The sequence below is a fragment of the Microlunatus aurantiacus genome, from assembly GCF_039536605.1.
Classification (GTDB): Bacteria; Actinomycetota; Actinomycetes; order Propionibacteriales; family Propionibacteriaceae; genus Microlunatus; species Microlunatus aurantiacus.
Genome location: NZ_BAAAYX010000004.1, coordinates 341,294 through 387,418, shown reverse-complemented (window position 1 = coordinate 387,418; position 46,125 = coordinate 341,294). Strand labels below are relative to the sequence as shown.

44 protein-coding genes (1 of these 44 running past the window's edge) are annotated in these 46,125 nt (G+C 70.7%); 16 read left to right on the top strand and 28 right to left on the bottom strand.

All coding sequences use genetic code 11. The features are described 5' to 3' along the window. Positions 1 to 570 precede the first annotated feature (570 nt). On the top strand, positions 571 to 1,770 hold the full coding sequence (locus ABD714_RS09585) for an IS110 family RNA-guided transposase (RefSeq protein ID WP_344812092.1): 1,200 nt from the start codon (positions 571 to 573) through the stop codon (positions 1,768 to 1,770). Positions 1,771 to 2,032: 262 nt separating this feature from the next. Next, a complete protein-coding gene (locus tag ABD714_RS09580) occupies positions 2,033 to 3,409 on the top strand; it encodes a hypothetical protein (RefSeq protein WP_344812091.1) in 1,377 nt (458 codons plus the stop codon). A 102-nt stretch (positions 3,410 to 3,511) separates the two neighbouring features. On the opposite strand, the gene ABD714_RS09575 is transcribed toward ABD714_RS09580, so the two are convergent. Beyond that, on the bottom strand, positions 3,512 to 3,799 hold the full coding sequence (locus tag ABD714_RS09575; protein WP_344812090.1) for a GlsB/YeaQ/YmgE family stress response membrane protein: 288 nt from the start codon (positions 3,797 to 3,799) through the stop codon (positions 3,512 to 3,514). Between the two features lie 115 nt (positions 3,800 to 3,914). Here ABD714_RS09575 and ABD714_RS09570 point away from each other — a divergent pair, with 115 nt between their 5' ends. Beyond that, complete coding sequence (locus ABD714_RS09570) at positions 3,915 to 4,592, top strand: response regulator transcription factor (protein WP_344812089.1); 678 nt, start codon at positions 3,915 to 3,917, stop codon at positions 4,590 to 4,592. 17 nt (positions 4,593 to 4,609) lie between these two features. Further along, entirely contained in the window at positions 4,610 to 5,299 is a 690-nt protein-coding gene (locus tag ABD714_RS09565) for an alpha/beta fold hydrolase (protein WP_344812088.1), read from the top strand. Positions 5,300 to 5,400: 101 nt separating this feature from the next. Here ABD714_RS09565 and ABD714_RS09560 read toward each other — a convergent pair whose 3' ends face one another. Further along, a complete protein-coding gene (locus ABD714_RS09560; protein ID WP_344812087.1) occupies positions 5,401 to 6,882 on the bottom strand; it encodes an MFS transporter in 1,482 nt (493 codons plus the stop codon). 161 nt (positions 6,883 to 7,043) lie between these two features. Between ABD714_RS09560 and ABD714_RS09555 the strand changes: the two genes are divergently transcribed. Next, positions 7,044 to 8,555: a hypothetical protein gene (locus ABD714_RS09555; RefSeq protein ID WP_344812086.1), complete on the top strand. Its 1,512-nt coding sequence runs from the start codon at positions 7,044 to 7,046 to the stop codon at positions 8,553 to 8,555. Positions 8,556 to 8,583: 28 nt separating this feature from the next. Here ABD714_RS09555 and ABD714_RS09550 read toward each other — a convergent pair whose 3' ends face one another. From ABD714_RS09550 to ABD714_RS09535, 4 genes are all read right to left on the bottom strand, one after another. After that, entirely contained in the window at positions 8,584 to 9,969 is a 1,386-nt protein-coding gene (locus ABD714_RS09550; RefSeq protein WP_344812085.1) for an NAD(P)(+) transhydrogenase (Re/Si-specific) subunit beta, read from the bottom strand. Continuing rightward, complete coding sequence (locus tag ABD714_RS09545; protein ID WP_344812084.1) at positions 9,966 to 10,286, bottom strand: NAD(P) transhydrogenase subunit alpha part 2; 321 nt, start codon at positions 10,284 to 10,286, stop codon at positions 9,966 to 9,968. Before ABD714_RS09545 ends, ABD714_RS09550 begins: the two co-directional genes overlap by 4 nt. Then, complete coding sequence (locus ABD714_RS09540; protein WP_344812083.1) at positions 10,283 to 11,422, bottom strand: NAD(P) transhydrogenase subunit alpha; 1,140 nt, start codon at positions 11,420 to 11,422, stop codon at positions 10,283 to 10,285. Before ABD714_RS09540 ends, ABD714_RS09545 begins: the two co-directional genes overlap by 4 nt. A gap of 121 nt (positions 11,423 to 11,543) precedes the next feature. Next, positions 11,544 to 13,079 carry a molybdopterin-dependent oxidoreductase gene (locus ABD714_RS09535; RefSeq protein ID WP_344812082.1) on the bottom strand — a complete coding sequence of 512 codons (1,536 nt, stop codon included), beginning with the start codon at positions 13,077 to 13,079 and terminating at the stop codon, positions 11,544 to 11,546. Between the two features lie 66 nt (positions 13,080 to 13,145). Here ABD714_RS09535 and ilvA point away from each other — a divergent pair, with 66 nt between their 5' ends. Then, entirely contained in the window at positions 13,146 to 14,438 is a 1,293-nt protein-coding gene (ilvA, locus tag ABD714_RS09530; RefSeq protein ID WP_344812081.1) for a threonine ammonia-lyase IlvA, read from the top strand. 126 nt (positions 14,439 to 14,564) lie between these two features. Here the strand turns inward: ilvA and ABD714_RS09525 are convergent, their stop codons facing one another. From ABD714_RS09525 to ABD714_RS09505, 5 genes are all read right to left on the bottom strand, one after another. Beyond that, complete coding sequence (locus ABD714_RS09525) at positions 14,565 to 14,882, bottom strand: phosphatase RsbU N-terminal domain-containing protein (RefSeq protein ID WP_344812080.1); 318 nt, start codon at positions 14,880 to 14,882, stop codon at positions 14,565 to 14,567. Next, positions 14,879 to 15,277: an STAS domain-containing protein gene (locus tag ABD714_RS09520; RefSeq protein ID WP_344812079.1), complete on the bottom strand. Its 399-nt coding sequence runs from the start codon at positions 15,275 to 15,277 to the stop codon at positions 14,879 to 14,881. Before ABD714_RS09520 ends, ABD714_RS09525 begins: the two co-directional genes overlap by 4 nt. Continuing rightward, on the bottom strand, positions 15,277 to 16,152 hold the full coding sequence (locus ABD714_RS09515; RefSeq protein WP_344812078.1) for an STAS domain-containing protein: 876 nt from the start codon (positions 16,150 to 16,152) through the stop codon (positions 15,277 to 15,279). The genes ABD714_RS09520 and ABD714_RS09515 overlap by 1 nt, the downstream gene beginning before the upstream one ends. A gap of 4 nt (positions 16,153 to 16,156) precedes the next feature. Further along, entirely contained in the window at positions 16,157 to 17,221 is a 1,065-nt protein-coding gene (locus ABD714_RS09510) for a sigma-70 family RNA polymerase sigma factor (protein ID WP_344812077.1), read from the bottom strand. A 484-nt stretch (positions 17,222 to 17,705) separates the two neighbouring features. Continuing rightward, a complete protein-coding gene (locus ABD714_RS09505; protein ID WP_344812076.1) occupies positions 17,706 to 18,041 on the bottom strand; it encodes a hypothetical protein in 336 nt (111 codons plus the stop codon). Positions 18,042 to 18,770: 729 nt separating this feature from the next. Here ABD714_RS09505 and ABD714_RS09500 point away from each other — a divergent pair. From ABD714_RS09500 to ABD714_RS09480, 5 genes are all read left to right on the top strand, one after another. Then, positions 18,771 to 18,944, top strand: a complete 174-nt coding sequence (locus ABD714_RS09500; RefSeq protein WP_344812075.1) for a hypothetical protein — start codon at positions 18,771 to 18,773, stop codon at positions 18,942 to 18,944. Between the two features lie 306 nt (positions 18,945 to 19,250). Beyond that, entirely contained in the window at positions 19,251 to 19,595 is a 345-nt protein-coding gene (locus ABD714_RS09495; protein WP_344812074.1) for a hypothetical protein, read from the top strand. A gap of 340 nt (positions 19,596 to 19,935) precedes the next feature. Then, on the top strand, positions 19,936 to 20,745 hold the full coding sequence (locus tag ABD714_RS09490; protein ID WP_344812073.1) for a DUF2382 domain-containing protein: 810 nt from the start codon (positions 19,936 to 19,938) through the stop codon (positions 20,743 to 20,745). Between the two features lie 267 nt (positions 20,746 to 21,012). Continuing rightward, positions 21,013 to 21,843, top strand: a complete 831-nt coding sequence (locus tag ABD714_RS09485) for a PhzF family phenazine biosynthesis protein (RefSeq protein ID WP_344812072.1) — start codon at positions 21,013 to 21,015, stop codon at positions 21,841 to 21,843. A gap of 32 nt (positions 21,844 to 21,875) precedes the next feature. Continuing rightward, a complete protein-coding gene (locus tag ABD714_RS09480; RefSeq protein ID WP_344812071.1) occupies positions 21,876 to 22,328 on the top strand; it encodes a hypothetical protein in 453 nt (150 codons plus the stop codon). On the opposite strand, the gene ABD714_RS09475 is transcribed toward ABD714_RS09480, so the two are convergent. The 7 genes from ABD714_RS09475 to ABD714_RS09445 all read right to left on the bottom strand — a co-directional run bounded on the left by ABD714_RS09475 (position 22,325) and on the right by ABD714_RS09445 (position 30,995). Further along, a complete protein-coding gene (locus ABD714_RS09475; protein WP_344812070.1) occupies positions 22,325 to 24,451 on the bottom strand; it encodes an ABC transporter ATP-binding protein in 2,127 nt (708 codons plus the stop codon). The two genes, ABD714_RS09480 and ABD714_RS09475, sit on opposite strands and share 4 nt — an antisense overlap. After that, on the bottom strand, positions 24,448 to 26,184 hold the full coding sequence (locus tag ABD714_RS09470; RefSeq protein ID WP_344812069.1) for an ABC transporter ATP-binding protein: 1,737 nt from the start codon (positions 26,182 to 26,184) through the stop codon (positions 24,448 to 24,450). The genes ABD714_RS09475 and ABD714_RS09470 overlap by 4 nt, the downstream gene beginning before the upstream one ends. Next, complete coding sequence (locus ABD714_RS09465; protein WP_344812068.1) at positions 26,178 to 26,789, bottom strand: TetR/AcrR family transcriptional regulator; 612 nt, start codon at positions 26,787 to 26,789, stop codon at positions 26,178 to 26,180. The genes ABD714_RS09470 and ABD714_RS09465 overlap by 7 nt, the downstream gene beginning before the upstream one ends. A gap of 56 nt (positions 26,790 to 26,845) precedes the next feature. Beyond that, positions 26,846 to 28,282, bottom strand: coding sequence for a cardiolipin synthase (gene cls / locus ABD714_RS09460; protein WP_344812067.1), 1,437 nt, complete (start codon positions 28,280 to 28,282; stop codon positions 26,846 to 26,848). Positions 28,283 to 28,369: 87 nt separating this feature from the next. Beyond that, positions 28,370 to 29,014 (bottom strand): hypothetical protein, encoded by a 645-nt coding sequence (locus ABD714_RS09455; protein ID WP_344812066.1) that lies wholly within the window; start codon positions 29,012 to 29,014, stop codon positions 28,370 to 28,372. Continuing rightward, positions 29,011 to 29,898, bottom strand: a complete 888-nt coding sequence (locus tag ABD714_RS09450; protein ID WP_344812065.1) for an SPFH domain-containing protein — start codon at positions 29,896 to 29,898, stop codon at positions 29,011 to 29,013. The genes ABD714_RS09455 and ABD714_RS09450 overlap by 4 nt, the downstream gene beginning before the upstream one ends. Then, positions 29,895 to 30,995 (bottom strand): AI-2E family transporter, encoded by a 1,101-nt coding sequence (locus ABD714_RS09445; RefSeq protein ID WP_344812064.1) that lies wholly within the window; start codon positions 30,993 to 30,995, stop codon positions 29,895 to 29,897. The genes ABD714_RS09450 and ABD714_RS09445 overlap by 4 nt, the downstream gene beginning before the upstream one ends. Positions 30,996 to 31,225: 230 nt before the next feature. On the opposite strand from ABD714_RS09445, the gene ABD714_RS09440 reads away from it, so the two are divergent. Beyond that, entirely contained in the window at positions 31,226 to 31,555 is a 330-nt protein-coding gene (locus ABD714_RS09440) for a carboxymuconolactone decarboxylase family protein (RefSeq protein WP_344812063.1), read from the top strand. Between the two features lie 60 nt (positions 31,556 to 31,615). On the opposite strand, the gene ABD714_RS09435 is transcribed toward ABD714_RS09440, so the two are convergent. Genes ABD714_RS09435 through ABD714_RS09420 form a run of 4 tightly spaced genes read right to left on the bottom strand, consistent with a single transcriptional unit; the run spans position 31,616 to position 34,383 of the window. Next, the gene (locus ABD714_RS09435; RefSeq protein ID WP_344812062.1) at positions 31,616 to 33,115 is read right to left on the bottom strand and encodes a DUF2252 domain-containing protein; all 1,500 of its coding nucleotides are present in this window, start codon (positions 33,113 to 33,115) and stop codon (positions 31,616 to 31,618) included. A gap of 37 nt (positions 33,116 to 33,152) precedes the next feature. Continuing rightward, entirely contained in the window at positions 33,153 to 33,455 is a 303-nt protein-coding gene (locus ABD714_RS09430; RefSeq protein ID WP_344812061.1) for an SHOCT domain-containing protein, read from the bottom strand. Positions 33,456 to 33,499: 44 nt separating this feature from the next. Further along, positions 33,500 to 34,006: a DUF6325 family protein gene (locus tag ABD714_RS09425; RefSeq protein WP_344812060.1), complete on the bottom strand. Its 507-nt coding sequence runs from the start codon at positions 34,004 to 34,006 to the stop codon at positions 33,500 to 33,502. Continuing rightward, complete coding sequence (locus ABD714_RS09420; protein WP_344812059.1) at positions 34,006 to 34,383, bottom strand: SHOCT domain-containing protein; 378 nt, start codon at positions 34,381 to 34,383, stop codon at positions 34,006 to 34,008. Before ABD714_RS09420 ends, ABD714_RS09425 begins: the two co-directional genes overlap by 1 nt. A gap of 227 nt (positions 34,384 to 34,610) precedes the next feature. On the opposite strand from ABD714_RS09420, the gene ABD714_RS09415 reads away from it, so the two are divergent. The 3 genes from ABD714_RS09415 to ABD714_RS09405 are packed head-to-tail and all read left to right on the top strand — an operon-like array spanning position 34,611 to position 39,485. Then, positions 34,611 to 36,854: a helix-turn-helix transcriptional regulator gene (locus ABD714_RS09415; protein ID WP_344812058.1), complete on the top strand. Its 2,244-nt coding sequence runs from the start codon at positions 34,611 to 34,613 to the stop codon at positions 36,852 to 36,854. A 34-nt stretch (positions 36,855 to 36,888) separates the two neighbouring features. Then, on the top strand, positions 36,889 to 38,625 hold the full coding sequence (locus ABD714_RS09410) for an MFS transporter (protein WP_344812057.1): 1,737 nt from the start codon (positions 36,889 to 36,891) through the stop codon (positions 38,623 to 38,625). Then, complete coding sequence (locus ABD714_RS09405) at positions 38,622 to 39,485, top strand: alpha/beta fold hydrolase (RefSeq protein WP_344812056.1); 864 nt, start codon at positions 38,622 to 38,624, stop codon at positions 39,483 to 39,485. The genes ABD714_RS09410 and ABD714_RS09405 overlap by 4 nt, the downstream gene beginning before the upstream one ends. An 18-nt stretch (positions 39,486 to 39,503) precedes the next feature. On the opposite strand, the gene ABD714_RS09400 is transcribed toward ABD714_RS09405, so the two are convergent. Continuing rightward, complete coding sequence (locus tag ABD714_RS09400) at positions 39,504 to 40,880, bottom strand: ATP-binding protein (RefSeq protein WP_344812055.1); 1,377 nt, start codon at positions 40,878 to 40,880, stop codon at positions 39,504 to 39,506. Between the two features lie 46 nt (positions 40,881 to 40,926). Next, complete coding sequence (locus ABD714_RS09395; RefSeq protein WP_344812054.1) at positions 40,927 to 41,445, bottom strand: hypothetical protein; 519 nt, start codon at positions 41,443 to 41,445, stop codon at positions 40,927 to 40,929. A gap of 274 nt (positions 41,446 to 41,719) precedes the next feature. On the opposite strand from ABD714_RS09395, the gene ABD714_RS09390 reads away from it, so the two are divergent. Continuing rightward, positions 41,720 to 42,382 (top strand): HAD-IA family hydrolase, encoded by a 663-nt coding sequence (locus ABD714_RS09390; RefSeq protein ID WP_344812053.1) that lies wholly within the window; start codon positions 41,720 to 41,722, stop codon positions 42,380 to 42,382. Between the two features lie 97 nt (positions 42,383 to 42,479). On the opposite strand, the gene ABD714_RS09385 is transcribed toward ABD714_RS09390, so the two are convergent. From ABD714_RS09385 to ABD714_RS09370, 4 genes are all read right to left on the bottom strand, one after another. Further along, positions 42,480 to 43,295 (bottom strand): carbohydrate ABC transporter permease, encoded by an 816-nt coding sequence (locus ABD714_RS09385; RefSeq protein ID WP_344812052.1) that lies wholly within the window; start codon positions 43,293 to 43,295, stop codon positions 42,480 to 42,482. After that, entirely contained in the window at positions 43,295 to 44,248 is a 954-nt protein-coding gene (locus ABD714_RS09380) for a carbohydrate ABC transporter permease (RefSeq protein WP_344812051.1), read from the bottom strand. Before ABD714_RS09380 ends, ABD714_RS09385 begins: the two co-directional genes overlap by 1 nt. Positions 44,249 to 44,252: 4 nt before the next feature. Further along, the gene (locus tag ABD714_RS09375) at positions 44,253 to 45,617 is read right to left on the bottom strand and encodes an ABC transporter substrate-binding protein (protein WP_344812050.1); all 1,365 of its coding nucleotides are present in this window, start codon (positions 45,615 to 45,617) and stop codon (positions 44,253 to 44,255) included. Between the two features lie 93 nt (positions 45,618 to 45,710). Beyond that, a protein-coding gene (locus tag ABD714_RS09370; protein WP_344812049.1) for a Gfo/Idh/MocA family protein crosses the window boundary here: on the bottom strand, positions 45,711 to 46,125 show its final stretch. 710 nt of this gene lie beyond the right edge of the window; the window shows 415 of its 1,125 coding nt (coding positions 711-1,125); the start codon falls outside the window, past its right edge; its stop codon occupies positions 45,711 to 45,713.

Here is a 46,125-nt window from a genome sequence, read left to right as displayed (position 1 = left end):
ATCTCACACCGGAACCCGGCTGCGGTCAGGTCCCGGGCCAGCCCGAACCCGGTCGGACCGGCCTCATAGGTGACCGCCACCGGGCCCGGCAGCTCCGCCAGCCACGCCGTGATGGCCGCCGAGTCGGGCCGGAGTCGGTGTTCCCACACCTGACCGGTGACCGTGTCCAAGCCCGCCGCCGCGACCGATCGGGCGTGCACATCCAGACCAACACTCGTACGCTCTGAAAACACCGGGGCCTCCCACCACGCATGTCGGATAGGCCAGACCGAAACGTCTGGCAACCCACGCAATGTGCGCGCACGAGGCCCCGGCCTGCAACCACCTCAACCGGCGGTCACGTCATACCAACTTGTTCAATGCCGACAGGAGTTCTGGTCTGCAGCCATGATCTCCAGGTGTTGGTCGGGTTCGCTCGCTTCATACCTGTCGCCCTCTCCAGGGCTGACTCCTAGACGGCTTGCGACCCGGCCAACACCGTCGGCGAGAGTGGCTCAAGAGAGGTCTGCACTGCCCAAAGTTGGTCTGCCCTCCTCGCCTCACACCGAGAGCAACGGCTGAAGGAGGAGCGTGTTGAACAACATGGTGAACGACAGAACAGCCACGGGTCCGGTGGTGATCGGCATCGATCCCCACAAGGCATCGTGGACAGCAGCCGCAGTGAACTCCGCGTTGCAGCCGCTGGCCACCATCCGGGTTCCGGTCAGCCGGGCTGGCTACCGCCGGCTGCGCGAGTTCGCGGCGCAGTGGCCGGCAGCAACGTGGGCGATCGAGGGCGCCGGTGGCCTGGGAGCACCGTTGAGTACCTGGCTGACTGCCGATCGGATCGTCGCCGTCGATGTGCCGGCCAAGCTCGCCTCCCGGGTGCGGATGCTGTCGACCGGTCACGGCCGTAAGAGCGACGACGACGACGCCACCTCCGTGGGTATCGCCGCACTGACCGCGGCCAGACTCCAGACCGTCGCCGTCAACGAGACGGTCATCGTCTTGCGGGCGCTGGTGGAGCACCGCGACGACGTGGTCAAGACCCGCACCCAAACCCTGAACAGGCTGCACGTGCTGCTCACCCGGCTCGTGCCCGGCGGCGCCCCACGCGAGCTCGACGCAGCCAAAGCGGCCCAGCTGCTGCGCCCGATCCGGCCCCGCGACGCCGCCCGACAGACCCTGCGGCGGCTCGCCGTCGACCTCATCGCCGAGAGCCGACACCTGGATCGACGCATCGCCACCGCCAACACCCAGATCGCCCAGGAAGTGCGCGCCAGCGGGACCACCCTGACCGATCTTCGTGGCATCGCAACCCTGAACGCCGCGAAGATTCTGGCTCGCGTCGGCGACATCCGACGGTTCCGCTCAGCGGCGGCGTTCGCCTCCTACACAGGGACCGCGCCGATCGAGGTCTCTTCCGGTGACGTCGTCCGCCACCGGCTTTCCCGGGCCGGAGATCGGCAACTCAACTGCTGTCTGCACACCATGGCCATCACCCAGATCCGCCACCCAGGACAGGGTCGGGTCTACTACCAGCGCAAACGTGCCAGCGGGAAAGGTCACAAGGAAGCCCTGCGCTGTCTGAAGAGGCGGCTGTCCGACCTGGTCTATCGCCAGCTGATCCGCGACAGCATCCGACAAGTCTCAGCGGGTCCGGGAGGACACTCGGGGGCGTCTACGAAATCCAGCGCGGCCGGCTCAACCCCTACCGCCGACTCTTCGGATCAGTCACTTCCCGGACCCACCGCTGCCGACCCTATAACCACTCCCAGACCCACCAGTTGACACAGAGAGGTGCCGTCTAGGTGTCTCGGTCAGGAAGGTCCGGTCCAGGTGGGACCGAGCCGGGTCGACGAGACCCCCGGGCGCCGGTCTCCGTCCTCGGCGTCACCGCCGGTCTCCGAACCGTGCCCGGGGAGGCGGCGCTGACCACCCTCACCCACCGCCCCGCCGTCCCTACCGTTGACACCGCGCAGGCCCGCCCCTACGTTACGGCTGAGAGCGCTCCCACCCGCGGCGGGCGCCTAGGGGGAGGACGCAGCTCATCGTGACCAACGACGGCACGCAGGACAGCACCGACAGCTCCAACTTCGCGCTCCGGCCACTGAGCCGGCGGCTCCTGATCGGTGGCGGGGCCGCCCTCGGGGTCGGGATGACCACGCTCGGAGCCCCGTCCGCCGAGGCCGCGCCGGGCACGCTCGCGGCCAGCTGGAACGGCCGCTCCAGCCGGGCCGCGGTCCGGTTCCTGAAGGGTGTCACCAACGCCTACCGCAGCACGGGCCCGCGACTGGCCCAGAGCTACCAGGATCAGTCGGGACTGACCGACGTCGCCTTCACCTACGACAACGCGCTGGCCATCATCGCCCTGTTGCGCGCCGGTGAGGGGGCGTCGGCCAAGGCCCTGGGTGACGGGCTGCTCTACGCCCAGACCCACGACGAGACGTTCACCGACGGTCGGCTGCGGCAGGCCTACCACGCCGACGACTTCATCCTGACCGGCGGCAACGCGCACTTCGCGTACGAGTACGGGCTGGTCGGCACCGCCGTCGGCGACATGGCCTGGGCGGGCATCGCGCTGGCCCAGCTGGCCCGGGCCACCGGGATCGAGCGCTACCGCACAGGAGCCGTGCGCATCGCGCAGTGGATCCAGGACAACACCTACTCGACCACGGGGCTGGGCGGTTACACCTTCGGGGCGACGGCGGGGCTGGAGACGCGCAAGTCGACCGAGCACAACATCGACGTGGCCGGGTTCTTCCGCCTGATCCAGACCCTGACGGGTCAACGGGTGTGGCGGAACCGGTCCGACCACGCCTGGGCCATGGTCGAGTCGGTCTGGAACGAGGAGGACGGCTTCTTCTGGACCGGCAGCGAGGGCGACGGCGCCACCATCAACAAGCTCGGCAGCCAGCTCCCGCTGGACCCGCAGACATGGTCGTGGCTGGTGCGCCGCCAGCGGGCGTACGCGCCGGCTCTGGACTGGGCCGCCACCAACCTGGCCACCACCGACACCCCGCAGCGGCTGAACTCCGCGCTGACGGGCAACCAGAAGGTGACCGGGGTGGCGTTCGCCAGCGGTTCGCTGCAGGCCGACACGTCCGCGCAGATCGACCAGTACAACCCGAAGCCGGACTCGGGGGCGGTCTGGTTCGAGGGCTCCGCGCAACTGGCCCTGGCGCTGGCCCTCCGCAACGGCAAGGGCGACAAGGCGGCGGCGCAGGACCTGCTCAAGGCGGCCATCTGGGCCCAGGACGAGCTCGGCGACGGTCAGCTCTACAACGGGAAGCGGATCGAAGGAGGCGTGGTGGCCGCGTCGTCGCCGCTGCAGACCGGCTTCGGTTTCGGCTACTACCCGAACCTGCACGTCGGTGCGACGTCGTGGCTCGTGTTCGCCGCCACCGGGATCAACCCGTACGTGTTCTGATCCCCGCGCCGGAACCACAGACGCCCCCGGCCCGGACCCGACGCCCCCTCGTGAGGGACGGCGGCACCCGGGAGGGGGCGTCTGCGTGTGTGCAGGCGATGATCAGGCGCGCGCGCCGCGGCCGCTGCCGAAGCGGATCCACAGCAGCAGGACGATGATCGCGCCGATGATGGAGCCGATGATCCCGGCCGGCTGCAGGAAGCCGCCGCCGCCACCGCCGGAGCTGTTGCCGAACAGCAGGTAGCCGAGGAAGCCGCCGACGAACGAGCCGATGATGCCCAGCAGGATGGTCATCGGGACCGACAGGTTCTGCCGGCCCGGGACGACGAGGCGCGCCACGGCGCCCGCGATCAGTCCGACGACGATGATGCTGATGATGAGACCGAGCATGGTGTTGCCTTTCTCTAGGTTCCGGCCCAAGCCGGGTGGAGCGATCGCTCCCTTACAGAGTAAACTACCCTAGAGGGTGAGTTGTTACACCCTTATGGAGGGTTATGGTGGGGAAATGATCGCCGAGGATGACGAAACTCAGGGTCCGATCAGGGTTGCCCTGGTCAACGACTACGACGTCGTCGTGCTCGGGCTCGCGCGCATCCTGGAGCGCTACGACGAGCGCCTCGTGATCGCCGAGATCGACACCAACAAACCCGTCGAGGACGTGGTGGACCTGGTGCTCTACGACTCCTTCGCCCAACCGGAGTCGGACCGCGGGGAGATCGCCGATCTGGTGGCCAACCCCGTCGCCGGCGCCGTGGTCGTCTACACCTGGAACCTCCACCCGCAGCTGGTGGAGCGTGCCCGCGCCCAGGGGGCCCGGGGCTACCTGTCCAAGGCGCTGCCGGCCCGCGATCTGGTCACCGCGCTCGAGGCGGTGCACAACGGCGAGGTGGTGGTGAGCGAGCCCGATCGGCGGGTCCGGGCTGTCACCGGTTCGGAGTGGCCCGGCCGGGAGGAGGGGCTGACCGACCGCGAGGCCGAGGTACTCGCGCTGATCACCCAGGGGATGAGCAACGCGGACGTGGCCGACCTGACCTACCTCAGTCCCAACACCATCAAGACCTACATCCGCTCCATCTACCGCAAGATCGGGGTCGAGAGCCGCACGCAGGCGGTGCTCTGGGGCGTCGAGCACGGGTTCCAGCCCGACAAGCGGCGGATCGAGCACTGGCGCGGCGGTCCCTGACGGGGCAGGGTGCGGGCATGACCACGTTCCTGCTGCTGCCGGGCGCCGGCGGCGAGGCGCTCTACTGGTCCCCGGTCGCGGATCTGCTCCGGGCGGCCGGGCACGAGGTGGTCGCGATGGACCTGCCCGCGGACGACCCCACGGCCGGGTTGACCGCGTACACGGAGCTGGCGGTGGCCGCGGTGGCCGCGGTGGCCGGGCGCCGGGACGTCGTCCTGGCGGCCCACTCGATGGGCGGGTTCACGGCCCCGATGGTGGCCGCCCGGATCCCCGTCCGGGCGATCGTGCTGGTGAACGCGATGATCCCGCTGCCCGGCGAGTCGGCAAGCACCTGGGGCGACGCGGTCGGGTCGGAGCCGGCGCGGCTGGCGGCCGCCAGCGCCGGCGGCTACGCCGCTGACGTCGACCTGGTCGACACCTTCCTGCACGACGTGCCCGCCGAGGTGCTGGACCCCGCGGTGGTGGCGAACGGACGCGACGAGGCCGAGATCGCGTTCACCGAGCCGTGCGCCTTCGACCGCTGGCCGGACGGTGGGATCCGGGTCCTGGTCGGCCGTGACGACCGGCTCTTCCCGCGAGATCTGCAGATCCGGGTGGCGCGGGAACGGCTCGGTGTCGAGGCCCACGTCCTGCCCGGCGGGCACCTGCTGCCGGTGGCCAACCCGCAGGCGGTGACCGCTCACCTGCTCGCGGTCGCCGCCGGATGACCGATCGGCTGGACCAGCTCCCCCTGCCCGTCGACGCGCTGTCCACCGTCCTGCCGACTGCTGGACGTCGTCGGGCGGCTTCCACCGCCCGGGGCTGACCGTCAGCGGCGGGTGTCGCTCGAGGGATCGGGCAGCAGACCGCCGCGCGGCTGCTCGCTCGTCCCGGACGGCGGTGGGTCGGCGGGGTCGGCCGCCGGGTCGTCGGGGGGCGGGTCGGACTGGGCGTAGCGCTCGCTGAGCCGGTGGTAGAAGCGGCTGTTCAGGGCGTAGACCGTGAGCAGCACGCCCAGCACCCCGACCAGCACGAAGACCAGCGCGATGCCGCGGGCCGGCCCGGTGCCGAACCAGTCACCGATCGCGTCGGCCCCGGCCCCGTCGGTCATGAACGGGATGACCAGCAGCTGGGTGAGCGGGCCGATCACAAAGGCGGTCAGCGGCGAGGCGGCCTGTTCGATGCTCTGGGCGAAGCCGAACACCCTGCCCTGCCGCTCGTACGGCACGACGCGCTGCAGGATGGTCTGCTCGGCGGCCTCCGCGTACGGCACCAGGACCATGTAGACGGCCATGCCGGCGACCAGCATCACGATGGAGGCCTGCAACGGGAACAGGACGGTCACCGACCAGAGCACCAGGTTGACCAGCAGGAGCAGCCGCAGCGGCCTGGCGCCGAGGCCGGTGCGCGCCACCAGCAGACCGCCGACGATGAACAGGCCGCTGAGCGCCCCCCACATCAGACCCCACGCCTGCACCGACATCATCGACAGCCCGTACGCGTCCATCAGGGCCATGAAGGCGCCGCCGAGGAAGTTGTTCAGGCAGGAGAACCCGATCAGGGCGAACAGGCCGGGGGTCTGCCGGACCTGTCGGATCGTCCCCTTCAGGTCGATCGAGCTGACTTGTGGTCCGTCGTCGACGCCGCCTGCCTCCGGTGGTGCCGCGAGGTCGACCGCACGGCTCTCGTCGACCTCGAGCAGACCCAGGTGCAGGGCCCCGGCGGCCAGCAGCACCATGGTCAGGATCAGCACGCTGAACATGCCGTCCCGGGCCACCAGCAGCCCGCTGATGATCGAGGTGGCCAGCATCGTCACCCCGGTGGTGGTGCCGACCAGACCGTTGGCCCGGTCCCGCCGGTCCGGCTCGATCAGCAGGGTGACCAGGGTCATCATCGCGATCATCCGCACGTTGCCGGCTATCACCCCGAACATGGCCAGGGCGATGAACACCCACAGCCAGACGCTGGACGCCCTGGTGAACGTCTCGTCGGGGACGACGACGTAGACCCCGAAAGCCAGCACGTAGAAGGCCAGCGACGCGATCACCGACCCCTGCATCGACACCTTCTTGCGGTGGTGGTCGACCAGGCTGCCGAACCAGATGCCGCACGCGGCGGTGCAGACGAGGAAGATCCCGGCCACCATCCCGGTGGCCAGCACCGACCGGGTCTCGATGAACACCCAGAACGTGATGGCGAACCAGACGGTGAAGTTCATCACCGACACGATGAGCACGTTGAGGAGCAGGTGCAGGAAGGTGCGGTCGCCCCGGCGCGTCAGGTCAAGCACCGGTGTCTTCGGCCTGCTCATGTCCTCGTCCTCCCGCTGTCGTCCGACACGTTAGTCACCAGGACAGACAGTCGACAGGCCGCTTTCTCATCGCCACGGGCGTCAGCGGGACGACGTGCGCGCCGCGGCCGTACGTAGATGTACGGATGGCGTCGTCCCTTCCGACCTGCGAAGGTCGTCACATGCTGGGGGCGGCGCGAGGCATGCTCCGCGGTGCCGCGCCGCTCTACGCCGTCGTGTTCGGACTCGCCCTGGCGAACCGCCTGCTGCCGGTGCTCCGCGGGGGAGGTCTGGCGGCGGTGCTCGGCTACGACGATGCCGTCTACTACGCCGGGGCCGTCGGCCTGGTCCACGGCCGCCTGCCCTACCGGGACTTCTTGCTGCTCCACCCACCGGGTGTGCTGGTGGCGTTGACACCCGTGGCGGCATGGGGCCGGTGGGTGGGCGAGACGGCCGGGTGGGAGGCGTCTCGTCTGGTCTGGATGCTGCTCGGCTGCGCCACCAGCCTCGTCGTCGTCGCGGTGCTGCTGCCGATGGGTCGCACGGCCGCCGCGGTCGGCGGCGGCTTCTATGCCGTCTTCCCCGGCGCCGTCCTGGTCGAGCGCACGACCCTCATCGAGGGACTCACGAACCTCCTCCTGGCGGTGACCCTCGCCCTACTGATCCGAGAGCTCCGATCCGTTCCCGTACGGGCTGCTCCGGTCACCGTCGTCCGGCACGGTTCACGGGCGACCCTGGCTGCCGTTGGTGTGTTGCTCGGACTGTCGACGGCGGTCAAGATCTGGGGCATCGTGCCCCTGGTCGCTGTCGCTGTCTTCGTGGGCATCGTGCTCGGCTTCCGGCAGGCTCTGGTGATCATGCTCGGTGCCGTAGTGGCGAGCACGGTGGTCTGCCTGCCCTTCTTCCTGGCCGCACCGACCCAGATGTGGCGGATGGTCGTCCTGGACCAGCTGGGCCGCGACCAGGGAACCGATCTCCTGCGACGGGCGGCGGAGATCGCGACCATGAACCGGCTCACCGGGGACGGGGCGTTCGTCGCGATCGTCGTGGTGATGGCCGGATCGGTCGTCTGCTCCGTCGTCACCTGGCGCGTCAGGTCGTACCGGGTCGTCGTCCCCGTCCTGGTGGCGACGGTCTCGCTGCTCGTGGCGGCGCCGATCTTCTACCCCCACTACATGGGCATCGTGGCGGTGCCGGCAGCGCTGCTGGTCGGTGTCACCGCCGGTGTTCTCGCCGCGGGTTCGCGTCGCGCGGCCTGGCGGTCGGCTCTCGCTGTCGCCGCCCTGATGGCGGTGACGCTCGACGTCGTGGCCCTGTCGAGGATCCGCTCGGGTGCCCTCGTTCCCCCAGCGCTGACCGTCCCCGTGCAGACGGCCCCGGGATGTCTCACGTCGGACGACCCGAACAACCTGCTCGCCCTGGGGGTCGTCGGCCGCAACGTCGCACGTGGCTGTGATCTGGTGGTGGACCTCGGCGGCCACTCCCACGACCTCTCGCGCGGACAGGCGGTCCCGCGCAGTCGCAACGCCGCCTGGCAGCGACTCGTCGTGGACTACCTGGGCAGCGGCCGCTACACGCTCGCCACCCGGTTCGGTCCAGGGCGCAGCTACAGCAAGGCGACGGTGTCGACGATCGACAGCTGGCCGGTGCGTGTGCATGCCGGGAGCCACCGACTGCGCGAGCCCTCACGCTGAGGGTTCCCCTCGACCTCGTCGGCGGGCGCTACAGCGCCTTGACCTCCGCCAGCACCTTGGCCAGCGTGTCCTTGGCGTCGCCGAACAGCAGGGTGGTGTGCGGCTCGTGCAGCAGCTCGTTCTCGATGCCGGCGAAACCGGGGCGCATCGAGCGCTTGAGGAAGACGACCTGGCGGGCCTGGATGGCGTGCAGGATGGGCATCCCGTAGATGGGCGCGCCCGGGGTCGTCTCCGCGGCCGGGTTGACCACGTCGTTGGCCCCGACGACCAGGGCGACATCGGCGTTGCGGAACTCCGGGTCGACGTCGTCGGCCTCCCGCAGCTGCCCGTACGGCACCTGGGCCTCGGCCAGCAGCACGTTCATGTGTCCCGGCATCCGGCCCGCGACCGGGTGGATCGCGTAGTCCACCACGACGCCGCGCTCGGTCAGCAGGTCGACCAGCTGACGGAGCGTGTGCTGCGCCTGCGCCACCGCCAGCCCGTAGCCGGGGACGATGATCACCCGGCTCGCGTACGCCAGCAGGATGGCCACGTCGGCCGGACCGGTGGCCTTGACCGGTCGGTCGCTGGCCTCGCCCCCGCCCAACGTCGAGCCGCCCTTGAGGGCCCCGAACAGCGTGCTGCCCAACGAGCGGCCCATCGCCGTGGCCATCAGCTTGGTCAGCAGGGTGCCCGCCGCGCCGACCAGGGTGCCGGCCACCAGCAGCAGCGGGTTGTCCAGCACGTAGCCGCTGGCCGCCACGCTCAGCCCGGTGAACGCGTTGAGCAGGGAGATGACGATCGGCACGTCCGCCCCGCCGACCGGCAGGACCAGCAGCACGCCGACCCCGGCGCCGATGACCGCCAGGGCGATGCCGGCGACCATGGTCGGGAAGAGCGCCAGGAACACCCCGAAGCCGATGGCCGACAGCAGCGCGAGCCCGTACAGGATCGGGTAGCCGGCGAACGTCACCGGCCGCGTCGTCATCAGCTCCTGCAGCTTGAGGAAGGTGACGATCGAGCCGGTGAAGCTGACCGAGCCGATGACGATGGTGAACGCCGTCGCGATCAGCTGGAACGTCGAGGAGCCGCCGGTGGTGGCGATCTCGTTCAGCTCGACCAGGGCCACGATGGCCGCGGCGCCGCCGCCGACACCGTTGAACAGGGCCACCAGCTGGGGCATCTGGGTCATCTGCACCCGGTACGCCCCGAGGGCGCCGAGGGCGACGCCCACCACGAGGGCGATGCCGATCGGCAGCAGGTGGTCGAGGTCGCCGGAGACCAGCACCGTGACGGTGGCCAGGGCCGCGCCGGCGGCGCCGATCAGGTTGCCGCGGCGGGCCGTCCGGGGGGAGGAGAGTCCCTTGAGGGCGAGGACGAAGCAGACGGCGGCGACCAGGTAGACCAGCTGCGCCCAGATCGGTGGGGCACTCACTGCTCGACCTCCGGGCGGGTGCCGGTCCCGGGGACGGGGCGCTTGCGGACGAACATCTGCAGCATCCGGTCGGTGACCACGAAGCCGCCGGCCAGGTTGATCGCGGCCAGACCCACCGCGACCAGGCTGAGCGCCAGGATCGGGGTGCTGTCCGCGTGCCCGGCGACCAGGATCGCCCCGACCAGGATGATGCCGTGGATCGCGTTCGCGCCCGACATCAGCGGGGTGTGCAGGGTCGAGGACACCTTGGAGATCACCTCGATGCCGACGAAGGCCGCCAGCACGAAGATGGTCAGCCAGGTGATGGCCTCGCTCATGGGGTGACCTCCGGGTCGACGGCGGGTGCCTCGGTCGTCAGGCTCGGGTGGGTGACCAGCATGCCGGTCACGATCTCGTCGGCAGGGTCGGGATCGAATCGGCCGTCGCGGGTCATCAGCTGCACCACGTTCACCACGTTCTGCGCGTAGAGCCGGCTCGCCGGACCGGGCATCTGGCTGGGCACGTTCGACCCGCCCCACAGCTGGACGCTGCCCAGACCGTCGGCGGTGGGCACGTTGACCACGCCGCCGGCGGTGACGCCCTCCACGTTGCCGCCGGAGTCGGCGGCCAGGTCGACCACCACCGAGCCCGGGCGCATCCCGGCCACCATGGCGGCGGTGACCAGCACCGGGGCCTGCCGGCCTGGCACGGCGGCGGTGGTGATGACGGCGTGGGCGGCGGCGATGTGCGGGGCGAGGCGCTCCCGCTGCAACGCGGCGCGGTCCTCGCTCATCTCCCGTGCGTAGCCGCCGGCCCCGTCCAGAGTGGGCAGGTCGAGGTCGATCGGGGTGGCGCCGAGCGAGGCGATCTCCTCGGCTGCCGCGGCGCGGACGTCGTACCCCTTCACCACGGCACCGAGGCGGCGGCAGGTGGCGATGGCCTGCAGCCCGGCCACCCCGGCCCCGAGCACGAGGACCTGGGCGGGCCGGACCGTGCCGGCGGCGGTCATGCTGAGTGGGAAGAACTCGCGCAACCGGCCGGCGGCGACGATCGCGCAGCGGTAACCCGAGACCAGGGACTGCGAGCTCAGCGCGTCCATCGACTGCGCCCGCGAGATCCGCGGCACCTGCTCCATGGCGAAGGTGGTGATGCCGGCGGCCTGCCGCGCGGCGACGTCACCGGCCCGCTGACCGGCGAACAGGAAGGACACGGTGGCCGCCCGCGGAGCGCAGAAGCGCAGGGCCTCGAGTCCGACCGGTTGCACGCTCAGCACCAGACCGGCGCCGTGCAGGGCGTTCTCGTTGACGGTGGCACCGGCGGCGACGTACGCCTGGTCGTCGATCAGCGCACCGCGTCCGGCCCCCGGCTCGACCGCCACCTCGTAGCCGGCACCGGTCAACCGACCGACCAGCTCCGGCACCAGGGCGACCCTGGTCTCACCCGGCTCGGTCTCCCGAGCGACCGCAATCCGCACGCCCCGAACCTAGTGCACGGGCCCGCACCCACCCCTTCGCCGACACCCTGGCGGGGGCCTGTGCCCGATCCGCTCGCACGTTCTGTGGACCACTTGGACCGAGTGCCTGCCAGGCAGGCGCTCAGGCCGGGCGGACTTTCACCGGCACCGTGTGCAGCCCGCTGGCCGCACTGGGGAACGGAGGAACGTCCTTGTCGGTCTGCACCCGCCCGTCGGCGTCGGTGGCGCGGACGCGGATCTCGTAGTCGCCGGGCTCGGCCGTCCAGTCGTACGCCCACTGCCGCCAGGTGTCCGGGCCGACCGTGTCGGCCAGCTCGGTGTCCTGCCACGGTCCGTCGTCGACCTGCACCTCGACCTTCGAGATGCCGGTGGTCTGCGCCCAGGCGACCCCGGCCACGATCACGGTGCCCGGCTCCACCACCGAACGGGTCGGGATGTCGATCCGGGAGGCGATCTTGATCGGTCCGCGCTCCGACCAGCCCTTCTGCGCCCAGTAGCCGGAGTCGTCGTCGAAGGTCGTCACCTTCAGCTCGGTGACCCACTTGGTGGCGGACACGTCGCCGTACAGACCGGGGACGACCATCCGCACCGGGAACCCGTGCTCGGGGGACAGCGGCTCGCCGTTCATCCCGACGGCCAGCAGGGCGGAGACGTCCGGGTCGGTCAGGGTGCTCAGCGGGGTCGCGGCGGACCAGCCGTCCTGGCTCACCGACAGCACCATGTCCGCTCCGGCCTGGGGTCCCGCCTCGGCCAGCACCTGGTGCACCGGGAGCCCCAGCCAGACCGCGTTGCCGGCCAGGTCACCTCCGACCTGGTTGGACATGCAGGTCAACGTGGTCAGGTGCTCGGTCAACGGCCGGGCGAGCAGCTCGGCGTAGGTCAGGGTGACCGGCGTGGAGACCAGGCCCGTCACCTTCAGCGTCCAGGTCTCCGGGTCGATCACCGGCAGCTGCAGGGCGGTGTCGATGCGGTAGAAGGAGGCGTTCGGGGTGATGTACCGCGTCAGCCCCGCGACGTCCAGGTCGGTGCCCACCGGCACCGTCGGGGCCGGGTTCGCCGCCGGCGGCAGCACGATCTTGGTTCGCACCTCGGCGACCCTGTTGGACGCCTGGACCAGCATCCGGCCGACACCGGCCACCACGATGCCGCCCAGGGCGACCAGACCGGCCGTCTTGAGGAAGTTGCGTCGCTCAGCGGCGATGGGCTCCAGCGCCCCCGGCGGTCGCCGCAGCTCGGCGATCAGCAGCCGGAGGGTGAGGTAGCCGGCGGACAGGCCGAGCACCGCGGGCACGTAGCCGAGGGCACCCGGGCCCACCTGGGTGCTGACGGCGAGCAGCGTGACCACCCCGGCCGGGAGGTAGACAGCCAGGCTGAGCTGCTTGCGCTTGAGCTCCAGCTGACCGGAGACGACCGCGAGGACGAGGGTCACGACCACGACCGCCGCCAGCAGCGCGATCCGCGCGCCGGCGCCGAAAGCCCCGGTCGAGTCGCTGATCCAGGCCGCCGGCAGCACGGCGGTGACGACTTCGGCGAGATCGGAGACGGGGGAGCCGTCGCGTGCGATCAGCCCGGCGCCGAGCTCGGCCACGGCGAGGCCGACCAGCCCGGCGACCCCGCCGGCGATCCTCCCCAGCCGGATCGAGCTCACCTGTTGCACCCGACAATCTTGCTGGCTGTGGGCAAGGGACACAAAGCGGCTGAGCGGTGCGCGATGATCGGGGGCGTGGCGGTCGAGACGGGACCCGGGGCGCGGTCGGTGGAGCCGACTGTCGATGCGCGGATGATCGAGGCGGCGGCAGCCGCACTGAACCGGGTGGTCACGCGCACCGCGCTGGAGCCGAGTCCCCGGCTGTCGCAGCGGTTCGGGGTCGAGGTGCTGGTCAAGCGTGAGGACCTGCAGGTCGTCCGCTCCTACAAGGTGCGCGGCGCCTACACCGTGATCGACCGGCTCGACCCGCGGGCCCGTGCGCGGGGTGTGGTCTGTGCCAGCGCCGGCAACCACGGGCAGGGGCTCGCGTACGCGTGTGCGGCGCTCGGCGTCCGGGGGCGGGTGTTCCTGCCTCGCAACACCCCCCGGCAGAAGCGGCTCCGGATCGCCGCCATCGGGGGCGACAACGTCGAGGTCATCGTCGTCGGCGACACCTACGACGACGCCAACGCCGCGGCGCTGGCCGACGCGCAGCGCACCGGGGCCACCGTCGTGCCGGCCTTCGACGACCCGTACACGATCGCCGGTCAGGGCACGGTGGCCATCGAGATCGTCGAGCAGCTCGGGCGGGTCCCTGACGTGCTCGTCGTCCCCGTGGGTGGTGGCGGACTGGTCGCGGGCTGCGCCGCCTGGCTGCGGCAGCGACACCCCGGCGTACGGATCGTCGGGGTGGAGCCGTCCGGGGCCGCCGACGTGGCCGCCGGTCTGGCCGCCGGACGGCCGGTGGACCTGCCCGATCTGGACACCTTCGTGGACGGAGCCGCGGTCCGCCGGGCCGGAGCCGTGACGCTGCCGGTGATCGCCGCCGCCGACATCGAGATGATCACCGCCCCGGAGGGCCAGGTGTGCGTGGAGATGCTCGACTTCTACGCCAGCGACGGCATCGTGCTGGAACCGGCCGGTGCCCTGTCGACCGCGGGACTGGACGAGCTCGCCCGCCGTGGGCAGCTGGTGCCCGGGTCGACAGTGGTCTGCATCCTGTCCGGGGGGAACAACGACGTCAGCCGGTACGCCGAGGTGGTGGAGCGGGCGCTGGTCCACGAGGGCCGGAAGCACTACTTCCTGGTCGAGTTCCCGCAGGAGCCGGGTGCTCTTCGTCGCTTCCTGGACGAGGTGCTGGGCCCCGAGGACGACGTCACGCTGTTCGAGTACGTGAAGCGCAGCAACCGGGAGACGGGTCCGGCCATCGTGGGTATCGAGCTGGCCCGGGCCGCCGACCTGGCCGGTCTGCTGGAGCGGATGACCGCCGCCCCGGCCAAGTGCGAGCAGATCGCCGCCGACAGCCCGATGTTCCGGTTCCTGCTCTAGCGCACCCCGGCGTGGGGGCGACGGTGACGGGCGCTCGTGTCTCCTCCGCACGGGGATCTGCAGGATCTCGGGGTCATCGTCGTCGCCTCGTTGCCGCCGCGGGCGAAGGTGACCGCCCGCACCGGGTCACCGCTCCCGCTGGGGGTCACCCGGGGTGAGCGGCAGCACGCGTTGAGCCATGTCGAACGCGGCCAGCACCTCGACGAAGAAGTCGGAGGCCGACTGGGTGATCTTCTCGACCTCGTTCGTGGGTGAGGTCCGGAGCACCTCGGCCAGGAGCTGGTGGTGGGTTTGAGCGACGTCGAGCAGGCTGAGGCGTGCGACCACGGCCGCTCGACCGATGTCGTATCCGGTGAGCAGAGCGCGCTCGTCGGTGGCAGTGAGGCAGTGCAGGAACGCTGCGCGGTAGCTGCGGCGGAGCTGGTCCAGGTCGTTGACGGTCATCCGCCCGGCCCTCGGGCCCGGGGAGGATGTCGGCCGTGACGCTGCAGGTACACCAGGCCCTCCTCGAGGTCGAGAGCCGTCGTCAGCGCTTCCGAGTTCATGCCCAGCTCCACCATCGCGTAGGCGACTTCGGGCTGGATGCCCACGATCACGGTCTCGGCGCCACGCAGCCGCGCCATCTCCGCGATCGTCTGCAGGGTTCGCGACGCGAAGGAGTCGAGGACGTCCAGGGCGGCGACGTCGATGATCACCCCGGATGCGCGGTACTGACCGATCTCGCGGATCAGGTCGGACTGGAACCGGTCCATCTGGGAGTCGTCGAGGGCAGTGTGCACCGATGCGATCAGGTGCCCTCCCTGCCGCAGGATCGAAACCAGCGCCGGCCCGGTGTCCACTAGCTGGTCGCTCCCTCCTGGCGAGTGACGACGAAGCCGAGCAGCCGCTCGGCTTCTTCCAGCCCGCCTTGGAGGTCGCCGATCGTGTTCATCTTGCTCAGATCGACTCCGATGGTGACCAGCGTCTGGGCGATCTCCGGTGACAGTCCGGTGATGATCACGCTCGCTCCCATCAGTCGTGACGCATCCACCGTACGCACCAGGTGGTTGGCCACCGCGGCGTCGACCGCGGGAGCTCCGGTGATGTCGATGACCACGACCCGGGCCCGGTGGGTGCGGATACCCCGGAGCAGCTGTTCGGTCAGCTGGCGGGCGCGCTCGGTGTCGAGCACGCCGATGATGGGCAGGATGAGCAGCCGCTCGCGCACCGGCAGGACCGGTGTCGACAGCTCGCGGATGGAGTCCTGCTGCTGCCGGATGACCCGTTCCCGTTCCTCCACGAAGCTCACGGCCACGGTGTTGGCGATCCGGTTCGCCGCCGGCTCGTAGGCGTCGAGCACCCGGTAGAGGGTGGGCATGTCCTGCTGGTACTTCTCGAACAGCGACCGGGCCAGGACGTCACGGAGCAGCAGCACGATGCCGACCACTTCGTTGGTCTCGACCCCGCGCGGGATGATCCGCTCGGACAGGTCCCGGGCGTAGTGCTGCAGCGCCTCGACGCTGCCCGTCTCGAGGACCTCGACGTAGTTGTCGTAGACCGAGGTCGTCTCCGTGGCCATCTCCTGCGGCGTCATCGCCTGCAGCAGGTGAGCCCCTTGGATGCGGGCAGCCCACTCCTGACGCAGCCGGCCGCGCTTCTCCCTCAGGTGCGCCACCAGCTGCGGCAGCAGCTGGTCGTCGGCATAGGAGCCGACCGGTACTGGATCGTCGGTCATCTGATCATCCTTCTCTTCGCCACTTGGTCATGATCACGGTCGTTCCGTGATCGAGCTCGGACACGATGCTGAACTCGTCAGTCAGCCGTCGAGCTCCAGGCAAGCCGAGGCCGAGGCCTCGGTAGGTGCTGTAGCCGTCCGCCAGGGCTTGATCCACGTCGGCGATGCCGGGTCCGTTGTCCCGCGCCAGCACCCGGATGCCGACGCGCGGCTCCTCGAGAACCTGGATCAGCATGACCCCGGAGCCGGCGAAGCGGACGATGTTGCGGGCGACCTCCGACACAGCCGTGGCCAACACCACCCCGTCGGTCCGGTTGAACCCTGATTCCGTCGCCAGCCGACGCACCTCCCGGCGGGCCGTCACGATGTCGGCGTCGACCCGGATCGGCACCCGGACGTCTCGCTGTTGACTCTGAGCGCGTTGGACCAGCGGCTCGGACAACTCGACGCAGAAGTCACACTCCAGCAGGTGCGCTGCTGCGTCGACCTCACGCTGTCGCCGACGGTCGCCGCCGGAGATGGCCAGCAGAACTGCTCGGCACCGTTCGGTCGGCGGTTCGTCCCGGCCGGTGAGCAGGTACTCCACGCGCAGCCGGGCGCGGGCGCGGTTGAGCTGGGCCGCGACCGCTCCGGACGAGACGCCCAGCTCGGCGGCCAGTGACTGCATGTCCCGGCCCCCCACCTCGTGAGCCAGCAGCGCCGACTGGTCACGTTCGGACAGCCGGGACAGCGCGGCCGCGACGGTCTCGCGGTCCTGTTGCCGCAAGAAGCCGTCGATCGGCTCGTCACCGGCATCGAGCTCGACGACGCGGTGGCGGTGCCGCCGCTCGAGGTCCTGCGACTTCCACATCGACGCGACCAGGTTGCGGGCGGTGGTGATGGCGTAGGGCTTGAGCATCGCCGGCTCGAGCCGGTGGCTGACGCCGAGGACGCGCACCAGCGTCTCCTGCACGAGATCCTCGGCGGCCACCCTGTCGTTGACCCGGCCGGCGACGACGCGACGAACGACCGTCAGCAAGGCCGCGACATCGGCCTGGCTGGCTGTCCCGTCCTCCGCCTCAGCGATCATGCCCCCGCACCTGTGAGCCTGCCCGAGGTCGGGCGAGCGCTCGTTCGTGGATGTCCATCCAACCCTGACCAAACCACGAACGACTGTTCGTGGCAACCACCCCTTGGGGTGTAAGCATGACGGCGGTGGCGGACGGATCGGTTGGCGTCGGAGCGGAACGCGAAGTGAAGTCACCTCAGAGGCCTAGGACCGAGGGGCGGCGACGGATGAGACCCCGACCCCGACCCGGCGTGGCGTGATCGTGTCGCCGCTGGTGCGGCCGGCGGGTGCAGCGGCCGGCTCGTCGCTCGGGTGAGTGGGCCGGGCCTCCCCGCCGGCCAGAACCGCCGCCAGCAGCATCAGCACCAGACATGCCGTTGTCGTCAGGACCAGCAGACTCAGTCCACCCGGTTCGTCCTCGGGACGAGATCGACCGGCGCGTGGCCAGGACATCTGGACCGCCGACTGCCGGCGGGCGGGGGGGCGGTGGCGCCGGCTGACGCTGCTAACTCGGGGCATCCTCACGAAACCATCGACGAGGTGCGTGATGACGAATCGGGTCGCCCTCGCCGATCAGGTAGCCGGCAACGGCCCGAGTTCGCACCGTCGGGAGAGGCAAGCCCAAGATGGACGTCGCCGGCAACAGGAACTCGATGAGCACCTGATCCCAGACCGCGCGGTCGGCCCACACCTCGTGGAGGACCACACCGTCCGCGGAGTCCTCCACCCAGTGGAACAGGCACGAGGGGAGTGCCCGACCACTCGACGTCAGCTCCAGGCAGGCCAGGAGCATCTCGTACGTGTCCATCGAGCACCCGTGCAGCTCGATGTCGGCGGCCACCGCGACGGCACCGAATCCGTCCTGCGGTTGCTCCGGAGGGTCCGGCGGCTGTGGTCCGACAACCTGCTGAGGTGGGCCGCCCTTCGTGGTGTGGGCCTGCGATCTAGGTCTCGTCATAGCGCTCCTGACGATGGGAATCCTCCGCCGGCAGGACATGACGCGGGCTCACGGTCGCCACTGCCGGCGTGCGGCTCGTCCTGGGCGCGGGATGCCACGGCTCCCAGCCACGCACCCAGGACCGCGGGCGGATGTTCGCGTCATGCCCTGCCCGTCGCACCGTTTCCACCTCGGAGGATCCACACGACCTCTTCGACGCCACCGTGCCTGCAGTCCACCTGCGTGCCCGACGAAAGGACCCCCGTCATGAACCGAGGACTCATCGGCACGATCATCGGGATTCTCGTCATCGTGGTGCTCGTGGTGGTCATCATGCAGCTGACCTGAGATTCGCCAGCGTGCGCGGACTGATGATGAACGCGCAGCGATCACGACCCGATACGTCCAGGAGAACCGCTGGGACGGGCCGCCCGCCTGGGCCTGACCACGGCCCGTCCGGCGTCCACCCCTCAACGATTGGAGACCATGATGGCCGAGAACCGACACGTGAGGATCGCCGCCGGCGGCGACGTCCTCGCCGAGGCGACGATCTCGACGCCGGATGACAACGGAGAAGTCCGAGTCGCAGTCGCCGTGGCCTCGGGTCATCTCCCCGCAGGCGCTCGCCAGCGCATGGCAGACGCCATCCACGACACGGTGGTCAACGATCACGCCGATCGTCTGACCGCCAGCGTCCCCCTCGGTGACGCCGAGCTCGTCGACGGGATCCGCCAGCACCTCGACGATCCCCAGCTCCGGGCCGCCGGCGCCACCAGCATCATCCAGGGCGACATCAGCGAGCGATGACAACGGCCGCTGGACCTCCACGCACGCGCAGCGCACGATCAGCTGGCGGGAGCAGAGCCGACTCCGTGCGTTCACCTCGCACCGGACTCAGTCGCCTCTACCGGCTGCCTCAACGCCTAGCCGCCGCCGTCGTCGCGTGCGACCCCGATCCCACCTACGGATTCCTCGATCAGCTGGATGGTCTGTCCGACAGGGCGTCCACTGGGCGTCCCGCACCGACCGGCGCACCACAGTCGGCGGACTCGCCGTCGGCGACGTGACCGGTTCTGCTCGCTGACCGGGGGGGTCATGGAAGACCAAGCGCTCGTGAACGCCTTGCTCCTGCTGTACAGCAGGGATGAGGCGATCGGACGTCGATCCGCGGCTGCCACGCAGCTCGCTGAGTCATGTAGGACCGAGATCGCTGCGCGGATGGACATCGACGCACGTGCCCTCGGCACGTTCCTCACCCGACTGGTGCGGGACGCCTACCTCACTGAGGAAGCGATCGAGGGCGGCGCCGGCATCGAGGATGCCTGCGAGTTCTGGACCTGGTTCGATCAGAACATGTGGCCGGCCGAACGGTGCAGCGATCGCCGTGAACCAGGTGCATCCCCGATCATCGTGCCCACCCCGCCCCGCGCGGGGAGTCGCCCAGGGGGCGTGACATGACGCGGCCCGACGGCGCTGGGACGGAAGGTCGCCGACCGGCCGTGGCGTGACCGGATCCCATCGGCCGGCGCGTCTCGCGTGATGGCGGACGGCCTCGCGAGTCTTCTTCACTGAGAGGCGGGACGAAGCCGCGCACGTGGCCAGATCCCACCCCTGGGGGTGCAGCGCCACTCACCCTGTCGTCACTACGGTCGAGATCGGTTTACGTCGTAAACAGAACGCGCGGAGCAGCTGTCGGGTGATCAACCCGGCTGAGCCGCGGCGCGGCGGACCAGCAGCCGACGACAGGACCAGAACCGTCCGTCACCATCGCGGAGACATCCGCAGAATCGAGGCCACGATGCTGAACCAGAACGACATCGAGACGATTGCCGAGCGCGACGTCTACGACTCCGACGGCGCGAAGATCGGCGCGGCCCGTCAGGTGTACGTCGACGACGAGACCGGCGAGCCGGAGTGGGTGACCGTCCGGACCGGGCTGTTCGGGCTGAACGAGAGCTTCGTCCCGCTCGCCGACGCGACCGTCTCGGAGGACCGACTCGTCGTCCCGTTCACCAAGTCGCACGTCAAGGACGCGCCGAACCTCAGCGAGGACGGTCATCTGACGCCCGAGCAGGAGCGCGAGCTCTATGACTACTACGGCCGCAGCGGCGACTGGGACCGCCGACGGGACGACAGCTTCCGCACGCCGGGAAGCGACGGGGACCAGCGTGACCACGACCTCCGCGGCGAGCGTTCGACCAGGCCCGGCGGAGACACCTCCGGCCCGACCACCGACGACGCGATGACGGTGTCGGAGGAGCAGCTGCACGTCGGCACCGAGCGGCGGGAGTCAGGGCGGGCCCGCCTGCGGAAGTACGTCGTCACCGAGAACGTCACGAAGACCGTGCCGGTGCAGCGGGAGGAGGTCCGGGTGGAGCGCGAACCGATCACCGACCCGAACGCCCACGCAGCGACTTCCGGCCCGTCGATCTCCGAGGAAGAGCAGGAGGTCGTCCTGCACGAGGAGCGCCCCGTGGTCGAGACCGACACGGTCCCGGTCGAACGCGTCCGTCTGGGCACCGAGACGACGACCCATCAGGAGACCGTCAGTGACGAGGTGCGCAAGGAGCGCGTCCAGGTCGACGAGGCACGCGGCGACCACCGCTAGTCGAGCGACTGGCAGCGGGCGCCGCCGGCCGGCCATCAGCCGGGGCCAGGTCCGCCACTCGGCCACCACAGTCAAGGACAGCACCACGTCGTGAGCCTCGGGCCGCGCCGACGGGTTCTGAGCGCGCCGCTCTCGACCCCGTCGGCGGACTTCTGGGCATCCGCAGGCAGCCGACGAGGAACGACCCGGCCGACAGCTTGGGTGCGCGCTTCTCGGCGCCGGGGCCTGCCGGCACGCGCTCTGCAGGTCGGATGACAGGCTGACCGCATGCACCGCTTCTCCCAGGTCGACGTCTTCACCGATCGGCTCACCACCGGCAACCCGCTGGCGGTGGTGCACGACGCCGACGACCTGACCGACGAGCAGCTGGTGGCGTTCGCGCGCTGGACCAACTTGAGCGAGACCACCTTCCTGCTGCGGCCGACCGATCCCGCGGCCGACTACCGGGTGCGGATCTTCACCGTCGACGGCGAGCTGCCGTTCGCGGGCCATCCCACGCTGGGGTCGGCCGCCGCCTGGCTGGCCGCCGGCGGCGAACCCCGGGACGCCGACCACCTGGTGCAGCAGTGCGAGGTCGGTCTGGTGCCGGTCCGCCGGGAGGACGACCGGCTCGCTTTCGCGGCCCCACCTCTGCTCCGGTCCGGTCCGCTGTCGGTCGACGAGGTCGCTGAGCTGACCCGCTGGTTGGGGGTGCCGGCCGACGCCGTGGTCGACGCGCAGTGGGTCGACAACGGTCCGGGCTGGGTCGGCGTGCTGGTCCGTGACGCCGCGACGGTGCTGGCCGCCCGGCCGTCGGGACCGGGCACCTTCCGCGACGTCGGGATCATCGGACCATACCCGCCCGGGGCGGAGTGCGCGGTGGAGGTGCGAGCCCTGTTCGCCGTCGGCGACGGTCTGGCCGAGGACCCGGTCACCGGCAGCCTGAACGCTTCCCTCGCTCAGTGGCTGATCGCCACCGGGCGGCTCCCGACCGCGTACGTGGCTGCGCAGGGCACCGTGCTGGGTCGGCGGGGCCGGGTGCACGTGAGTGCCGAGGGGGAGGACGTCTGGGTCGGTGGCCGGGTGACTGCCGGGATCAGCGGGACGGTCGCCCTCTGACCCGCCCGAGGTGGCTGTGGCCGGCCGCCTTCGTGCTGCTCCCCCTGCTGGTGCTCGGGTTCTGGCTGTCGGCGCGTCACGAAGCGGACCGGTTCGCGCACCACTCGGTGCTGGCCGACGCGCGGATCACCGGCAGCGACCTGGGCTGCCTCGGCGCGATGGGCAGTCCCAGCTCGACCGGGGTGGGTTGGCGGAACGCCATCCGCTACGACATCGCGATCCCGTACGCCGGCGGGGTGCACCTCACCCGCGTCACGCGGCCGTGCGACGTGATCCCGCCGGACTTCGGCCGTGGCCGCGGCTACATCTGGGTGGAGTACGACGTCGACCACCCCGACCGGGTCCGGGTGCAGGGTGACCCGACCGCCGACGCGCGGGTCCGCTGGCTCTGGCAGCTGCTGGTCACCGTGCTGGCGGCCGAGGGCTTCGTGCTGCTGTGGCGACGGCGGCAGTCCACCGCCGTCGCCCCCGCCCCGCGGCGCTAGCGGTCCGCCCCCACCGGGTCGCCGAGCTCGGAGTCGGAGATGGCGCCGGCGAACTGGGCGTTGTAGAGCGCCCAGTAGGCGCCGCGCGCGTCCAGCAGCTCGGCGTGGCTGCCCTGCTCCACGATCGACCCGCTCTCCATCACCAAGATCACGTCGGCGTCCCGGATCGTCGACAGGCGGTGGGCGATGACGAAGCTCGTCCGGTCGGTGCGCAGGGCGGCCATCGCGTGCTGCACCAGCACCTCCGTCCGGGTGTCGACGGAGCTGGTCGCCTCGTCGAGGATCAGCAGCGCCGGGTCGGCGAGGAAGGCGCGGGCGATGGTCACCAGCTGCTTCTCGCCCGCGCTGATGTTGCTGCCCTCCTCGTCGATCATCGTGTCGTAGCCGTCGGGCAGGGAGTGCACGAAGCGGTCCACGTAGGTCGCCTCCGCCGCGGCCAGGATCTCCTCCGGGGACGCGTCCGGTCGGCCGTAGGCGATGTTGTCGCGGATGGTGCCGTGGAACAGCCAGGTGTCCTGGAGCACCATGCCGAGCTGGCTGCGCAGCGCCGCGCGCGGGACCGCCGAGATGTCCACGTCGTCCAGCAGGATCCGGCCGCCGTTCAGCTCGTAGAACCGCATGATCAGGTTGACCAGCGTGGTCTTGCCGGCACCGGTCGGGCCGACGATCGCCACCGTCTGACCCGGCCGCACGTGCAGGTTCAGGTCGGTGATCAGCGGCTTGTCCGAGGTGTAGGAGAACGCCACGTGGTCGAAGTCCACCTGCCCGCGCACCGGGTTCAGCGCGCCGGTGGCGTCCGGCGCGTGCTCGGGTGCGTCCAGCACCTCGAACACCCGCTCCGCCGACGCCACCCCGGACTGCAGCAGGTTGGCCATCGAGGCCACCTGGGTCAGCGGCTGGGTGAACATCCGCGTGTACTGGATGAAGGCCTGCACGTCGCCGAGGTTGATGGTGCCGCTGGCCACCCGCAGCCCGCCGACCACGGCGATGATCACGTAGTTGAGGTTCCCGATGAACATCATCGTCGGCATGATCATGCCGGAGATGAACTGCGCGGCGAAGGACGAGCTGTACAGACCCTCGTTGCGCTGCCGGAAGACCTCCTCGACCTCGGTCCGACGACCGAACACCTTGACCAGCGACTGGCCGGTGAAGGCCTCCTCGATGTGCCCGTTGAGCTCGCCGGTGGTCCGCCACTGGGCGACGAACTGCTTCTGCGCCCGCTTGCCGATCACCCCGGTCACGAGCACCGAGACCGGGATGGTGACCAGGGCGATCAGCGCCAGCATCGGTGAGACCACGAACATCATGATCACCACGCCGACCACGGTCAGCAGCGAGGTGAGCAGCTGAGACAGCGTCTGCTGCAGAGCCTGGGAGATGTTGTCGATGTCGTTGGTCACCCGACTCAGCAGCTCGCCGCGCGGGGACCGGTCGAAGTAGGACAGCGGCAGCCGGTTGATCTTGGTCTGCACCTCGTTGCGCATCCGGTACACGGAGCGCTGGACGGCGGCGTTCAGCAGGTAGCCCTGCCACCACAGCAGCAGCGAGCTGACCACGTAGAGTCCCAGCGCGATCAGCAGGATCTCGCCGAGCAGACCGAAGTCGATGCCGACGCCGGGAGTCACGTCGAGGCGTGAGACCAGGTCGGCGAACGTGGTGTTGCCCTGGGCCCGGAGCGCGGCGACCGCCTGCTCCTTGCTGGCTCCTGCGGGCAGCTGGCGACCGATGAAGCCGGTGAAGATGACGTCGGTGGCCCAGCCGAGGATCTTCGGCCCCACGACGCTGAGCACGATGCCGCCGACGGCGAGCACGATGCAGAAGATGATCACCGCCCGCTCCGGCACCAGGTGGCCGAGCAGCCGCTTGAGGGAGGGGCCGAAGTTGAGCGACCTCTCCACCGCGATGGCGGAGCCGGGCGGCCGCGGCCCGGCCGGGGGGGCGTACTTGGGACGCTCGGGGGCCTTGGTCAGCGGGGCCGGCTCCTCGGAGCCCGCCACCACGTCGGCCGGGACCAGCGTCTCGCCGGCGGTGGGGGAGTCGGTCAGCGGATCGGGGATCTCGTCGTCCGGACGGATCCGGCCGTCGTGCTTGCTCACGCGGTCTGACTTGCGCTCGCTCATGCCGCCGCCTCCTCGGCGCTCAGCTGGGAGTCGACGATCTCCGCGTAGGTGGGACAGGTGACCAGCAGCTCGTCGTGGGTGCCGCTGCCGATGAGCTCGCCGTCGTCCAGCACCAGGATCTTGTCGGCATCCCGGATGGTGGCCACCCGCTGGGCCACGATGATCACGCAGGCGCCGGTGGTCTCGGCCCGCAGGGCCGCGCGCAACCGGGCGTCGGTGGCCACGTCGAGGGCGGAGAACGAGTCGTCGAAGACGTAGATCTCCGGCCGCTTCACCAGCGCCCGGGCGATGGACAGGCGTTGTCGTTGTCCGCCGGAGACGTTGGATCCGCCCTGGGCGATGGCGGCGTCCAACCCGCCGTCCATGGCCCGGACGAAGTCCTCGGCCTGCGCGATCCGCAGCGCGTGCCACAGCTCGTCGTCGGTTGCGTCCGGCCTGCCGTAGCGCAGGTTCGAGGCGACGGTGCCGGTGAACAGGAACGGCTTCTGCGGCACCAGCCCGATCCGGCTCCACAGCAGCTCGGGTTCGATGTCGCGGACGTCGACACCGTCGACCTCGACAGCGCCCCCGGTCGCGTCGAACAGCCGGGGAAGGAGCGAGACCAGGGTGGTCTTGCCGGCACCGGTGGATCCGACCACGGCGGTGGTCTGGCCGGCACGCGCGGTGAAGGAGATGTCCCGGAGGACCGGCGACTCGGCGCCGGGGTAGGTGAACTCGGCCCCGGCCAGCTCCACCACCGAGGCCTGCGGCAGCCGGGTGACCGGCTCGGCGGCGGTGACCACTGACGACTCGGTGTCCAGCACCTCCCCGATCCGCTCGGCGCATACGACGGCCCGGGGCAGCAGCATCATCAAGAAGGTGGCCATCATCACCGACATCAGGATCTGGATCAGGTAGGTGAGGAAGGCGGTCAGGGAGCCGATCTGCATGTTGCCGGCGTCCACCCGGTGCCCCCCGAACCAGAGCACCGCGACGCTGCTCACGTTGAGCACCAGCATCACGATCGGGAACATCATGGCGAACCGCTGCCCGACCAGGGTCTGGCTCTCGGTCAGCTCGCCGCTGGCCCTGGCGAAACGCGCGGTCTCGTACGGTTCGCGCACGAACGCCCGCACGACCCGGATGCCGGTGATCTGCTCGCGCAGGATGCGGTTCACCGTGTCGATGCGGCCCTGCATGGTGCGGAACAGCGGCGGCAGCTTCCTGATCACCAGCCAGATCGAGCCGGCCAGCACGGGCACCGCCACCACCACCAGCCAGGACAGACCGACGTCCTCCCGCATGGCCATGATGATGCCGCCCACCATGGTGATCGGGGCCGACAGCAACACGGTCGCCGACATCACCACCAGCATCTGGACCTGCTGGACGTCGTTGGTGTTGCGGGTGATCAGCGACGGGGCCCCGAAGCGGTTCAGCTCCCTGGCGGAGAAGGTCAGCACCCGGTCGAAGATGGCGGCGCGGAGATCCCGGCCGAAGGCCATCGCGGTCCTGGCCCCGAAGTAGACCGAGCCGATCGAGCAGACGATCTGGATCGCGCTGACGGCGAGCATGACGCCGCCGGTGCGCCAGATGAAGGCGGTGTTCCCGGTGGCCACGCCCTCGTCGATGATCGAGGCGTTGAGGCTGGGCAGGTAGAGCGCGCCCATGGTGCCGAGGGTGGCCAGCACGATGGTGGCGATGATCATCGACCGGTACGGCCGAAGGTACTGGCGCAGCAGGCGCATCAGCATGGGTGGAGCTCCTGACAGGTGGGGGTCGCGATGCCGTGCAAGAGGGTGTCGACGATGACGCGGGGTTCGCTGGAGAACGTGGCGCCGATCAGGGGGTGGGTGACGGTGAAGACCAGTCCGCGGATGAGGTCGGCGACCTGGTCGACGGGCAACCGCAGGAGGGCGGCGTCCGGGCCGATGACGTCCACCAGGGCGGCGTTGAGGCGGGCGTTGTCCTGCTCCCGCCGTCGCCGGTGGTCCTCGTGCGTGGCGCCCTTCGGCAGGGGTGGATCGTGGCGGAAGGCGGGGAAGAGGCTGATCACGCGGCGCAGCCGGGCCTCCATGATCGCGATGGCGTGCTCGAGCCGGACACCCAGGTCGAGGTCGGGGTCGATCTGCGAGAGCGCCAGGAACGTGGGCTCGGCCTCGAAGGCGTCTTCCAGGATGGCGTCGACCAGGGCGTCCTTGTTGGGGAAGACCCGGAAGATCGTGCCCTCGGCGATGCCGGCGGCCTCCGCGATCTGCCGGGTGCTGACCTCGCGGCCGTACTGCATCAGCAACGGCTCGGTGGCGGCCATGATCGCGGCGCGCCGTTCGTCGGCGGGGAGAGGGGTTGCGCGAGCCACGCCGGAACTATAGTGAGTGAGTGCTCACTCAGCAACTGGCCGGCGTCGGGATGGGGTCACTGGACGGCTGACGTCAGACGCATCACGTTGTCCAGCCAGCGCTTGGTCAGCGGCCGCCGCTTCCACTCCTCGAGCGTGAGCTCGCGCGACACGGTCCGGTACTCGTCCTCGACCTCGCGCATCTGCCTGACGAAGCCGGGCCCGCTGCACATCATCGACACCTCGAAGTCGAGGTTGAACGAGCGGATGTCCATGTTGCTGGAGCCGATCACGGCGGTGTGGTCGTCGACGGAGAAGTGCTTGGCGTGGAGGACGTAGGGATAGGGGTAGAGGAAGATCCGTACGCCGGCCTCGAGCAGGAACCGGTAGTAGGAGCACTGGGCGTGGCTGACCATGAACTGCTCACCCTGGGCGCTGACGAACAGCTCGACGGACACCCCGCGCTGGGCGGCGGTGGTGATCGCGTAGAGGAGCGAGTCGTCGGGGACGAAGTAGGGGCTGGTGATGACCAGACGCTGCTGGGCTCCGTAGATCAGCGTGTTGAACAGACGCAGGTTGTTCTCGTCGGGGAACCCGGGCCCGCTGGGCACGATCTGACAGGTGAGGTCACCGCCGGCGTCCGGTGCGGGCAGCAGCTGCGGACCGATGTTCTCCGCGGACTCCAGGAACCAGTCGGAGGCGAAGACCAGGTCGATGCACTGCACGACTGGTCCTTCGACCCGGGTCGTCAGCTCGTGCCACCGGCGTCCGGCCGCCTCGTGCTTCTTGTTGTGGTAGCTCGCGTCGATCATGTTCTGCGAACCGACGAAGGCGGAGCGGCCGTCCACCACGAGGATCTTGCGGTGGTTCCGCAGGTCGGGGCGACGCCAGTGCCCCTTCAGTGGCTGGATGGGCAGCATCGGCCGCCACTGGATGCCGGCTTCGTCGAACGTGGCCAGCATCTGCTTGTAGCCCGGCAGCCCGAAGGTGGAGAGGTGGTCGAAGAGCACCCGCACGGTGACCCCACGGGCGGCCGCGTCCAGCAGGGCGGCGAAGAAGGGCTCGCTGGTGCTGTCCCGACACATCATGAAGTACTCGACGTGCACGTAGCGCTCGGCGGTCCGGACCAGCTCCGCCTTGGCCAAGACCGACACCTCGTAGTCGCTGAACAGGACCGCCGCGTTGTGCTCGACGCCGGGCAGCCAACCCAGCCGTCGGTTGAGGACCATGACGGAGTCGAGCCAGCCCGGTCGGTCCGCCGAGGCAGGCAGGGCGGGGACCTGGGCCAGACCCTGCCGGATCAACGCGCCGGTCACCCGCTGCTGCTCGCGGCGCTTCTGCGGGACGTACGGACTGCCGATGAGCAGGAACAGCAGCAGGCCGATCCCGGGCAGGAACAGGATCAGCAGCAGCCAGGCCATCGCCGACGACGGGCGTCGCCTCTCGGGCACCAGCCCGAGCGCGATCAGGTTGAGGGTGAAGACGACCAGGGCGACGACGATGGACGCGATCACGGTCTGCTCCGCGTGGGGGGCGCTACCGACATCGGACGGGGTCCTCTCCGGGGGGCGGGTGGGTTGATCAAAGGGGCCGGGTCCGCCTCAGCCGAGGGGCAGACCGGCCAGGCGGGACGCCGCCACGGCCACGGTCCCGATGGCCGCCAGCAGCAGCAGGACGCGCGCCGGGCGGTAGCGGAACGAGGAGGTGACACCGGCGAAGAACAGGGCGGCAGCCAGCAGGATCGTGGTGGCCACGTACGCATCCGCGCTCTGTCCGGCCTCCTGGCTGGCTGCGGTGGACGCCGACGCACTGGCCACGGCCGCCCGGTAGTCGGCCAGCTGCGCAGTCACGTACGCCTGGTCCTCGGTCAACCCGGTGGGTAGCCGGCCGGCGTCCACCTCAGCCTCCCACCGGTCGAGCGTGGGAAGGAAGTCCGGCCGCATCAAGGACGCGCGGTAGAAACGGAGCAGGCGGGTGTTCCCCGCTGACTTGGCCTCGGCGTACTGCGCCACGATCTGGCTGTCGTAGCTCACCCGCTGCGTCGCCGCCCCGTAGAGACGGGCGCCGTCGACGTGCTGCTCGGCCGAGGCCCGAGCATGGTCACCGCTGAGTCCGTTCCACTGCGCCGCCTGGTAGCCGCACCAGGCGGTGCCGATGGTGGTGAGACCGAGGAGCAGCACGGCGACGATCTCGATCAGCCGGTCGGCGGCGGGCAACGAGCCCGCCACCGAGGTCTGCTCGCTCACGGCAACCCCGTCGTCGGATCCTGCTCCCGAGGTGGTCGGTTCTGCTCCGGTCCGACCGACTCACCGGGTCCGACGGCGCGGAGGGCGACCTGCAACGCCTCCGTCCGCTGCACCAGCTCCGACCACAGGTCGGTCTCCCGGTAGCGCCACGCCGCGGTGGCGGTGCCGGACAACCGGGCGTCCAGCTCGGCGTCGTTGACCGCTCGGGCGAGCCGCGTCGCCGCCTCGGCGCGTTCCCGCTCCAGCTCCTGACGGGCCCGCAAGGTGGCCTGGATGACCTCACCCGTGCGGCCCAGGTCGGGCGTCCCGAGCCGGAAACCCGTCAGCTCGAGACCGTTCTCGGCCAACGCCGCGGCGACCGCGGCGCGGAGATCCTGCTGGCACCGTTCGAGGGCGCTGCCCACCAAATCCTCGACCGCCACCTCCGAGTCGCGCAGCGCCCGGGTGACGGCGACCGCCGTCTCGTCCCGGACGAAGCCGAAGACCCCGTGCGGGCCGAGGTTCTCGTGCACCTCGCGCAGCCTCGCCGGCACCAGTCGGAACCGGACGGTGTAGCCCACGACGGCGGTGGTCCGATCCCCCAGTGTGACGGGCAGGCCGGTACCGCTGCGGTCGAGCTCGGTGTCCGCGGCCCCCGAGGTCGGCGCTCCGGCCCGGAAGCTCAGCTGCACCGACGGATAGACCTCGAGCATCTTGCGCCGCAGCGCCGGGACGAAGTGCGGACCGGGCGTCAGGGCCGTGTCGGTGGCCCGGCCCCGAACCATCAGCAGCCCGAGGCTGCCCGACGGCACCCGGACCAGCGAGCTGCTGATCACCATCCAGGCGAGGACGGCGAGCACGGGGATGACGAGGATCACCACGATGATCCAACCGGCGGTGGTCATCGTGGTGCCCCCTCGGCGCCCGAGGGAGCGCTGGACAGCAGCGGGGTCAGCCACCGGCGGTCGGGGTCGACGTCGACGAAGACCGCCTTGACGAACAGCGTGGCCGGGATGGCCAGCAGGGCACCGACACCACCGAGGATGGTGCTCCAGACCAGCAGCGACAAGAAGCTCAGGGTGCCGGAGAGGCCCACTGTGCTGCCGACCACCCGGGGCTGGACGACGCTCTGCAGCACGATGTTGAGCGCGCAGTAGATGATCACCACGGCCAGGGCGGTGCCCGGGTCGTGGTCCAGCAGGGCCACCAGGGTCGGCGGGAGGAGTCCGACCAGGAAGCCCACGTTGGGGATGTAGTTGGTGATGAAGGCGAGCAGTCCCCACAGCCAGGCGTAGCGGATGTCCAGCACGGTCAGCGCGATCACGTCGCACAGCGCGACACCGGCGCCGAACACGGTGGCGACCGCGAGGTACTGACGGCTGCCGCGGGCGAAGAGCACGAGCGCGTCGGCCAGCCGCCTGCCCGCCGGTGAGATCCGGGCGAGGTTGGCGGCGAAGGCCCCGGCGTCGGTCACCGTGAAGAAGAGCAGCAGCACCAGGAACGCGACGCTGCTCAAGATCCCGGCCAGACCGCCCAGCAGGCCGGCGACCACGCCGATCAGCTTGCCGGGATCCAGGGCCGCGGAGACGGCGTCCAGCTGGCCCGCGCTGACACCGGCGGCGGAGAGGGTCTCGCCGACCCGCGCGAGGAACGCCTCGAACTGCGGCGCGTAGTCCTCCAGCAGAGCCGCCAGCTGCGCTCCGGAGATCACCAGGACGACGATCAGGCCGACGACGATGGCGTACACCGCCAGCAGGCTCAGCACGGCGCCGACCCAGGTCGGCAGTCCACGCCGGGCGGGGAGACGACGCAGAGGCTGCACGGTGACCGACAGGACCACGGCCAGGAACACGGGCGCCACCACGCTCGCGAACGCCCGCAGGCCGAGCGCGGTCACCAGCACCGCGGCCACCCCGACCATGATCAGCAGGCCCCGGGGGTGCGGCGCGGCTCGCGGTGCGACTGCGGGAGCTCCGACAGCCGCGCTGTTCCTGGGCGTCATGAGCATCGGCTCCCTTCACCGGGTCACCGCCGGTGGGTCTTCCCGGCGACACCACGATCCTCCGGCGGCCCGGCCGCCGTGTCGTCATGCAGAACGCGTGAAACAGCCCCCAGCCGAGTTGCCGCAGGTGGTGGGCGAGGAGTTCACTCGATCCGCATGATGCTGTGGAGCCCTGCCTCGGTCGAGACTGGGTCTGTCGGTGTTCCGAGCGTCGAGAGGGTGGGTCCACGGTGGATTACACGGAGGTGCTGCGACGACTCGCCATCAACGACGGGGGCTTCGCCGAGGACGCCGCCACCGAGGTCGGTTCCGGCGAGACGCACCTGGACCCCAAGACCCTCGCCCTCGTCCGCCTGGCCGCCCTGGTGGCCGTGGGCGGCACCGTCCCGTCGTACGGCGCCGAGACGAACGCCGCGGTCAGCGCCGGCGCCACCAACCGTGAGATCGTCGACGTGCTCGTGGGTGTCGTCTCCGTGGTGGGACTGCCCAGCGTCGTGACCGCCGCCCCGAGCCTCGGGATGGCGCTCGGCTACGACGTGGCTGCTGCCCTGGAGCAGTGAGGCGTCGGGGGTCCGCCGCAACCTGACGTCCTGCCTTCGGCTCAGACGTCCTGTCCCGGATCAGACGTCCTGGCGGGCCTCGACCCGTCCGTCGGTGATGGCCGCCAGGAACCGTCGGTGATCATCGGCGTTCTGCGCGGCGTACCGCGCGGAGAACTCGACGAGCGCACGGTCGAGGTCATCCTCCTGGCCCAGGTACGCAGCGATCGCCACCGGGTCACCCGACCGGGCGTGGGCGTGGGCGAGCGTCCACCCGCACAACCGCGCGTAGAAGGTCATCCGGAGGGGGTCCATCGTCTCGACCGCGGCGGACACCTTCATGTCACGGAGCTGGCGCCAGTAGTAGAAGCGGTCCTCCGCCATCCCGTTGGTCCAGCCCAGGAAGATGTCCGACGACGACTGCATCAGCCGCTGGCCCTCCACCACCCGCTGCCCAGGAGTGGCGAAGCGGGTGGCGGGCAGCTGCTGCTCGAGCACCGATCGCGTCGCCTCCTTGACCTGCAGGAACAACGGGTCCTGCTCGTCGCGACCCTGCAGCAGCACCATGAAGGCCCGCGTTCCCACGCTGCCGACGCCGACCACCTTGCGGGCCACGTCGACGATCCGGTAGCTCGCCAGGAGCTGGCGCCGGTCGGCGCTGAGGCTGCTCTGGTACGCCTCGAACTGGTCCTGGACCACCGCGCGGATCTGCTCGCCCGACAGCCCCCAGGCGCCGTCGAGCTCTCGCAGGGGCGTGACCACCGGGGGGTTGCTGGTGATGCGCGGCCGTCCGTCGACGACCTCGGTGAACCGCGCCAGGGCGTGCAGGTGGTCACGCGTGCGAGCCTTGCGGAGCAGCTTGTGGGTCGCCTTGATCGCCTTGTCGAGGTGTGCCCCCCGGGTCTTGGGCCGGCCCTCCGCCTTGCCCCGGCGCCCCTTCTTCCCCGCTGTGGAGCCCTCGGCGGGGCCGGCGGCCCGCCGACGCAGCGAGCGCATGGCCGCACGGATGTCGGACTCGTCGATCCGCGCGTACCAGACGTCGAGCGTGCGCTGTTCGGCGAAGTCGATCATGGCGGTGCGGTAGGCCCGGACCGCCGCGCCGGTCACGCTCCGGACGTCGCGCCGGCGGAACCCGTTGCTGCCGGCGGCGATGGTGAAGCTCGCCGCAAGGCGCGACAGGTCGTACTCGAACGGACCGGGCAGCGTCTCGTCGAAGTCGTTGACCCCGAACACCAGGTGGCGCTCCGGGGACGCGTAGCCACCGAAGTTGGACAGGTGGGCGTCGCCGCAGAGCTGCACCTGGAGGTCTGCCGTCGGGGTGCGGGCGAGGTCGGCGGCCATGACGGTCGCCGCCCCGCGGTAGAAGGCCAGCGGCGACGTCATCATCCGGCCGTGCCGGATCGGCACCAGATCGCTCTCCCGGGTGACGTTCTGCGCGACCAGCAGCTCGACCGGATCGGGGCGATCGGCGGCCGCGGTCCAGTCCGCGTGGACGGCCGGTGGGGTCTGCCGCGAGGCCTGCCGCCCTCGGTCACTGCGGTCCGCGATGGTCACGGGCGGCGGGAACGGCTGGGCGACCATCGGTTCTCCTTCTCGGGGCGCGGTCGTGGCGGGTCGCTCACGAACCGAGGATCGAGCGCTTCTCCAGCTCGAACTCCACGTCGGTCAGCACACCGGCGTCCCGGAGACCGGCCAGCTCCTTGAGCTGGGCGATCTTGCGGTCGGTGTCCGGCGGTGGCGGCTGCTGCTGGGGAGGTGCGGGCGGGGGCGGGTAGGCCGCGGGCGGCAGAGCGGCCCGCTCGGCGGCCTCCTCCTGAGCGGCCCACCGTCCCTGCTGTCGGCGCTGGACCCGACCCGACACCGCGGTGGCGGTGCCGGCGACGACGGCGGTGCGGGCGATGCCGCGAAGGAGACCAGGCATGTGATGACCTCTCGGTTCAGCTCGGGGGCGGGGGAGTTCGGTTCTCAGGCGGGAGTGCCGGCGTGGGTCGGCTGCTCACCCGGGGCGGGCTCGTCGTCCAGGGCGGCCAGGATCGCCTGGACGGGGATGCGTCCGCCGGCGACCATCCGGGCCCCGGCCCGGCGCAGGGCGGTCGCGAACGGGGCGGCCCACAGGTTCTCGTAGACGAGGATGCCGGCCGCGTTGCCGGGCTCGATGACCGAGCCGGCTTCCTCGATGTCGTCGGCACCGAGCAGGCCGGAGGAGGCACCCTCGAACACCGCGAGATCCAGCGCGCCGTCGCCGTCGAGGTCAGCGATCCGCAGGGCCGTCACCGAACCGTCCTCGGCGCGGCGGACGAACTGCAGATCGAGGATCCGGATCGTTCCGGCTTCCACCAGGTCGAGAAGCAGGGGAAGACCCTCCCCGGTCATCCGGTCGCCCGGGAACTCGACCACCAGGTAGTCGATCGGTCCGGTCTCATCCAGGTCGGTGGTCGCGGTCGGCGGCGACGACGTCGCGTGCTGCTGCATCAGGCCAGCGCCTTGGCCTTGAGCCGGTCGAACTCGGCCTGGGTGATGGCGCCGTCGTCCAGGAGCGCCTTGGCGGACGTGATCTCCTGGGCCGAGCTCGAGCCGCCGGCGACGGTGCGGATGTAGTCGTCCGCCTCCGCCCGCGCCCGGTGGACGGTCGCCGACTGGCGCTCGGCCATCCCCTTGCCCCGCACGATGAGGTAGATCAAGGCGACCAGGAAGGGCAGGAAGAACAGGCCGATCAGCCACAGCGCCTTCATCCCGCCGCCGAGGTCGGGGTCGCGGAAGAGGTCCGCGATGATCTGGAACAGCATCATGAGGTACATCACGAAGAAGAAGCTCCAGACCAGGAGCCAGAAGAAGTCCCAGAAGTTCATTGCTCGCCTTCCCACCGTTCGAGTCGCCGACCTGCCCTTCGAGCCAGGTCGGCCCGAGGCAGCTGCACGAAGAAGGCGTCCGTGACGGATCGTCCATCTCCACCTCGATCAAAGCCCTCGGTCGCGGTCGTGGCATCACGCAGATCGCGTGAACCGCCGCCCCGCAGCCGGGTCGGCAACCGCAGGACAGGGCAGCACGGCGAGGTGAACGTGGCTACGATGCGCTGGTGACGGAACACTCCCGCCGTCCAGCACCGCCGACGTCGCGCCTCGAGGAAGACCTCCTGGAGGCCAAGATCACCGTCCCGAACCCGCAGCCGGGCTCGGTGAGCCGGGCCCCGCTGATCAGGGCGGCCCGTGAGTCCGGCTGCCGCGTCATCGGCGTGACGGCACCGGCGGGTTACGGGAAGTCGACGCTGCTGATCGAGTGGGCCCGCTCGGAGCGACGCCCGGTCGGCTGGGTCTCGCTGGACCGGCTGGACGACGACCCGTCGGCGCTGCTGATGCTCCTCGCCTCGGCTTTCACGCGGGTCACGGGACGGACCGATCTGATCGACGACGTCCGTGGTGCCGGTCTGTCGGTGCTCGGGCGTGCGGCTCCTCGGCTCGCTGCAGCACTCCGGACGAGCCCGGTGCCCTTCGTCCTGCTGGTGGACGACCTCCACGAGCTCCGGCTGCCGGCCTGCCAGGACGTGCTGAGCGTCGTGGTGGCCGGGATGCCGGCGGGTTCCCAGCTGGTGCTCGCCAGCAGGTCCGAGCAGCCGTTGCTCCCTCGTCTGCGGGCTGCCGGCGACGCGCTCGAGCTCTCGTCCGTCGACCTGGCGCTGGACGCCGCCGGTGCGGAGAAGATCTTCGCGCGGGCCGAGGTCGACATCACCCCGGAGGCGGCAGCCGCGGTGACGGGACGGACGGAGGGGTGGCCGGCGGGCCTCTACCTGGCCGCGATCATCGCCCGGGGGAGTCCCGGGGACGTCTCGACGATCTCCGGCGACGACCGGTTCGTGACCGACTACCTCTACCGGGAGTCGCTCATCCAGCTGCCCGAGCCGCTGCAGGAGTTCCTGCGCCGGACGGCGATCCTCGACCAGCTGAGCGCCCCCCTGTGCGATGCGGTCATGGGTCGCCTGGGGTCCGAGGCACGGTTGCGTGAGCTGGAGGCGATGAGCCTGTTCCTCATCCCGCTCGATCGGCGGCGGGGCTGGTACCGCTACCACACGCTGTTCCGTGAGTTCCTGCTCGCCGAGCTGCGCCGGGCGGAACCCGACGTGGTCGGCGAGCTCCAGCTGCGGGCCGCCGACTGGTACGAGGCGAACGGATCGGCAGCCCTGGCGCTCGAGCACCTCCTCAGCACCGAGGAGCGTCAGCGGTGCGTGCAGCTGCTCACCGCCTTGATCCTGCCGACCTTCCAGGCCGGTCAGCAGGCGACGGTGCGCCGGTGGCTCAGCGCGCTCGGCCGGCCGACGACCGAGTCCCACCCGCCGCTGGCCGTCCTGGCCGGCTGGATGTCGATGTACGCCGGCGAGACCGTCGAAGCCCAGCGCTGGGCCGGTCTGGTGGACACCCTCGCCCACGATGAGCCGTCCGCCGACGGCACCGCCGGCTTCGCGTCCGCCCGGGCCATGCTGCGGGCGGCCATGTGCGCGAACGGTCCCGAGCAGATGGCGGCGGACGCGGCGTACGGCGTCCGGGCGGAACCGGCCTGGAGCAGCTGGCGGGCGACCGCTCTGTGCCTCAGCGCCGAGGCGGAGCTGCTGCTGGACGCGCCCTCCCGGGCGACCCAGCTCTTCGAGGAGAGCGCGGCGGTGGCGGCCGCCCTCGGCAACGTGAACGCCGTCGTCCTCTGCGAGGCGGAGCTGGCGGTGCTGGCCATGGACCAGAGCCGGTGGTTCGATGCGTCCCGGCACCTGCGCCGGGCGCTGGCGACGGTCGACGAGCGGCGGCTGGACGACTACCTGCTGTGCGTGCTCGCCTTCGCCGCCGCTGCCCGTCTGGCGGTGCACCGCCGCGACCCCGGGGAGGAGGAGCGGCAGCTCGCCCGAGCCATGCGGGCCCGCCCCATCTGCACCTTCACGGTGCCCTATCTCGCGGTCCGGATGCGACTGCAGCTCATCGCGGTGTTCATCGCCCGCGACGATCAGGGGACCGCCCGCCACCTGCTGCGGGAGATCGACGACATCGTGATGTTCCGTCCGGATCTGGGAGCGCTGCTCGACCAGGTCAGCCAGGTGCGGGCGAGGGTGGACGCGAGCGTGCCCGGCTCGGCTCAGGTGACCATCCCGCTGACGCCCGCGGAGCTGAGGCTGCTGCCGTACCTGCAGACGCATCTCACCTTCCGCGAGATCGGGGAGCGGTTGTTCGTGTCGCGCAACACCGTCAACTCCCAGGTCGGCTCGATCTACCGGAAGCTCGGCGTCTCGTCCCGCAGCGACGCCGTCCAGCAGGCCGGGGCCGTGGGTCTGCTCGGCTGGTGATCGCGGCTCCGGCGCGCGACTTCACCCGTTCTGCGTGACGACAGAGCGGAGCCCGGACGCCACGATCGAGCTGAGGGACCTCCACCTCGACGACTCCGAGGAGAGCGACGATCTGATGGCCACAGCGCAGGCCCCGGGTGCGGGTCTGGTGCTCGCCGTGCTCGCGGCGAGCCAGTTCCTGATGACGCTGGACAGCTCGGTGATGAACGTGTCGATGGCCGTGGTCGCCGCGGATCTCGGGACGACCATCAGCGGCATCCAGACCGCCATCACCCTGTACACGCTGGTGATGGCCACCATGATGATCACCGGCGGCAAGCTCGGGACGATCTTCGGTCGACGTCGCGTCTTCGCCCTCGGTCTCCTCGTCTACGCAGCCGGGTCGCTGATCACCGCGCTGGCCCCGAACCTGCCCGTGCTGCTGCTCGGGTGGTCGTTGCTGGAGGGGCTCGGCGCCTCGTTGATCATGCCGGCCATCGTCGCCCTGGTCGCAGCCAACTTCCCGGCCGAGCGGCGCGCCGGCGCGTACGGCCTGGTCGCCGCCGCCGGGGCGATGGCGGTCGCCGCCGGTCCGCTGATCGGCGGGGCGGTCACCACCTTCGCGTCCTGGCGCTACGTGTTCGTCGGCGAGGTCGTCCTGGTGCTGGTGATCTTGGTCTTCCTGCGGCGGATCGCCGACGTCCCGGCTTCCCCGGGTCGGCTCGACGTCGTCGGATCGCTGCTGTCCGTGCTGGGTCTGGGCTCGGTCGTCTACGGGGTGCTGCGCTCGAGTGAGTGGGGGTGGGTCGCAGCCAAGGCGGGAGCCCCGACGGTCCTCGGCGCCTCGCCCGTGATCTGGTTGCTGGTCGGCGGTGTGGTGGTGGTCTTCGCGTTCCTGTGGTGGGAGCAGCGTCTGGTCCGCACCGGCGGTGACCCGCTGCTGCGGCCCGCGCTGCTGCGCAACAGCGGGCTCACCGGCGGGCTGTCGATGTTCTTCGCCCAGTACCTCGTCCAGGCCGGGGTGTTCTTCACCGTGCCGCTCTTCCTCTCCGTCGTCCTGGAGCTCAACGCCCTGCAGACGGGTCTCCGCATCCTGCCGCTGTCCGCGGCGCTGCTGCTGGCGGCCGCCGGGATCCCGCGGGTGGCTCCACGCGGCAACCCCCGCCGGATCGTGCAGCTGGGCCTCGGCTGCGTCCTCGCGGGCGTGCTGGTGCTCGTGGCCGGGATGGATCCGGGGGCCAGCGCCGCGGTCGTCGCCCTCCCCATGCTGCTGATCGGGCTCGGGCTCGGCGCGCTGGCCTCCCAGCTCGGCGCGGTGACGGTGTCCGCGGTGGACGACTCGGAGAGCGCAGAGGTGGGCGGGCTGCAGAACACCGCCACCAACCTCGGTGCGTCGCTGGGCACCGCGCTGATTGGCTCGGTGCTGCTGGCCACCCTGACCAGCTCCGTGATCACCGGCATCCGCGACAACCCCGCCGTGCCCGACACCGTCAAGGAGCAGGCGTCCACCCAGCTCGTCGGGGGCGTTCCGTTCCTGTCGGACAAGCAGCTGGACGTGGCCCTGGACCGCGCCGGTGTGTCGGCCGACCAGGCCGCCACCATCAGGACCGTCAACGCCGAGGGCCGACTCACCGCCCTACGGGTCGCCTTCGGTCTCACGGCCCTCCTCGCCGCCGCCGGTTTCCTCCTCACCGGTCGCCTGCCCCGGCGGGCGCCCGGTTCGGGACCGGCCCCGCCGGCCACCGACCGGTCGACGGCCGACGTCGTACGGACGCGCCCGAGGCGATCGTGAAGCTCGTACCGGGGGCTCGCCGGCCGCCACCCCCCGCCTCCCGGCTCGTCGACCGCTGGACCTCGGTCGCCGGCGTGGACGTCTTCTACCGCGAGGCGCGGGTCGCGGGCGCTCCCGTGATGGTGCACCTGCACGGTTTCGGCCTGTCCGGCCACTACCTGGTGCCGACGGCCGAGCTGCTCAGCGAGCGCTTCCACACGCTGGTGCCCGACCTTCCCGGCTTCGGACGCAGCGCCGGAGACGCCGACGCCCTCGACGTCACGGCCCTGGCCGAGGCGGCGGCGGCGTTCCTGGACGACCGGGGTGTCGAGTCGGCGACGCTGGTCGGGAACTCGATGGGGTGCGCCGTCGTCTGCGAGCTCGCACACCGCCACCCCGACCGCGTGGACCGGGCAGTGCTCGTCTCACCGGCCGGTGGGGTGCACAACCAGCCGCTGCACCGGGCGGTGCGCCAGCTCGCTCGCGACGGTGCCCTCGAACCGGCGCGGCTGCTGAGCGTCGCCGTCCCCGACTACCTGCGCTTCGGGATCTCCAGCACCCGGAGGATGTTCCGGGCGCTGACGGAGTACCCGGCCCTGGAGCGACTGATCGAGCTGCAGATCCCGACCCTCGCGGTCGTCGGCAGCCGGGACCCGATGATGCCCGGACCGGCCCGCGTCCGGGAGGTCGCCGGCCGCAACGACAACCACGTGCTCCTGGTGGTCATCCACGGTGCCGCCCACGCGATCAACTTCAGCCACCCCGCCGAGCTGGCGAACGTCATCCGCCAGTTCACGGCCGACGAGCCGATCGTCGACGACCCCGACGCCCCCGGTCTGGCCCGGGCCTACGAGCTCCACCGTGGGATCCACCTGCCGTGAGCCGCCGAGGGCTCGGGCTCAGCCCAGCAGCGGGACCGCGACGTCGCGTCCGCCCTCGGCGGTGAGTCTGCTGCGCATCACGACCGTGCTCGGCGCGGGCGCGAAGCCGCCGGCGAACAGCGCCTCGCCCTGGCGGAACGACGGAGAGGCGGCGAGCAGGGCCGGCGGCGCGAAGCTCAGGGTCGCGGCGAGCTCGTCGAGGTCGCGCTCGGAGCTCATCCGCATCAGGGCCAGGTTGTCGCACTGGGAGATGATCCCGGCGTGCACCTTGGACGGCCGCTGGGTCGACAGGAGGAGCCAGAGCCCGTACTTCCTGCCTTCGGCCGCGATCTGGATGATCCGCTCCAGCACCATCCGCTGCAGCGGCGTCTCGGCCTCCGGGCTGCACAGGTTGTGGGCCTCGTCGATGACGATCAGCACCGGACGGCGCTCGCTGCGGCGGGCCCACAGCTCGTCCAGCACCGCCAGCGCGACCACGAGGGGCTGCTCCGCCGTGGCGAAACCGCCCAGGTCGAGCACGGTCGCCGCCGGTCTGGTGTCGATGATCTCGGTCGCCGCCCGCCCGCCTGCCGCCCACATGTCCCAGCTGAGCAGGCCGAGGTTCTCGATCCGCAGGGCGAAGCTGCGGACCTCGGGATCCCCGCTCTGCCTCAGCTCCGGCAGGATCTGCCCCGGTTCCTGCGCCGCGAGCATGTCTTCCAGGTGCAGCAACGTGTTGTACTCCACCCGGTCGATCAGCGGGTCGAGGCGCAGCAGCGCCGCCTTGGCGGTGACGCTCATGGCGGTGAACCGCACCAGCAGGTCGTCGCCCGGCTGTCCGGCGGCGCGCAGGATCCGGATGTCGCGACCCCTGAGCCGGTCGACCCGGTCGCCGGAGGCCCCCGGGTCCACCTGGTCGAGATGGACGAAGTCGGCGTTGGGGTCGAAGATGATCAACGGGAGCTCGGTGTGCATCAACAGCTCCTCGAGCAGCACGCCCAGCGCGTACGTCTTCCCGGATCCGCTCTGCCCGCACCAGAACGTGTGCCGATTGAACCGGTGGGGGAGCAGTCCGGCGCCGACGCCCGGCATCGACGCCAGCCGGCCGACCTCCAGGACCGCGCCGGAGCGGGCGAGGAGTGACTCGACGAGCGCCGGCTCTGCCGGAGCGACCGCGGCTGGTCCCGGACCGGGCGCGCGGGACGCCGGTGCACCGTAGATCCGGCCCGAGGCGATGAGACGTCCGCCGCCGTCGACCTCCGCGGCCTCGACCAGCCCCAGTCCGACCCCGTCGGCCTCGGTCAGGGAAACGAAGTCCCCGGGACGGTAGGCGTCGGTGGCGTCGACAGCGTCGATGCGAAACGTACGCCCGTCGGTGGAGGCCGTGGCCTCGGCGATCGAGCCCGGCGAGGTCATGCTCGATCGTAGGACGGATCCCGGGTGACGCCTAGGGGTGCGATCGTCAGTGGAAGTACTTGAGCGAGACCTTGAGCACGATCATCAGCACGCCGAGCCCACCGGCGAGCAGCACCATCCCGGTCTGCGCCAGGCGGCCCATCCGGGCTGCCCGCCCGGCCCGCCACCCGTAGATCATCAGCAGAACGACGATGACGACCAGCGCGACCAGCGCGGCGTCGGAGGGTGTCGCGCCCAGCAGCCGGGCCACGAGCAGAGCGACCAGGGGGACGTACGACGCGCTGACGATCGGCCACTTGTCCCTCAGAGCGGAGCGAACGCTGCCCGCGGAGGGGATCCGCCCCTCGCTCGCCCGGGCTCCCAGCTCGGCGTACTGCTCCGACAGCCAGTAGACCAGCAGGGTCACGAAGACGGCCACGGCGAGGGGGGCCGTACGCATCTGCGACCCGACCGTCGCCAGCACCGAGGCGGAGACGATCAGCCCGTAGATGCCGGCGGCTCGGCCCGTGGCGTTCTGCGCCGCCGTGGCGGTCGGTCGCTCGGGAGGTTGCTGCGCAGGGGTCACGGTCCTCCGATCGTCAGCAGATCCACCGGAGCCGACCGTCGTGGGTCCGGCCGAGATCCGGGCACCGCTCCCGGGTGCGCCCGGCGACGGCGGTCACCGCAAGGCACGTCGGCTGGTGTCGCAGGACCGAAGATAGCGCAACGGGCCCGGGCGGGGCGGGGTCCGGGGGCGACGGAGGCCGGGAGCGATCCGCGATAATGGGCCGCCGGACGAGGTCTGTCGCGCGACACCAGGGTGGCGCGGCGGCCGGGAGATCGAAGCGAGGGCGACGACCGTGGCGCTGGGCAAGCTGGCCGAGCTGGACTTCGACGCCGTCATCTTCGACATGGACGGCACCCTGATCGACTCGACCCCCGCCGTGGCCCGGGCCTGGTCGACCTGGGCGCAGGAGCACGGGCTGACCGCCGAGCAGCTGGCCGGGCACCACGGCATGCCGTCGGCCCGGGTCGTCCGCAAGCTGCTGCCCGACCACCAGCACGAGTCGGCCATCGACCGGATCAACGCCCTGGAGATCGACGACGTGCACGACATCGTGGTCCTGCCCGGAGCGGCCGACGCCCTGGCCGCGCTCCGCTCGGCCCGCAACGCCATCGCCACCTCCTGCACGATGCCTCTCGCCCGGGCTCGGATCGCGGCCGCGGACCTCGCTGCTCCGTCGGTGCTGGTGACCGCCGACCAGGTGGAGCACGGCAAGCCCGCCCCCGACCCGTTCCTGCTGGCGGCCGAGCGACTAGGGGTGGCTCCGGAGCGCTGCCTGGTGGTGGAGGACGCGCCGGCCGGTCTCACCGCCGCGAAGGCGGCCGGCTGCTACCGGCTCGCGGTGATCACCACCACACCGGAGGGTGAGCTGGAGGCCGACGGGATCGTCCGCAACCTCGGTGATGTCGAGTTCCTGGTCGGCGCCGACGGTGGCATCAGGGTTCGCGAGCTCGCCTGACGGTCATGCACGACCGTGGTGAGGATCGAGCACGACTCAGCACGACAGCTGACGCCGCCCTGCTGAGTGGTGCTCGTGGGCTTCGCTCGGGTGTCGCTCAGCCCTTCAACGCCCCGGACATGACCCCCTGGATGAACTGCCGCTGGAAGAACATGTAGAGCACCAGCACCGGCAGCGCCACCAGCACCGCGGCGGCGGCCATCAGGTTGAGCTGCTGGGTGTAGCGGGTGGAGAACGACCCGAGGGCCAGGGTCACCGGCATCTTGGCCTCGTCGTTGATCAGCACGAAGGCCAGGAAGTAGTCGTTCCAGGTCCACATGAACATGAGCAGCACCATGGTGATCAGGGCGGGGCGGATCACCGGGAGAACGATCGACCAGAGCATCCGCAGCCGACCTGCGCCGTCGAGCTCGGCGGACTCGACCAGCTCGCGTGGGACCGCCTGCAGCGTCGCGCGCATCCAGAACACCCCGAAGGACACGCCCAGTCCGGCGTGCGCGATCACGAGCCCGAACAGGCTGGACGTCAGACCGACCGTCCGCAGGTTGAAGTAGAGCGGGACCAGGATCCCCTCCAGCGGGATCATGATGCCGGCCAGGATGATCGGGAAGACGATCCGGCTGCCTGGCATGGCCAGGATGGTGAGGCCGTAGCCGGCCAGGATCGAGACCGACGAGGTGATCACCACGGCGCCGACGCAGATGATCAGGCTGTTGAGCAGGTGGGTGGTGAAGTCGGCCTGCACCCAGGCGTCGGCGAAGTTGGACAACCGGATGTCGCTCAGATCCACGCCGGCATTGGCCTTGGGGCTGGTGGCGGCCAGCAGCAGCCAGCCCACCGGCAGCACGACCGCCAGGGAGAACAGCGCCAGGATCGCGTACGAGAACACGGTCTCGAGCCGGGTGCCGGCCATCAGGCGTCCCGCTCCACGAGGCGGACGATGAGCAGGGCCACGAGCAGGCAGGTCAGCGCCATCACCACCCCGATGGCCGCCGCCGCGCCGACGTCGCCGACGGCGAAAGCCTTGGTGTAGAGCAGGAACGACGGGGTGATGGTCGAGGTCCCCGGCCCGCCGCGGGTGGTCAGCCAGACCAGGTCGAAGGTGCGCAGCGCGCCGGTCACCGTGAGCGTGGCGGCCACGGCGATCTGCGGGCGCAGGCCCGGCAGCGTGACGGCGAAGAACTCCCGCACCAGACCGGCCCCGTCCACCCGGGCGGCGTCGTAGAGGCTGGTGGAGATCGAGGACGAGCCGGACACGAACAGCACCATGCACAGGCCGAACGTGGTCCAGGTGCCGACCAGCCCGAGGGCGGGCAGCGCCAGGGTGAAGTCGCCCAGCCAGTCCCGGGCCAGAGCCTCCAGCCCGATCGCCTGCAGCGCGTGGTTGATCGGACCCTCCGGGCCGTAGAGCTGCTTCCAGAGCACGGCCACCACCACCGAGGTGAGCACCTGCGGGAGGAAGATCACCCAGCGGAAGATCGCGAACCCGGGGCGCCGGTAGCGGGCCAGCAGCGCGGCACTGAGCAGACCGAGGGTGATCGGCAGCACGGCGTAGAAGACGACGAGCACCCCGATGTGGCCGATGGCCTCGGCCAGCAGCGGGTCGTCGAAGAACGCCAGGTAGTTGTCCAGTCCCACGAACACCGCCGCGGACACCCCGTCCCAGCGGTAGAGCGAGTAGTTGATGCTCTGCACCGACGGCAGCAGCACGACGAAGGCGTACAGCAGCATGGCCGGCAGCACGTAGAGCCAGCCCACCCAGCGACGCCGCCCCCGGCGCGGTCCGCGGGGGGCCGGCGCACCCCTCTTCCCGGCGCGGCGGGCCTGGGTCAGCGGGCTGGCCGCCGACACCGTGGGTTCGGCCACGGTCCTACTTGCCCTGCGACTTCCGGAACGCGTCGTAGTCCTTCTGGCAGGCTTCGACGAGCTGGTCGGGCGTGATCTTGCCGGCCAGCAGCAGCTGGGTCTGGGCGCCGAGCGTGTCCAGCATGGTCGGCGAGGCCCAGTCGAAGTAGGGCACGAAGCCGTCGGTCTCCTGCACCGCGTTCAGCTCGGCCAGCTCGTCGGCCAGCAGCGCACCGGCGTCGGCGGGCTTGGTGAACGTGCCGTTGAACGGCATCACCCCCGTCTTCAGGGCGATGTCACCGGCTTCGGTGCTCGAGGCGAAGTCGAGGTAGGCGGCCGCCGCGTCTGGGCTCTTGCTCTTGGTCGCGATGGAGAAGTTCTGGTTCGAGGCGCCGGTGGCCTGCAGCGGCATGCCCTCGGTCGGCAGCAGGAACGTACCGAACTTGTTGGCGGTGGCGACGTTGTTGAAGGGCAGCGAGTCGCTGTAGTAGAAGTAGTAGACGCCCGTGCCCTCCACGAACGCCTGGCCCGAGTCCGAGCCGGGCGTGCCGGCGAAGTTCTTCGGCAGGTAGCTGTCGGCCGCCCACTGCTGGTAGAGCGCGCCGGCTTCCTTCATCCCGATGTCGGTGGCCGCGCCCCCGGTGCCGTAGACGAAGTCGGCGATCTTCTGCTTCTCTGCGAACACGTTCATCAGGGCGAACAGCGTGGTGGTGCTGAGCCACTGGTCCTGGGTGCCGATCATCATCGGCACCTCCCCGGCGGCCTTGGCCTTGCTCAGGCTAGTCGTGAACTCGTCGAACGTCGTGGGGGTCGCGAGCCCCAGCTTGTCCAGCTTGGACCGGTTGAAGTAGACGGTGATGAAGCCGCCCTGGGCGATCGGTGCCCCGAACCAGGAGCCGGTGCCGATCTGGCTGCCGTCGGCCGCGACCTGGTGCATCGTGGCGATCGTCGCCGGGATCCGCTTGTCCCAGCCGTACCCCTTGGCGTACGCGTCCAGGTTCAGGATCAAGCCGGCCTTGGCGAAGGTGCCGATGCCCTGCCAGCCGTTGTTGGCCGGGACGACGTCGGGCGCGGAGGTGTCGGACAGCTTCAGCTTCAGCGTCTTGTTGATGTCGTCGAAGGTGGCGCTCGTGCGCTTCACCTTCAGCTTCGGGTACTTGGCGGTGAAGGCCGCGTTGACCGCGGTCACCCACTGCGACTGCATCGACGCCTTGTCGGTCCAGGTGTCGAGCGTGGTGATGGTGGTCTCGGGCAGCGAGGCGGGATCGGTGTTGACGTCGGTCGGGGCGCTCGACGACGCCGGGGCGGAGCCGCCCGGGGCGCAGCCGGCCAGCGGGATGCTGACGGCCGCGGCCGCGAGGCCGAGGAAGGTCCGGCGGTTGGTGATCATGGTGTCTCCTCGTCAGGCCGCTGCGGGCGGGGGCGGAACGGTGATCGTACGGGTGGGCTGCGGGGCGTCAGGGTGCTGCAGGGGCGTCAGGTGCTATTGGGCGTCCTCGTGGACGCGGTCGTGGATCAGGTGCTGCGGTCCGTGCTCGTCGACGGCCATCGGCGCCGGTGGGGTGAAGGTGCTGGTGATCTTCTGCGTGGTCCCGGTGGCCGCCGCCTCCATCGCCGCCAGCATGACCTCCAGCACGTGGTAGGCGTGCTCGGGGCGGGTGTAGGGCTGTCGACCGGTTCGCACGCAGTCGATCATGTGCCTCAGTCCGTCGGTCCACGGCCAGTAGCGGGACCTGCTGTGGAACGTCTGCCACGACCCGAGGGAGTTCTCCCACAGCTGGAGCCCGTCGGGTGCCCAGTCGTCCCCGAGCATCTGGACCGTGCCGTCGAGACCGTAGACCTCGACGGCCGGGCCCAGGTACTGCTGCATCCCGAAGGCGGTGGTCACGGTGGCCAGG

Coding starts and splice junctions, on each gene's coding strand:
- ABD714_RS09435 (WP_344812062.1), bottom strand. CDS start 33,115: ATGGTCGCCCAGCCGTTCCCGCCGCCCGTGACCATCGCGGACCGCAGT.
- ABD714_RS09475 (WP_344812070.1), bottom strand. CDS start 24,451: ATGAGCGAGCGCAAGTCAGACCGCGTGAGCAAGCACGACGGCCGGATC.
- ABD714_RS09385 (WP_344812052.1), bottom strand. CDS start 43,295: ATGGCCGGCACCCGGCTCGAGACCGTGTTCTCGTACGCGATCCTGGCG.
- ABD714_RS09575 (WP_344812090.1), bottom strand. CDS start 3,799: ATGCTCGGTCTCATCATCAGCATCATCGTCGTCGGACTGATCGCGGGC.
- ABD714_RS09560 (WP_344812087.1), bottom strand. CDS start 6,882: ATGAGCAGGCCGAAGACACCGGTGCTTGACCTGACGCGCCGGGGCGAC.
- ABD714_RS09515 (WP_344812078.1), bottom strand. CDS start 16,152: ATGACCGACGATCCAGTACCGGTCGGCTCCTATGCCGACGACCAGCTG.
- ABD714_RS09500 (WP_344812075.1), top strand. CDS start 18,771: ATGGCAGACGCCATCCACGACACGGTGGTCAACGATCACGCCGATCGT.
- ABD714_RS09425 (WP_344812060.1), bottom strand. CDS start 34,006: ATGCAGCAGCACGCGACGTCGTCGCCGCCGACCGCGACCACCGACCTG.
- ABD714_RS09490 (WP_344812073.1), top strand. CDS start 19,936: ATGCTGAACCAGAACGACATCGAGACGATTGCCGAGCGCGACGTCTAC.
- ABD714_RS09430 (WP_344812061.1), bottom strand. CDS start 33,455: ATGCCTGGTCTCCTTCGCGGCATCGCCCGCACCGCCGTCGTCGCCGGC.
- ABD714_RS09555 (WP_344812086.1), top strand. CDS start 7,044: ATGCTGGGGGCGGCGCGAGGCATGCTCCGCGGTGCCGCGCCGCTCTAC.
- ABD714_RS09565 (WP_344812088.1), top strand. CDS start 4,610: ATGACCACGTTCCTGCTGCTGCCGGGCGCCGGCGGCGAGGCGCTCTAC.
- ABD714_RS09525 (WP_344812080.1), bottom strand. CDS start 14,882: ATGACCGTCAACGACCTGGACCAGCTCCGCCGCAGCTACCGCGCAGCG.
- ABD714_RS09400 (WP_344812055.1), bottom strand. CDS start 40,880: ATGACCTCGCCGGGCTCGATCGCCGAGGCCACGGCCTCCACCGACGGG.
- ABD714_RS09510 (WP_344812077.1), bottom strand. CDS start 17,221: ATGATCGCTGAGGCGGAGGACGGGACAGCCAGCCAGGCCGATGTCGCG.
- ABD714_RS09450 (WP_344812065.1), bottom strand. CDS start 29,898: ATGACCACCGCCGGTTGGATCATCGTGGTGATCCTCGTCATCCCCGTG.
- ABD714_RS09485 (WP_344812072.1), top strand. CDS start 21,013: ATGCACCGCTTCTCCCAGGTCGACGTCTTCACCGATCGGCTCACCACC.
- ABD714_RS09570 (WP_344812089.1), top strand. CDS start 3,915: ATGATCGCCGAGGATGACGAAACTCAGGGTCCGATCAGGGTTGCCCTG.
- ABD714_RS09420 (WP_344812059.1), bottom strand. CDS start 34,383: ATGAACTTCTGGGACTTCTTCTGGCTCCTGGTCTGGAGCTTCTTCTTC.
- ABD714_RS09445 (WP_344812064.1), bottom strand. CDS start 30,995: ATGACGCCCAGGAACAGCGCGGCTGTCGGAGCTCCCGCAGTCGCACCG.
- ABD714_RS09470 (WP_344812069.1), bottom strand. CDS start 26,184: ATGCTGATGCGCCTGCTGCGCCAGTACCTTCGGCCGTACCGGTCGATG.
- ABD714_RS09545 (WP_344812084.1), bottom strand. CDS start 10,286: ATGAGCGAGGCCATCACCTGGCTGACCATCTTCGTGCTGGCGGCCTTC.
- ABD714_RS09375 (WP_344812050.1), bottom strand. CDS start 45,617: ATGATCACCAACCGCCGGACCTTCCTCGGCCTCGCGGCCGCGGCCGTC.